The sequence below is a fragment of the Phaeodactylibacter sp. genome (assembly GCF_040219495.1).
In the GTDB taxonomy this organism is placed as follows: Bacteria; Bacteroidota; Bacteroidia; order Chitinophagales; family Saprospiraceae; genus Phaeodactylibacter.
This window is the reverse complement of record NZ_JAVJSK010000087.1, coordinates 1-56,267: the sequence shown is the minus strand read 5'-3', so window position 1 is coordinate 56,267 and position 56,267 is coordinate 1. Positions and strand designations below refer to the sequence as shown.

Sequence of the window (56,267 nt, the reverse complement as noted above, 5' to 3'; positions counted from 1 at the left end):
CTGCAAACTACACTTTTTTGCTTATACTTCGTCCCGAAAATCCTCATTTAGCTAAGGCTAAACTCCGGTTTTCGTGCCTCGTCTAACCAAAAAATTGTTAGTTTTCGACTAGAAGACAAAAGTCCCAACACGCTCTTAGATAAGTTCCTGGTCAGGAAGAACGTTCCAGCACGAGTTCCAAAATACGCCGGTACATATCAATACCCACGGGGATGATCTCATCGGGGAAGTCATAGTCGGGGTTGTGTAGTGCCGGGTGGTCTAAGCCTGCTCCTATGCCAAACATCGCTCCCGTGTACTTTTGGGTGAACGCTCCAAAGTCTTCACCCCACTTGAAAGCCCAGTTTTTGTTGTGGTATTCGAACCCATTGTCTGCTGCAGCCTGCCTGATGATCTGCACCACTTCCGGGTCGTTCCGGGTGGTGCGGAATACGTTGGTCCATTCGGTGTCTACCTCCAGGCCATACTTTTGGGACACCCGGCCGGTATAATCCAAAAGCCGTTTGCTCAGGGCCTGCATTTCTTCTTCGGTACGTGTTCGTATCGTAAGGTGGATTTCGCCGTATCCGGCAGATACCCCATACGCAATTTCGCCCATGTTGATATGCACCGGCGTCAGGATAGCAAATCCTTCTTCCTCTATCTTGGGCTGGCAGGCGATGCCGGCTTCTTTGATGATTTCTGAAATTGCCATAGCGGGATTGATGCCATACTCTGGCTCACCGGCATGCGCTGTCTTTCCATTGAGACGGATAATCAGGCTTTGCACGGCCGCGCTGAAAGCGCCTTCCCTGCAAACTATAGTGCCAGGAGGGAAACCAGGAAGGTTGTGGAAGGCGACTGTGAAATCGACGGGCAGAATCGATTCGAAGGTTTCATCCTTTAGCATCCATTCTGCTCCTGCACCAATTTCTTCTGCAGGTTGGAAAAGGAGCAGGGCACGTCCCTTTTTCGGGGGCTGTTGGGCCAGTGCTCTGGCGAATCCCATCATAACGGCCATGTGCCCGTCGTGCCCACACGTGTGAGAAATATTCTGTTTGGTAGACCGGTAGTCAAAGTCGTTGATCTCTTCTATCGGGAGACCATCCAGCTCGGTACGGAACAGCACGGAAGGGCCGGGCTGCCCACTGTCGAAAATAGCGACCATGCCACAGCCACCAATACCTTCAATAAGTCGGGAAGGCTCCAGTTGCCGGAGCGACTTAGCCAAAAAGGCAGCGGTTTCATGCTCTTCGCCACTCAGCTCCGGGTATTGGTGGAGATAATGCCTAAGCTGATCAATGTCGCTCATCCAGGAAGGCTTTGTTTTCGTCATACAGATTGGGTTGTGTCAGACAATTTTACGGCTGCCGGTATGTCCGGCGGCGTGGTTACATAACTCAATATTATGAAGGACAAAGCAGAAATCGAAATCCCCGCGATATTTGCATCTAAATTATAAGGCAGTTGCCACTTGGTCAAAATGAGCAGGAGCGTGGTGCCGCCGCCCAGGAGCATTGCCCAAAACGCTGCCGTGGGCGTTGCCCGGTTCCAGTACATACCGCCAATAACCGGCACAAAAAGCCCCGATACCATGAAAGCATACGAAAGGAGCATCAACTCCAGTACGTTCTGCATGCTCATGGCGATAAGCAGGGCAATAGCGCCAATGACAAAGGTAGCGATTTGGGAATAACGCAAGATTTTCTTTTCATCTCCCTTGAGGGGCAGGAAGCGCCCCAAAATATCCGTCACCACGTTACCGGAAGCCGCCATCAGGCAGCTATCAGCGGTAGACATGATAGCGGAGAAGTAAGCCGAAAGCATCAGGCCTGTCAGCCCGGCGGGAAGTACGGTTCTCAGCAGCAGGGGCAGCCCCATTTCGGCATCCATAGCCATAGGGTCACTGTACCCCAGGTGCACAAACATACCCTGGTCGGCACCCACCCGGGCAAATAAACCCAGCAAAACGCCCATGAAAGCCATGATGGGGTACTCAAACAGACCGGCAATGTACCAGGCCCGGCGGGCCGTTTTCTCATCCCGGCAGGCGTAGATACGCTGGTAGAGCGTCATGCCAACAAACCAAATCGGGATGATGGTGACGCCCCAGTTCAATAGCTGTGACCAGGACACGTTGGTTAGCTGCAGGAACTCGGGCCGGACAACCTCACGGATCCCTTCAATGCCGCCCACAGCGAAGTACCCCAACGGAATACCAATAAACACCAGGCCGGCCATAAGAATGATCCATTGCACGGTATCGGTATAAATGACCGCTTTTAAGCCGCCGGCTACCGTATACACGACGGCAATGACCCCCATAATGATGAGTGCCTGCGTCATGCTCAGGTCGGTGAAAGTCGCAGAGGCCAGTTTGGCACCAGCCAGCAACTGCGAACTGGTGAAGCCCAGGTAGCCAATAGCAGAGATAATGCCCGCCAATAGCGCCACTCTTGGGCTAAAGAGGAAATCAAAGAGCTGAGGGAAAGTTAGCAGATTGATTTTCTTGGAAAGCCTGTTGACTTTAGGAATAAGGAAAACAGCGCTCAGCCATGCTCCGATAAGGCCCGTGAACAGCATCCAGGAGCCGGCAATGCCCATCAGGAAGCCCAGGCCTCCCAGCCCAATGGAGAACCCGCCGCCAACATCCGTTGCAACAACAGACAGGCCAATGTGCAGGCTACCCATATCCCGACCACCTACGTAGTAGTCATCGGCGTTTTGATTTTGCCTGAAAAAGAAAAAACCTATCCCCAGCATCGCCAGGAAGTAGACGATGAAAATTACAATATCAATCCAATGCATATAAAGGGTTTACTTGTTTTTCAGGCGCATTTCGAGGTACTTGTTCGTGAAGCCCAGCTTCTCGTAAAGGTGGCGGGCGGGGTTGTCGGGCTCTACGTGGAGTGCCATATCGCCCTGCGCCAGGTCAATGGCTTTCTGCATAAGGGCCTTACCAATACCTTTGCCACGCTGACTGCCATCCACCGCGATATAGACCAAGATGTTTTCCGGGATATACCCTTCCATACCTGTACGGTTGATCACGACGGAGCCTGCGATCTTTCCATCAATCTCTCCGGTAATGACAAAGCCACCGTGGGAGGCGGTCTCTTTCAGGGCGTACTGAATTGCCTTTTGAATGTCTTTACGGGCATCACCGTACTGATCGAGGTGTTTGAACAAAAAATCTACGATGTGCCCCTTTTCGGAAAGGGTAGCGGGCTCGAAAGGAGTATATACCTTAATATCCATAAGTAGTTGTAAATGATTTAATTTTGCGGGTTTATTTTCAATAGAACGTAATCAGCTCCACGAGGTTGAGCGGTACTGATCAGGTGCCGGAATATAAGGAATATAAGCTGGGGATAAAAAAAGGGCTCAGATCAGGTCACGAAGCTCAAAGGTGGTTCTGATGCGCTTACCGTTGCGTTTAACCACAAGACGGACTTTTTTGCCAGCAGGTTTTTGCAGCCTCCCGATCAGGCCGCTAAGGGATAAAAGGGTGGTGGGCATCCAGTTAATACGCTTGATTTCATCTCCGGTCTGCAAGCCTGCTTCCTGAGCCGGGGTGTCCTCCAGGACGCTATAAATCAGATAGTCCCGGAGGGTAGGGCCTGTAGCAATAATCAGCAGGCCACTTCGGTCAACTTTGAATTCGTCATCATAGTCTTTATTGGGCTGCAGATAAGCCTCTTCGTGGATGTAATCCAGAATGACCGTAAAGCGCCGGAGTATTTCATTGCCCAATATGCCATTGCGCTGGTCCAGTTGGGTGCTGTCGATCTCGCCCAATTGCAAGTCTTGGTAGCTGGTGACGACGCTCGAAAACCGAAAAGGGGGAAGCTGTAAGCTGGGAACTTTGCCTTTATAGCCCCTGAGGAAACCACCAAGCCCTGCGCCAAGATTGCTGGGAATAACGTGTTCGGGCAAAACCAGGCCCGGATCGCTATCCATATTAATGAGCAAAGGAAGCGCAGCACCGGTATCCAATAGCAGTTTAAGAGTGCTCGTATCTCCCTGCCGCAGGACGACTTCGGGGAAGACATAGGGCTTGCTTTTACTGAATTCAACGTTGATACGGGTGTAGCCTTCAGAGGGGGGGCGGTAGGCACTGGGGTCATACAGAGAGATGACCCGCTTGCGGTAATTAATCTTAATGATAAAGCGCCGGAAAAAATCTGCCCCCAGAATACCGTGGATTTTGACCCCTGTGTAGTCTTCAAGGCGCAGGTAATCCTCTTCCAGTACCAGAATGGAGCGGTTTTTGGCAAGTATAGCACCCGCCTGAAGGTTAATGCCCGAGACCAGGTAGGCGTAAAACTCGCGGCTCAGATCGGCGCCTACAAGGGTGAAGCGCCTGCGGTATTCCAATTGGAGCAAATCTGTAATCTCCCGCTGGCTCAGAATGGTATGCTCGGCCCCGGTATCGAAGATGAAATTCAGAGGGAACCAGTTTTCGAAGACGACCGGTACGACGATAAACCCATTCGTATACTGAAAAGGGAGGTCAATACGGGTTTTGCTCCCTGTGATTTGCAGGTCCTGTAGCTGTGCGTGTGCCGTGCAAGCCCAACCCCCAAAAAGAATAAGTAAGGTTACCCTTAGGTAATTGAAAGAAAACGCAGCAGGCAAATCGTTGGGTGCAGGCATAACAAAGGAATTCGTATCTATTGTCCCAAACAGGGTTTCCGCGTCTAGGTTTTGCCTAACTTACACGTCCGGACGAGATGTGATGATCCACCTGATCAGGCAGCGAATGATAAAAGTGGTGCGTTTTACTTGCAGGATCAAGCTCTTAACGTTAATTTAACATCGTAATTTAATTTGGTTTGAAACCTATTTATAAAAAACTGTTTGCTGATCTTTGTTTTTTCCATCTAATTTGAGACTTTTACAAACTAGTTAGTGTAAAATGGACACAATTTGTCTGCTAATTCGAATTTCAGTTTAAACAATCCCATTGAATTAAAAGAAGCCCAGCGCTTCGTACAAAGAAAATGTAAGCGTGGCTATCAAAAGCTGACAGTCATGTTTATAGTAACAGGATTTATTAATCAGACATAGTTTTTACTAACTAAACCAAAGTAGTGTATGAAACTTAACATCAACTCCATGACAAGGGGCGCGCTCCTCGTCTTGGCTCTCCTGCTGTGCAACTTCACTTTTGCGCAGCGTACCCTTACCGGTACGGTAACGGATGCTGAGACAGGTGAACCCCTGATCGGGGCAAACATTCTTGTCGTTGGCTCCAGCACCGGTACCATTACAGACTTCGATGGTGCTTATTCCCTTAATGTTTCCGCAGATGCGAAAGAACTGGAATTCTCTTACACAGGATACACTTCTTCGCGTATTGAGATTGGTAGCCAAACTAAGATTGACATCTCCCTTTCTGCCGGACAGCAGTTGGAAGAAGTAGTCGTAGTAGGCTATGGTTCTCAGAAGGAGAAAGAAATTACCTCTGCAGTTACCTCTGTAGGGGCTGACGAATTTAACCGTGGCCCAATTACCGATCCTTCCCAGTTATTACAAGGTAAGGTAGCGGGCCTTCAGGTGTACAACCGTGGTGGTGACCCCAACGGCGAGAGCGTTATCCGCCTGCGTGGTATCTCTACCGTAGGTGCCAACACAGAACCACTCGTGGTTGTGGACGGTATCATCGGTGCTTCCCTCGCTAACGTTGACCCCAACGATATTGAGAATGTAACCGTTCTTAAGGACGGTTCCGCCGCAGCGATCTACGGTTCCCGTGGTTCTTCCGGTGTAATTCTGGTTACTACACGCTCCGGTGAGAAAGGCAAGGGCGTACAGTTCTCTTACAATGGTCAGGCTGCTGCTTCCACAGCATTCAACAGCGTTCCGGTCATGAGCCCGCAGGAATTCGTCGCGGCTGGTGGTACGGACCTGGGCAGCGAAACCGACTGGGTAGACGAAGTGACGCGTACAGGCCTTAGCAATATACACAGCTTGTCTGCTTCCGGCGGAGCGGGCAACACCTCTTACCGTGTATCCGGTAACTATCGTAACGTAGACGGTATCCTCCAGAATTCCGGCTTTGAGCAGTTCAACGGCCGTGTTAACCTCTCGACCAAAGCTTTCAATGATAAGGTAAGCATTGACTTCAACTCGTCTTTTACCAACCGGAACTCTGACTACGGCTTCAACGAAGCCCTCCGTTATGCCGTACTTTACAACCCTACGGCTCCGGTATTGGGTTCTAATGCGCCATTCCCTTTTGAGAGTGATCAGTACGGTGGTTTCTTCGAAACACTCGGTCTGTTTGACAGCTTCAACCCGGTTTCTATCATTGAGCAGAACCGTAATCAGGGCAAGCGCACCGAAGTAACCTACGGTGGCCGCGTTGCTTATGACATCACGCCAAACCTGGAAATCGCTGGCCGCGTGGCACAGCAGAAAACCACTTTGGCTAACCGCACGTACTATCCGACCACTTCTTTGTTCCGGGGTAATGCCACTAGCCCCACTCGTAAAGGCCGTGCAGATATGTACGACGAGATTACGAGCTTCCAGTTGTTTGAAGGGTATGCCACTTACGTTGGTGATGTGGGCAGAAAGTCTAACCTCCGTGTGACGGGTGGTTACTCATACCAGCAGAATAACTTCGAGTCTACCTACCTCAGCCTTGGTGACTTTCCAGATAACTCCCTTGATTTCGGTAATTTGATTCAGACTTCTCAGGACTTGCAGAATGCGGGCTTTATCTCCGCTAATAGCGCTGTGTCTCCGGACGAGAAAATCATTGCCTTGTTTGCACGGGCCAACATGACCATCGACGATGCGATCTTCCTGAATGCATCTATCCGCCGTGAGGGCTCCACTAAGCTTGGTGCGGATAACCGCTGGGGATGGTTCCCTGCTCTTGGTGTGGGTGTAGACGTTAACCGCTACCTGGATATCAATAACGTTGACCTCCTGAAAGTACGGGTAGGTTATGGTGTGACTGGCGCCCTGCCTGGGCCAAACGGTCTGTCTCAGCCGATCCGTCAGGTTGTAAATGGTGACGACGGCAGCGTTTCTACAGAGCTGATCCGTGCCGCCAACCCTGATCTCAAGTGGGAGGAAAAAGCAGAGTTGAACCTCGGTGTGGAATTCACCATGGGCCGTTTAAACGCTACTTTGGACTTGTATGATCGTGATATCTCCGACTTTATCCTCGAGCGTACCGTTGATGTAGCTGTTTTCGGTACTGACCGTCGCTTCGAGAATGCCGGTCGCCTGACTACACAAGGTGCAGAGCTGACTTTGGGCTACGATGTCATCCGTAAGGAGAACATGATCTGGAATACAGGACTGGTACTGAGTACTTATCAGACTACCCTTGAGGAGTATGTTGTACCTGTGGAGCAGCGCGCCAACCTGGGTGCACCTGGTCAGAACGGTACCAATATGATTGTAATTCGCGAAGGTGAGGAAATCGGACAAATTTGGGGCCCTGTATTCGAAGGAGTAGGTGAAGATGGTTCTCCTATTCTGGCAGACCTGAATGGTGATGGCGAGGTGATCGCTGATCAGGGTAACGCATTGAACCCGGATGCTGACTTCCAGACACTCGGTAATGGTATCCCTGATCTGGAGTTTGGCTGGACCAATCAGCTTTCTATCGGCAACTGGTCTGTAAATGCCTTCTTCCGGGGTGCCTTAGGCCACAGCCTTGTCAATACTTTCCGTGCATTCTATGAGCCTCGCATTTCTTCCCAGACTTCTTATAACTTTGTTAATACAGAGTTGGCGGAGCCAGGACTGACGTCTGCGCAGTTTAGCTCTCTATACGTAGAAGAGGCAGACTTCTTCAAACTGGATAACCTGACCATCTCCAGAAGCTTCTCTTTTGAGAAGGGTGCTGCTATCCGTGGTCTTACAGTGTCGTTAACCGGACAAAACCTGTTTATTCTGACTAACTACACGGGTACTGACCCTGAACCATCATTGGTAGACTATGGTTCATCAGATAATGGTGGAGAAGTAGACTTCTCAAACCCTGATGTACTTAGCCCGGGCATCGATCGCCGCTACAGCTATTTTGCATCGCGGACATTCACACTGGGTGTAAATCTTAATTTCTAACTTGAAAACTAAAAGTGATGAAAAAACTTTTTAAATATTCTTTAATATTTGGCCTCGGTCTTCTAATGTCGGGATGTAGCGATCTTGAGGAAGATTTGGTCGGCGATATCACCGAAGAGATCGTCGTGGAAGGCATCAACACCGAAGGCCCAGGAGGCGGTGAAGGCGCACTTACGGCGCTTTACGCTGAACTTCGTAACTCCGGTACAGCTAACCACGGTGGCTATTACTCCATTCAGGAGATTACCACCGACGAAATGTTCATCGGTGCCAAAGGTGGTGACTGGTTCGATGGTGGTGACTTGATCCGCCTGCACCAGCACACCTATACCGCTAACCACCCGTTTGTCAACGGTGCCTGGGTAGGTACTTACAACGCTATTGCAACGGCTAACGATAACATAGGCGGTGGCAACCTGAGTGAGACCGAAACAGCCCAAGCGCGTGCCGTACGTGCTTACTTCTACTGGCGATTGCTCGACTCTTACGGTCGGGTGAAGCTGGTAACCGAGGAGAATCCTGACCCGCCACAGGCGTCTCGTCAGGATGTATTTGAATTTGTAGAGAGCGAGCTGCTGGCTGCATTAGGCATCAGTGAGGTAAGTGAATCTATGGACCTGTCCAACAGCCCGCTGGCTGATGGTGGTTCGGCTTATACCATGAACCGCTACGGTGCACTGGGCCTGCTGGCTAAGTTGTATCTCAATGCAGAGGTTTACACGGGCACTGCTATGTATGATAAGGCGGAGATTGCCGCTTCGTATATCATTGACAGTGGCCAGTATGTACTTTGTGGCGATGGATGCTCCGTGCCTAACCTTGGAAGGCGGCCACGTGTATCCACAGAAATAGACCCGGAAATGCTTGAGGGGTATGCCGCAGTTTTCGCTGCCAATAACGAAGGTAACCCGGAGCATATCTTTGCCGTACGTTACGATGAAGCTACTGGTGCTGGTATGAATTTCGCTATGATGAACCTGCACTATTCCAGTCAGTTTACCTGGAATTTCCAGGAGCAGCCTTGGAATGGTTATGCCACCATCGAAGAGTTCTATAACTCTTACGAGGATGGTGATGCCCGTAAAGAGGCAAACTTCATCGTTGGTCCTCAGCTTGACTTTAGCGGTTTTCCACTGCTGGACTACGCTGCTGACGACGACGATATTCAGCTGAACTATACACCAAAAATCAACGAGCTGGCACCCAACTCACAGCGTGAGGCAGGTGCACGCCCGGCGAAGTTTAGCTACAAGCAGTTTGGCCGTGCCGAGATGGACAACGATTTCCCGCTTGTTCGTTTGGGTGAAATATACCTGGTTCGCGCTGAGGCAGCTGCTCGTCAGGCCGGCAACTGGACTGTTGCAGAAGCTGACGTAAACGTGCTGCGTGCACGTGCTGGCGTTGCTGAGTACAACGGCACAATGACCGCTGACGAATTCCTTGCTGAGCGTGGTCGCGAAATGTTCCAGGAAACAGCTCGCCGTACTGATATGATCCGCTTTGGAAAGTACAACGGAGAGTGGTGGGAGAAGCCAGCTTCCGAGCCATTCGTGAATATTTTCCCAATCCCACAGGAGCAAATCAATGCTGGTGGTGGATTGACACAGAACCCAGGGTACTAATCCCCTGAATATTAGATAAGTATTTTATCCCGAGCCCCTCCTGATGAAGGGCTCGGGATATTTTTTGATACCCTTAGACTTTGTTTGGAGCTTACTTCTACTGCAAATCAAGGACTTGCGAACCATAGCGTCACCTTTTTGGGCTTATTTGGCCCTGCCAAACGCACCAAAAAAGGTTTAGCCAGAACCACAACTCCTTGATTTTCGTAACAAATCCGCACCAAGCATAGTCTTAAGCATTCGGTTTATGCACTGCTTAAATCTTAGAACGGTTTCCGAAAAACTGCTCAGTGTAAGAGGGGTCCTTTTCTTATTCGCCTTATACCTTTTCAGTGGCTGCACGGATCAACAAAAGACTTTTTTCACCGCGCTGGGTCCCGAGTCCACTGGTATTCAATTCTCTAATGATCTCCATTACACGGAGGACTACAATCCCTATACTTACCGAAATTTCTACAACGGAGGTGGCGTAGCCATAGGAGATATTAATAACGATGGATTGCCAGACCTTTACTTCGCCGGCAACCTCGTGCCTAATCGATTATACCTCAATAAAGGCGGGCTGCAATTTGAAGATATTACCGAGCAAGCGGGCCTGGCCTGTACAGGCGTATGGACATCCGGTGTCAATTTCGTGGATATTAACGGAGACGGATGGCTCGATATCTATGTCTGCAAAGCGGGTAAACCTGGTGGCCCCAACCGGCACAACGAACTCTTCATTAATCAGGGCGACCTCACTTTTGCCGAGGAGTCTGCTGCCTACGGCCTGGATTTTACAGGCTTATCCATTCAGTCGGCTTTTTTTGATTACGACCTCGATGGAGACCTGGACTGCTACCTGCTCAACAACTCTCTGCGCTCCGTGGGTGGGTTTGATATGCAGGAAGGCCTGCGCGATCAGTATGACCCGGAGGGCAACAAGCTACTGGAAAACCGGGAGGGCGTATTTGTGGATGTGACCCGGGAAGCGGGCATCTATGCAAGCCGGATCGGCTACGGCCTGGGCATAACCCTTGCGGACTTCAATCAGGATGGTTGGCCCGATATTTTCCTTTCCAACGATTTTTTCGAAAAAGACTACTTGTATTTCAATAATCAGGATGGCACCTTCAGGGAAACCTCCGACTCCAGCTTTATGGCCTTGTCCATGGGGTCAATGGGAGCCGATGCCTGTGATTTGGACAATGACCTCCTGTCTGAAATCTTCGTCACTGAAATGCTGCCCCGCGCTGCCGACCGCAAAAAGACCAAAACTGCCTACGAGGAATGGGACAAATACCAACTCAGCGTCAAGAAAGGCTACCACCATCAGTTTGCCCGCAATGTGTTGCACAAGAACCTCAACGGGCATCAGTTCGTTGAGCTGGGGCGGATGGCCGGCGTGGAGAGTACAGACTGGAGCTGGTCTGCCCTCCTACAGGATTATGATGCAGATGGGCTGAGGGATATTTTTGTCAGCAATGGTATCCGTTCTGACCTTCTGGACAAAGACTACCTCAATTATATGGCCAACGAGACCCGCGTCCGTGCCATGATCAACGAAGATAAAGAGGTACTGAAAAAGCTTATCGACATCATGCCTTCAGCGCCCGTGCCCAATGCCTTGTTCCGTAACGAAGGTGGGCTGCAGTTCTCCTACCGAACCCGGGAATCCGGGTTCGAAACGCCAACCTACAGCAACGGCAGTGCCTACGGTGACTTGGATAATGATGGAGATCTCGATCTGGTCGTCAATAATGTGGATCAGCCGGCGACTCTATACCGGAACAACACTCTGCGCAGCGAGGCCCACAGTATCGCATTCCGGCTCGAGTTCAAAGGAGGCAACCGGCAAGCTATTGGCACCAAAGTGCTGATGGTCTCGGACAGCCTCCGCAGCCTTTTTGAGTACTTCCCAACCAAAGGTTTTCAGAGCAGCTCCGCCGTCCCCGTTTTCTTTGGGCTGGGGCCCCGCACTGTTGTAGATAGTGTTTACGTCATCTGGCCCAACGGCGAGGTCAGCGTCAAAACCCAACTGGAGGCGGATCGGGTTTATGACATTCGTTATGTGGATGCCGGGGTGGTGCTCCAACCGCCCACCTTATGGTCGGCACCTAAACCTGTTTTGCGCCCGGTAGCTCCACCGGTACGCTTTGAGCACGAGGAAGTCGATCTCAATTTCTTTGGACGGGAGCGGATGCTCTTAACCATGCCTGGGGGCAAAGGCCCGGTGCTGGCAAAGGCAGATGTGAATGGTGATGGGCAGGAAGACGTATTCGTTGGTGGCGGAAAAAACCAAGAGTCCATGCTCTACCTCGCTACGGAAGAGGGCTTTGAGCCCAAAGCGCTTTTCGCAGATACCCGCCGTTCAGAAGTGACAGACGCCGTCTTCTTTGATAGTGATCAGGATGGCGACCTGGACTTATACGTCGGGCACGGCGGTAAAGCCTTTTCAGAATATACGCCCGAACTGAATGATGCCCTCTACCTGAATGATGGGCTTGGCAACTTTCAGCGTGCGGCGGAGGCCCTGGATTTTCCGGCTCCGCTTTCCACAGGTGCAGTCGCAATAGCGGATTTCGATCAGGATGGCCGCCCTGACATCGTCGTGGGAGAAGCCATGAAGACTAACATCTACGGGCTGCCCGGCAGCTGTCTGCTCTGGCGCAACAAGGGCAGTAATCAATTTGAACGCTTCGGTGCCGAGGCTGGAAAAGACCTGGGCATGATCACTACCCTGGCGGTTGCCGATATTGACGGCAATGGCTGGACGGATGTGCTATTGGCCGGAGAGTACATGCCCATCACCGTATTATACAATGAACAATCAACCTTCCGGAAGGAAGTGCTGAACGGCACCGACGGGTGGTGGCAAGCCATGGAAATGACTGACCTGGACCAGGACGGCGACCCTGACTTTGTCCTCGGTAATTTAGGTACCAACAACTTCTTCCGGGAGGGGCATATGGTATTTGTGGCAGATTTTGACCAAAACGGCACGCCTGAACAGATTGCCTGCACCAAAACAGAAGACGGGCACTTTCCCATTCAGGACATCGACGAGCTGTACATGCAAATGCCGGTGCTCAAGAAAAAATACCGCCGGTACGAAGCTTTTTCTAAAGCCCCCCTGGAAGCCCTGGTATCCAAAGAGCAACTGGCTCAGGCACAACAGCTATTCCTCAAAGAGCGGCGCAGTGCAGTCCTTTGGAACGAAGGCGGTAAGCTGAGCCTGCAGGCATTGCCCGCTGCCGTGCAGTACAGCAGCGTGCATGCCATTCTGATAGAGGATATCGACCGGGACGGTATCCCTGACTTGCTGTTCGGAGGCAACGACTACCGGGTCAAGCCGCAGTTTGGCCGGCAGGATGCCTCGAAGGGCTGCTTGTGCCGGGGCATCGCAAAAGAAGGGAAACCACAGTTTGAAACCTGCCAGATGCTGAGCATCGACGGGCAGATACGAAGTTTACTGGCCATCCATAAAAATCAAATTATTATTGGGCTTAACGATGAGAAAATTCAGTGGTATGAGTTCCGTTAAAAAACTTTGGCTTTTTGTTGTACTGGTTTTGACTTTTCAAAGCTGCAAATCAGAATATCAGCAGTACGTTGACCGGGAAATGGGTAGCGGCGCAACACAGGACAGCCTCATTTTTGGAATGCGGATAGGGCAGTCCAAAAAAGAGTTTTATGCCACTTGCTGGGAGCTCAACAAGCAGAAAATCATAACGGCAGGCACGGGTAATCAGTACGTCCTTTACATCGTGGATGAGGACACGCTTGGTGATAATTCCCGGGCTAAGGACATGCTCTTTTACGGTATCTTTGATGAAAACGACATCATGCAGGGTATGGACATGAAGTATGCCTACCAAACCTGGGCCCCCTGGAACCGCGCCCGGCATGCGGATAGCCTGCTGAACCGGTTGCGTGATCAGTATTTAAGGGGATACCCCGGCAATGATTTTATCGAATTGGAAGTCGAGGGGCTGAAAGCACCCGCTATGGTCAAGATTGATGGCAACAGGCAGATACTGATGTACCCCATCAATAATAAAGATGTCAAAGTTCGTATTGAAGATTTACGATATAAGCTCAAAAAATGATGAAAATACACTCAGCATTTTGGATAGTAACCCTTTTATCCCTGATGGCTTGTGAGCCCAATAGCTCCGACCCTGCAAGTCAGTCGGCCGGGCCGCTTTTTGTCCTCCGGGATAATGCGGAGACGGGCATAGGCTTCAGTAATGACCTGACTTATACCAACGACTTCAACGTCTACAAATACCGCAACTTCTACAACGGTGGCGGGGTGGCTATCGGCGATATCAATAATGATGGCCTGGCCGATGTTTACCTGACGGCCAACCAAACCGGGAATAAACTCTACCTGAATAAAGGAAATTGGAAATTTGAAGACATCTCCGAAAAAGCGGGCGTAAGCGGGCAGCGCGCCTGGTCTACCGGCGTAACGATGGCAGATGTGAACGGTGACGGCCTGCTGGATATCTATGTCTGCAACTCCGGAGATGTGGAAGGGGACAACAAGGAAAACGAGCTCTTCATCAATCAGGGTGGGCTGCGCTTCGAGGAACAGGCGGAGGCGTACGGCCTCAACGACAAGGGCTACTCTACCCACGCAAGTTTCTTCGACTATGACAAAGACGGGGACCTGGATGTATACATCCTCAATAATTCTTTTCAGGCTATCGGCAGCTTCAATTTGCGCAAAAACGAACGGCCGAAGCGGGATGCGCTCGGCGGGGATAAGCTGATGCGCAACGAAGGCGGCCGGTTTGTGGACGTGAGCGAGGCAGCGGGCATTTACGGTAGCGTGATCGGCTTCGGCCTGGGCGTAACGGTGGGCGATGTCAACAACGACAACTGGGAAGACATCTTTATCTCCAACGATTTCTTCGAGCGCGATTACCTGTATATGAATCAGCAGGACGGCACCTTCAGGGAAGACCTGGTGAATCAAATCAACTCCATCAGCGGGGCTTCCATGGGCGCGGATATGGCAGATATCAACAACGATGGCTACCAGGATATCTTCGTAACTGAAATGCTCCCTTCTGACTACAAACGCCTGAAGTCTGTAACCACTTTTGAGGGCTGGGACAAGTACCAGTATAATGTGGCCAACGGCTACCACCATCAGTTTACACGCAACGTGTTGCACCTCAACCGGGGCAATAGCACCTTCAGCGAGATTTCCCGCCTGGCGGGCGTGGAAGCCTCCGACTGGAGCTGGGGCGCCCTGTTCTTTGATATGGACAACGACGGGTACGAAGACCTCTTCATCGCCAATGGCATCTACAAAGACCTAACCGATCAGGACTACCTGCAGTACATCGCCAACGAATCGGTCATACAGTCTATAATTTCCGACAAGGGGGTGAATTACAAAGAACTCATCGATATTATCCCCTCCAACAAAGTGCCCAATCACGCTTTCAAAAACCTCGGCGGCCTCTCCTTCGAAGAATACGGGGATAGCGGTTTGCAAATGCCCAGTTTCTCCAATGGCGCGGCCTACGGCGACCTGGATAACGATGGTGACCTCGACCTGGTGGTCAACAACGTAAGCATGCCCTGCTTCGTCTACGAAAATCAGGGTGCAGGGGGCAATTATCTCAAATTTCACCTGCAGGGAGCGGACGGGAACACCTTCGCCATCGGCAGTAAGATCGAAGTGCGTGCCGGGCAGCAAACCTGGTTGTTGGAAAATCAGCCGACCCGCGGCTTTCAGTCTAGTGTTGATCCGGCAGTGGTGGCAGGCATTGGAGACGCTACCGCTGCGGAGGTGTCCATCACCTGGCCCGATGGGAAAGTGACGCAACTGGGTACCGTGCAAGCCAATCAGACCCTTACGGTAAACGCTTCCACAGCGCAGGCCGTAGCCTCCATGAGTGCTGAAAACGCAGCCTCCGGCAAAGCCTTTGATCCGGTAGCCGACCCGCTAAACTACAAACACGAAGAAAACAACTACGTCGATTTCAACCGGGAGCGGCTTGTCTACCACGGGCACAGCACAGAAGGCCCCCGGGTGGACCAGGCCGATTTGAATGGAGACGGGTACACCGATATCGTTATTCCCGGCCCTAAAGATTCTCCTTGCGTGGTGTACTACGGCAAAGCAGATGGCGGCTTCACCAAAAAGGTACTCGAACAAGTGGATGCAGGGGCTGAGCACCTGGCCGCCCACCTCTTCGATGCTGATGGCGATGGCGACCCGGACCTCTACCTGGCCAGCGGGGGCGTGGAAATTACCGAATTCTCCAACCTGCTGCACGATGAAATCTGGTTTAACGATGGTACCGGGCAGTTTTCGGAGCACCGGCAGGTTTTTCCCAGTGAGCTCAAATTGAGCACGCTCGCAGTGGATTCCCGGGATATTGACGGAGACGGGGATGAGGACTTGTTCGTGGGCGAAAGAATTAAAGTGGGAAAGTATGGGGCGAAGTGCTCGGGCTTTATTTTGGAAAACGATGGGGCGGGCAACTTCCGCGACGTCACCGAAGCCTACTACCCTGAACTATCCAATATCGGCATGATTACCGGGGCACGGTGGTGCGATCTGAATGCGGATGACCGCCCGGACCTTGTTGTGGTCGGCGAATTCATGGAAGTGTACCTGCTGATCAACGAAGGGGGGCGCCTGCGCCGAGTTGCCCTGCCCTTCCCCAATGCCGGCTTGTGGACGGCCCTGGAAATCGCAGATATTGATGGCGATAACCGGGAGGACCTTATTCTCGGTAATCTTGGTACCAACAGCCGCATCCGGGGCAATGCCGAACACCCACTGCGCCTCTATTTCAAAGATTTCGACCATAACAACTTCCCGGAAAGCATCCTGACATTCAATGCGGAGGATGGGAAAGACTATCCCTATGCGCTGCGGCACAATCTCGCCAAGCAGATGCCTTACCTCAAGAAGAAGTACCCCAATTTTCATGCCTTCAAATCCGATGATATCACGAAAATCTTTGACGGAAATCAACTGGAATCGGCAGAGATACTTGAAGCCAATGAACTGCGGTCTGTTGTACTCCGGAATCTCGGCGAAGAGCAGTTTGAAAAGCAGGTGCTGCCTGTTACCGTTCAGTTCAGCCCGGTCTACGCCATCAAAGCCGTGGACGTCAATCAGGATGGTCTGCCCGATTTGCTGCTGGGGGGCAACCTGTTCAAGGTGCAGCCCGAAGTGGGTATATATGATGCCTCCTATGGCAACTGCCTGATCAATAACGGCAAAGGCGGCTTTACGGACCGCTCCGTAGCGCTTGGGTTTGAAGTGAAAGGCGAAATTCGGGACATTCAGCTCATCAATGAGCTACTTTATATCTTTCGGAATAATGATTATGTCAAGACATACCAGATTAATTATGAATAGAGTTGGCGTTCTCCATTGGCTTACTGTTTTGCTTTTGCTAACAACGTGGTCTTGCGGGGAAGCCCCAACAATAGATTCAGCCCCGGGTACGATGCGCACGCTGGGGCCTGCAGAGACCGGCATTGACTTCGCCAATCAGCTATCCGACAGTCCGGAGCGCAATATTATTGAGTACCTCTATTACTATAACGGAGGCGGGGTCGCGGTAGGTGATATCAACAACGATGGGCTGGAAGACCTCTTCTTTACGGCCAACGAACAGCCCGACAAGCTCTACCTCAACAAAGGGGGGCTACAATTTGAAGATATTTCCGCACCGGCAGGCATACTGCCCGATGACGCCTGGTCTGCCGGGGTGACGATGGCAGATGTTAACAACGATGGCTACCTGGATATCCACGTTTGTAAGGTGGGCGTGGGTGTTATGCCGGCAGCCCACAACCTCTTGTACATCAATCAAAAAGATGGCACCTTCAAAGAAAGCTCTAAGGCCTATGGGCTCAACATTCAGGGCTTCTCTACGCAGGCCTGCTTCCTGGACTATGATCAGGACGGCGACCTCGATATGTATCTGCTCAACCACAACGTACACTCTGTACGCAGCTATGGCACTACAAAAAAGCGGAAAGAATCGGACCCCTGGGCTGGTGACCGCTTCCTGGAAAACCGGGTCAACGAAGCGGAAGGGCAGTTTGTGGACGTGACTGAAGCGGTTGGCATTTATAATAGCCCACTGGGGTATGGGCTGGCGATTTCCGCCGCAGACCTGAACGGTGACGGCTACACGGATATTTACGTTGGGAATGACTTTCATGAAAACGATTACCTCTACCTCAACAACGGCGACAAAACCTTCCGTGAGGTTGTCAAAGACTGGACCGATCACACCACGCAGTTTAGCATGGGCGTGGATATTGCGGATATCAACAACGACTTGCTACCCGATATTTTTAGTACCGACATGTTGCCTTTTGATGAGGAAACTTACCTGAAATCAGGTGGAGAAGACACCGATCAGCTCAAACGCATCAAAGCTGACCTGGGGTTTGAGGAGCAATATGCCCGCAACCACCTGCAGGTCAACTCCGGACAGGCCTATTTTACAGATCTGGCCCTGCAAACCCGCACCTTCGCAACGGATTGGAGCTGGGGCGTGCTGCTGCAAGACTTCGATAATAATGGCTGGAAAGACATCTTCATCACCAATGGCATCGTAAAGCGGCCCAACGACCTGGACTACATCAATTACCTCAACAGCGAGGCCGTGGCTGATCTTGATGAGAATGACCCCGAACGCACCCGGAAACTGATCGAAAAACTCCCTTCCGAAAAGCTTCAGAACATCCTTTTTCTGCAGCAGCGTGCTCTGGAGTTCACCACTCTGGAAGACTCCAAAGTCGGGCTACCCACCTTCTCCAACGGGGTGGCTTATGCCGATTTGGACCAAGACGGCTACCTGGAAGTCGTCGTCAACAACATCAATGAACCGGCGCACATACTGTCCATTAGTGACAAAGATGCCGGCGGTAATTACCTGAGCCTTCAACTTCAGGACCCATCGCAAAAGCCGATTCTGGGCACCAAAGCTTACGTTTATGCCGGTGGCCGTGCGCATTATCAGGAGTTGCAGGTCGTGAAAGGCTATCAGTCCTCCGCTTCCTATCGATTGCACTTTGGGCTGGGCGATGCTGACCGGGCCGACTCCGTACGGATCATCTGGCCAGGGCAGGCCACGCAACTGCTCACTGATGTGCCTGTTAATCAGAACCTGCAGATCGGGAAACCAGCAGAGGCACTGCCCTTAGCGGCTACAGGTAGCGTGGGAACGCCAAGTTTTGAAGTCTTTCCGATCCGGCACGAGGAGAATCCGTACGAAGATTACGAAAAAGAAAAACTCATTCCTGAGCGGCTTTCCCAGGAAGGGCCGGCAGTACTGTACGAAGACCTCAACGCAGATGGCATAAAGGACTTGCTCATTGGCGGAGCCCATGGGCACCCTATGCGCCTGCTGCAAGGTCAGCCCAATGGCACCTTCAGCAACATGGAGGTCACCGCTTTCACGCGGGATGCCCGCTACGAAGATGCGGATTTTGCAACGATTGACTTTGACCGGGACGGCGATCTGGACCTGTACGTCGTTAGTGGTGGCGGTGCCGCCCGGGAATTGGAAAAGACACTTGAAGACCGCCTTTACCTTAATAACGGTGACATGGACTTCCGCCGGGTGCAGCTCTCCCTGCCCCACACCAACGGTAGCGTTGTCGCTGTTGCGGACTTCAATAAGGATGGGTACGAAGATATCTTTGTAGGGGCCCGCTCTATACCCGGCTCCTACGGGTTGTCGCCCTACAGCTTTGTCCTGACCAATAAAGAAGGCAAAGGGGTTGATATTGGCTATAAACACCGCTTTGGTATGGTCACAGATGCAAAATGGGCTGATTTAGATCAGGACGAAGATTTGGACCTGATCATTTGCGGTGACTGGATGCCGATAACGGTTTTGAAAAACAATGGGCAGGGCACCTTGGAATACCTGCCGGAAGAAGCCGGTATCCCGGGCCTCACCGGCTTTTGGACTAAACTGGCGCTGGCTGATGTCAATCAGGATGGGCAGCTCGATATTTTTGCCGGGAACATGGGCACGAACAGCCTGATGCAGGCCAGCACGGAAGCCCCCATAAAGCTATACCTCGGCGATTTTGATGATAACGGCTACGTCGATCCCCTGATTTTCTTTTTGTACTATGACCGCTACGTTCCCCTGGGCTCCAAAGACAAGCTGTTGTCTCAGTTGCCGGGCCTGAAGAAGGATTTTGTCTCTTATGCTAAGTTTGCAGAGGTCGCTGGTTTTGAAGGCTTATTGCCGGAAGAAGGGCAGAATATGCTGGTAGAGGAGAAAAAAGTCGAAACCCTACAGTCTATGCTATTCCTATCCACAGCTGATGGGGGCTACGAAGCGCAGCCTTTACCTGCACAGGCGCAGTGGGGCACAATACAGGATATGTGGTGGGAAGAAGAGCCCCGGCAGTTATACTACATCAGCAGTAATGCTGAGCTGATGGCCGTACATGGCAACAGCCAATCCGCACGGGGCGGAGTACTTGGAGGCTACGATACTACAGACTCCTCCTTTAAAGCAGTCCAATCACTTAATCTGCCGACCGGGGTTCAGGCGCGGGCGCTTTTGCCATTAGGCGAAGGGCAGTTATTGTTGATTACGAATAACGACTACCCTTATTTACTGAGTAGCCGTTAGGACGCTGCAACAAAAATGGATTTTCAAGGTTGCTTGAATGTATCACCAGGTGCGTGAAAGCTAATCTTAATGTGCTGCACCTGAACAAACATCAGGGTCAGGTGTAGTGCTCTGCTACATTTAGGGTTTAACCTTTAGATATCGCTTTGTCATGACTACCTCATTAAAGTTCATTTCGCTGTGCTGCCTCTTTCTCTTTGTACTGCCGCAGGATGCCGATGCGCAGCGTCGGGGCAAGCGTATCAAGCAGCGCTTCCGCGCCTCCCTGATCGCCGGTTTCAACCTTTCTCAGATGGATGGCGATAATTATAATGGCTTTGACAAGTTCAACACTCAATTTGGTATCGGTGGTACCGCCATCATCAACCATTATTCAGAAATAGGTGTCGAGCTGCTCTACCATAGCAAGGGAGCCCGAACGGAATCGGACCCTCGTCGCACGATAAATAGAAAAGACCGGTTGGTGGACTTGAACTATATGGAAATCCCCTTTTTCTATCGCTACAATCGTATGGGCGGAGCGCCTGGTATTTTTTTTGAATTTGGTGGCGCCTTTGCCCGGCTTATTGAGGCCAGGGTTAATGAGCCTGACATGGTCCTGGATGGCTTGGTCATTAGCGGTCTGGAGGATGATTTTAACAAAAATGAGCTGAGCCTGCTACTTGGGCTGGGGCATCACTTTACAGAGCATATCGGCGCACGTATTCGTTACAGCTTCGCACTTACCCGTGTTTACAATACTGATGACCTTAGCGATCAGGCTGTCCTGCAAATTGAACAGGAACGAGGGCTAACGCAGCTGCGGAACTACTATATCAGTCTTGCCGCCTTCTATCGGTTTTAAAGGTTAATTGCTAATGGCGTGTGTAAGTGGTTGATTTACAGGTTGTTTTTCGATAAACCTTAATTGTAGCCAAATAATATTCGCTGGTATACAAAATAGGCTGCATTGATCGAATATTCCTGCCCGTTTATAGAAGGTACCCATTTCCAAAGATCATTTCGTGCAACTTCCACGTTATATATCCGTCTTTGATAATGAAGACATCAATAAACGATTTAGTTGATAAGCACCCGCTGACCCGGGCCATTTGCTCATAGGTCAAATTGTGCCTTATTGCCTGGTTGTTAGATTTTTATCCCGATTGTTATACCTAAAATCAGTTTTGTTATGAAAACCTTTCGCATTGTTTTTTCAGCCCTTTTGCTTACTGCATTCGTCACGGCTTCCTTTGCTTCTGCGCCCGACAGCGCTACCGCAACCAAGGACCTTCGTCGTGAAATTTCCAAAATGATCGAATCGCCAGATCTGGCTCAGCTGGGTATGGACGAAACTTTTGTATTCATTCATTTTAAGGTGAACGAGAACAACGAGATCATTGTCCTCAATGTACTCGGTGTGACCGAGGAAATCTGTGAACAAGTGAAGCAAAGCATCAATCACCGCAAAGTTGAGGGCTTTGGCCTGGACAAAGCACAGGAATATAACCTGCGCGTCAACTTCGTGGCTGAGGGTGCACTTACCAAAAGGTAATCGTTAAGCCATTTTGGTGAAGGTAATGCCGGGTTGGGCCATGCGCTCAGCCCGGCATTATTTTTTTGCCGGAAGAGCACAGGATAGCTTTGACTGCTGGAGTAGAGCTTAAGCCTGGGCATTTCCGGGAGCTCTGCCCCAGCTTTTCTTTGGGAAACCTATCGGAGAGCAGGAAACTCCCCGACAGGAGGCTCGGCTGCTGGCGCAGAGCTTAATCCAGTACCTTCCCCGGCGTTCTGCCCCAGCTTCGCCATTACTTATTGAGGCGAAAAGTACGCCGGGCAGGCCGCCGCAGCGCCTGCCAGATACTGTAGACGTGCATGGCCATACAGAATGGAAAAATGAAGCTCATTAATGGTACAAAGAGCGGATGGGTCAGAAACGCGCCGTCCGGCGTGGTGGCAAAAAGCTGGTACTGGCTCTGCGGGAGTGAAACGAGGGCGATAGCCACGAGGTAAAGCAGGGAAAAAAGCCCAAAGGTATTCCACAGCAAGGTCTCCGGCCTTCGGAACTGCCCCCTGGCGAAGAAGACATAGCTGCCCATCAGGGCGCTGATACCCACCACGATATCGTAGTTGAACCATAGGAAGGTCAGTTGTGGCGGCACATATCGTCCGGCGTAGCCCATCCACAGCAGCAAACTGAGGAGAATCCGGATGCCCTGTACCTTGACGATCCACTGTGGGGGCGTGATCAGGATCACCTGCCGGAAAAACCGGAAGCCCAACAAGAAGATGAAGAAAATGGAAGGCAGCACGAAAAGGCTAAGCATGGTAAGCACAGGCTCAGCCGTGCCGTACCGGGCACTACTTGCCAGTCCAATGCTGATCAGGAGCCAAATGCTTAACGACAAAACAACCAATCGACCCGCCTTCCTTCGCTGAGCGGGCGGCTGTTTCAAACGACTCATGCCTATGCGCAGCGCAGTATACAGACTGCCCAACAATCCGGCGGTAAGCAGTAGCGTTATCAATTGGCCGATAAGAAATAAGGACTGGCTCATATCAGAATATGGTTCCTGAAGATAGGCTTTTGACAGCTGATCAAAAAAGAAACCGGGCAAGGATTTTCAAGACCAGCGTAAATCAAGTATCATTGTACAGCAGGGGGGCGCAGTGCCTGGTTTCTGCTGATTTATGGACACCGAGACTCATCCTGAATGGACAACAACAAGACAACGTCAGTACTGGAAGCCGCCCGGGCCTATGCTCAGGAGCGTTTTCAGACCGGGCTGACCACCGACCACCAATACCACAATCAGGGACATACCGAGCGCGTGTGCAAAGCCGTATTAGAACTGGGTAAGGCTGAGCGGCTTACTGACAGCCAACTGCAGGTGCTGGAGCTGGCGGCACTCTTCCACGACCTTGGCTTTACCGAAACTTACGAAGGGCACGAAGCCGTAAGCCGGCAACTGGCCGATCGGTTCTTGTCGGGCCAGGGGTATGCTGATGATCTCAAAGCAGAGGTGCTCAACCTGATTGATGTGACTTTCCCGCCCAAAGTGCCACAAACACAGTTGGAGAAAATCATGTGCGATGCGGACCTGAGTAATTTGGGCAGCCCGGATTATTTTGAGTATCTGGAGGCGCTGCGCCACGAGTGGAAGACTTTTCTGAACCAGGAGTATACCGATGAAGCCTGGTACAAGCTCAATTATAAGTTTGTCAAGAATTACCGTTTCTATACGGCAGCGGCAGTCGAAGCCTACGATAAACAATGGAATGCCAACCGCAAGCAGTTGAAAAAATTAAGGGACGAATACCGCAGCCCCGCCCTGGGCAACGAAGAAGAAGCCAAACCCCGGCAGCCAACTCAACCAGCGGGGGCTATTAGCGATAGCAAAAGTGCTCAGACGATGTTCAAAACCAGCTTGCGCAATCACCTTGACCTCAGTGCACTGGCCGATAACAAAGCCAATATCATGCTGAGCGTGAATGCGCTGATTGTGACCATCGTTATGCCGCTGGCGAGTTCCTATGTCAGTGAACAGCCTCAGCTCATCATCCCCATGCTGGTACTGCTGCTCACCTGTCTGACCTCCATGGTGTTTGCCACACTGGCGACCCGGCCTATAAAAATGAGTGGAGAGACCACCCGGCAGTCCATATTGAGCGGAACTTCAAACTTGTTTTTCTTCGGTAATTTCTACAAAATGGATTATCCGGCATTTGAGTCCGGTATGTCGGAGGTTGTCTCTGATAATAAGAAACTGGACAGTTCCATTATGCGGGATTTATATTTTCTGGGCCGGTCGCTGGGCCGTAAGTATCACCTGCTGCGGATTTGCTATACCATATTCATGATAGGCATCATTACTACGGTACTCACTTACGGCCTTCTGATGTGGGTCAGTTCTGCTACTTGATCATGTCCCGGGGTGGAGACAGGAACAAGCCGACCCGGAAGAAGGGTTGAGGCGAAGTACGGGCGCGGAAGTTATACGCGGCGTCAATGGTGTTATCAAAACGGGCCCGCCTTGGGATGAGGTAGCCTGTTTCAGCCGTGAGCCAAATCCAGGAATAGATTTTTTTATCGTATACCGCCTTGAGCGCAATTTCCGCGTGGCGAAAGTAGTAAGGCGTCATGCCCTGTGTGCCTGGCTGCAGCAGATCGAGTGCATAAGAACTACTCTGGTACTCCACTCCAAAGAGCAGCATATTGGTGGGCGTGAAGTTGTAGCGCATCATAACCTGAACGGGCAGGACCGTTTCAATCCCCCACTTATCACTGAAGGTTTGGTTAAAGACACCGAAGGGGAGCAGCGTCGTGTTGAAGAAGTTGCGGCCAAACATCAGCCCGAGCCCCCATTCCAGGTCGTCGCGCTCTTTGAAACCCACCGCCGCAAGGCCACTGAAGGTCGCATAGCGCGGGTCGAAACTCATCATTTGCTGGTAGTCGCCCCGGTAGGAGGTACGCAGCCGCAGTCCCCCGTATACCCGTTCATTGAAAGACTTGTTGATGTACAGGGAGTATTTGTTGGTCCGTAGCGCTTTACCATTCAGCGATTGGAAGAGCTCCTGATTGAAGTAGCCAATGCGCTCAAATTGGACTGCTTCCTGTTGGTATTCATAGCCGGCAAGTACTTTCAGGCTGGGGGCATTGATCAAAGGGATTTTAATCTTCGCCCGGAATTGCTCTATGTAGTCAACTTCACTGGCATTGGCTCCTTCGATGCCGCCCGGGCGGGGAGCCAGGTTTTGATCGCCCACCATCGTACGCTCAAGCAGGAGCCCCCGGCCACGCGACTTGTTGGTCACACCTGGCCGGCAGAAAGTCGCGCACTCCTGGGTCAAATCTACGTCGTCTTTTTCAGTGAATGACAGAGATTGCGCAGTTGCACCCTGCCATAGGCAAGCAAAGAGTACCACAAGCAAACCCTGCAAAGAACGACTTTTGATCATACTGGAACGGTCTGATTTTCCTTTTGACGAATACTTCAGGAATAGTCACGACAAAGTTAGCAAACGGACTAAACGGTTGAAATATTATAAGGCCCACGGTTTCGGCGAGCCTCCTAACGCCATCGTACACTGATATAAGGAGAATCAGAGGGAAAGGTTCTTTTAAGAGTGTCAGGTTTTGATAATCATCAAGTCTACTGTTTTACGGTGAAGCGTAGCGCTCTGAGCCCCTGTACGCCTTGTAGCTTGCCAATTTTCAGGTCCTCAATCTCTTCGGTAATATATCCTTCAGTCCTCAAATAAGAGGCGTATTCCAGGTATTCCTGCCTGTCTTTTTCCTGAAGGTAGACAATAGCCACTTTGCCAGCCTGAGTAAGCCGCTCATCTGTGCCTTCGATTAGCGCTTTGTCGATGCGCTTCTTCAGGATTTCATAGCGGACATTATAGGCACCGTCTACATCAAACTGCTTTTCATCCATTCGGAACCGGATGGATAAAGGGTTGGAATAGGTGAAGATCAACTGTGCCGTAGTCAGCGGAACGGGCAGCTCTGCCTGCAGGTGATGCACAAGGCGGGTGACCTCGCACATATCTATGACCTGCCAAAGCCTGAGGTTGCGCAGGTGCATCGGTTTGAAGCTCCCGTTTTTGAGCAGCGACTGCCCTACGTAGATATCGTACTCGACGCCATCGGTTTTGTACCGCTCAAAGTAGTGGGGGACAATCTTCTGAGCGGCCTCCTGCTGTTCTTCAAGGTAGTGAGCGATGGTAGAATTAATAAGAGAAACACTGTCCTCATATTTCTTTCGCTCCTTGTAAACGATGCCTAAGTCGGCATCAATATAGTCGAAGTAGTAGCTAATATTTCTTTGCAGCTCTGGGTACCGCGCTCTGATATCCTCAAGAACCGGATGGATTTCGTCTTTCAACCAGCTGACAATCCTGGACTCATCATTAGAGTTGAAGTCTTTCAGAATGCCACTGAGGTTCTGTTCGGCACTTGAGCGGTACTGATTGAGCAAGGGGTACCGGGCCAGGGCGATAGCCTTATTGAGAATATTGAGTAGCAGCTGCAAGTTATCCGAAAGGTCGGCTTGTATAGCCTGGTTTCTTTTGTCAGAAGAACTTACGATATCCGCTTGTGCATACAGCGGGTGCACATCCCGGAAAGCAATAGATGGCGCTACCGCGTTTTTGCCTTCCGTCTCCCGCTTTTCCAGCAGGTTGTAGGAGGTCTCTATAAATTTCCACTCTACACTGGGGTGTATGGCCGTATACTGTTCCCGGATGATGGCTTCAATCTGATTATCGATTTCATCCCGGCTACGCTCCACTGCCATACAAAACAAGCTGGTCAGCTCCCGGAATTTTAGCTCAATGAAACTGTGCAGCTCGAATGCTTTGGAAGAACCGATTTCCAGCAAACCAATGACCTGCTCTTTTTTGTTGAGCAGGGGCGCGACGATGATGCTTCGGATGCCTTTCTTTAGCAGCCCTTCCTCAATAGGGGTCTTGTTTTTAACTTTGTCCAGGTCTTCAACGAGGACAACTTCCTGGTACTTACAGGCTTTTTCATAAATGGAGCCTGCATTCACATCTGCCAGGAGGTTTTCCTGTTCGTCGGCCAGAAAATCGTACCGGATTTTATAACGGTGAGCAACGCGCTGCTCCTTAGGGTAATCAATAGCCGTCACGCCCATTTGCAGGTTGGGGATGTTCAGGAAATTACGGACAAGGCTTTCCAGGCGTTCGACTTGCTCTTCCTGTACCACGGCATCTCTTTCCAGTAATGCAAATTTCAGTCTGGATAAGGCTTCTTCTTCAGTGATATCAATTAAGGTGCCGATGGTAAATCCCCGGAACTCGAAGTTTTCAGGTGGAAGGTACTCCAGCCATAGATCAAGGTCATAAACATTGCTCAGCAGTTCATTAATCTGGTCCTGGCTCAGCGGCTTGAGGGGTTTGAGCTTTTTCAGCTCCATGTATTCGGTCTCAAGCCGGGTCTTATAATGCCGTTCCATGCCTGTATGCGGATTTGAGATCGAAATAGACAGCGGGGAGTCTACATTTAGATTTGTCCCATAGTAAGTGTTGAGGATGAAACTGCAGGCACTGATGACCATAGAACAAAAAGTATAGCCGGGTTTGTGGTTGATGACATACTTGAAGTTTTTGGCTTGTACATGTTCTTGCAGCGCCTCTGTCATATAAATGGGTGACATTTCAAAAGGTGCGGAGACCTTGATCAGCTGGTTGCGGCGCAAGACAGGCGGTACGACCATGAGCATGAGCAGTTCAATAACGTCTTGGTGCTTTTCCAGTATGCTCCGGTCTTCAATGGGTTGCCAAAGTTCCGGAATGTCTTTGAGGCGGCTCATCACGAGTTGCCCAACACTAGACTCCACCACATTATTGCTCTCTGCTTTTTTCTTGATCATTTCGAGCAAGGGGGCAAAGCTAAGCCTGAAGCGGAAAGGCATTTCACCGATCTCCAGCTGTTCGAGTACGTTCCAGTCACCATCCACAACCGCTTGTTTTGAATGCGGCTGTGCTTTAGGCGGTTTTACAGGTAAGTCGATTTCTTCCATAGTAGGCAATGCTTAATTACCCTAACTAACGTACAATCAAGAGCTTTAGATGTATAGATTGGAGGAAGTACCGGTTTTTTCAGATGGATTGCTGCCTGACAGCGTCCAAATGGACTGATGTTTTTTTAGGCCTGGAGTCTTTTTGGGGGAGGCTTACCATAAACGGACAAGGACTTATGCATCAATCTGCCGGCTTTCGCCTGATAGGTGAATGGCGAAAAGCAATCCGATAGCACGGCGTTGAGTGCCGGAAAAAAAATTGAAAAAATCTACCAACCACCCAACCCTTTTGCCCTTCCCTTACATCTGTACCCCCGGAAGCCTGCCACAGCAGGTCGTTCCCCTGAAATCACCTGACTTAATTTTTTAAACCTTTTGACCATGAAAGTATCCAAATCACTGCTTCAAGCCATCGCCGTAGGGGTAGCCCTGGGCGGTGCTACAGCCTCTTGCACCTTGCTCGATAACTCCGATGAGGTCAAGCCCGATACCGAAAAAGCAGCTGAAGATGAGCGCTGCACCACCGATGATGGCGACAAGCCCTGGTACAACTGCCCGGCTTGCGGAATGGGCTAAACATGGAGGATAAGTATTGGCAACGCCCCCGTGCTGCCCTGGCCTGTAATTTAGACACCAACCTGCTGCGGGCAGCCCACCCGCTGTTCGCAGCAGGCCAAGTCGAAGCCCTGGAGTGGTCTTTCGACGCGCTTTTCCAGTCCCCGTCCGTTCCAGACTGGTTCAGGGCGCTCATACAAGCCTATAGCGAAGAGGGGCGGCTGGTTGGGCATGGAGTCTTTTTCTCCCTCTTTGCCGGGCGCTGGAGTGCGGAGCAGCAGCAATGGCTCGACCGGCTGAAAGCGCTTTCTGAAGTGTATCGTTTTGACCATGTGACGGAGCATTTTGGCTTCATGACTGGTGCGGATTTCCATAAAGGGGCACCCCTGGGTATACCTTTCACACCCCAAACGCTGCAGCTTGGCCGGGACCGTCTTAAGCGCATCAGTGCAGCAGCGGGCTGTCCTGTGGGGCTGGAGAACCTCGCCTTTGCCTATTCCCTGGAAGAAGTGAGACGGCACGGGGACTTTCTGGAGCAGCTCCTCGAGCCGGTTAACGGCTTCATCATTCTGGACGTCCACAACCTCTATTGCCAGTTGCATAATTTTGAACAGCAGGCCAATGATTTGCTCCGGCTGATGCCCCTACACCGGGTCCGGGAAATTCACATTTCCGGTGGAAGCTGGGAGCCCGCTCATCATGATCCGGCCAGGCAGATCCGACGGGATACGCACGACGGAGCAGTGCCAGATGCAGTATTTGAGCTGTTGGAATTGGCTATGCCGCAGTGCCCAAATTTGAAGTACGTGGTGCTTGAGCAATTGGGCGGTGCTCTGGAGACTACCGCTCAGCAACAAGCCTTTCAGCAGGATTTCACCCGCATGCATCGCCTGCTCAGCAACTCCGGGAAGGCCGTGGGTAAACCGGTTTCCCGGAATGAGTTTCAGGCACCTCCCTTCACGCTAGAGGCTATACCTCCGTCTGATGACACGTTGCACCAACAACAACGCGCTTTATCTGCAATCCTGGAAAACAGTATAAGCATAGAAGATGCCCGCCGGGCGTTGAGTGATTCCCCCCTTTCGGGCACCGCCTGGAAGGTAGAACAATGGGAAGCGGAGATGCTGGAAACCGCTAGACGGATTGCTCAGAAATGGAAGGGCGGTTGGGGCTGAGCCTTACGGCTTTTTGCCCTTGCGCCTTTTGATAGGCCGCAGCGGTATCCTTGATGGTTTCGGCAATCGGGGTGTACTTAAAATCGAAATACCGGAGCGACTTTTGGTTGTCGTAATAAAAAACCCAACTGGAATTGCGGGCGGTCTCCCGGGTAAGAAAAGGGGGCTTATTCATGAGTTTAGCTTGCAGCCACGCCAGGCGCCAGAATAGCCCGCGCAGCATTTTGCCTACCTTGTATTTGGGCGGTGGTACCTGTAGCGCCTTTGCAATTTCGGTCAGCAGTTGCCGGTAAGGATAGTGGTCCGCGTTGAGGATGAAACGCTCGTTTTTAATGTCGCTCTCCATGAGCCGGATCATATACCAGGCTACATCCCGAACATCGACAAGCCCGGTGGTACCTACGGGATAAAAGGGAAAGCCTCCATCAACTATAGAAAAGAAATGCGCCGGCCCACTATGCCAAAAGCCGCTCCCCAATACAATGGAAGGGTTGACTACGGCTATATCCAGCCCTTCGGCAAACCCCCGCCATATTTCCATCTCGCCCTGGTATTTGCTCACGGCATAACGGGTATTGAAAGGGCTGCGTTCCCACTTCGCCGTTTCGTCAATCGTGATGCCCTGTTTCGTACGCCCAATCGCAGCAATGGAGCTGACGTACAGTAGTTTCCTGGTTCCCAGTTTTAGAGCTGTATTGACCACATTGGCTGTACCGGTGATATTGACGGTACGGAGGTGTTTCGCCTCAGCGGGATCAAAGGAGACGACTGCTGCACAGTGGAAAACGTAGGCACGCTCCTGCATGGCCTCTTCCAGCGCAAAAATATCCAGGATATCCCCGTCAGCCCAATCTACCTGTCCGGCCAGGTCTTCGACCAGGTCCATAGGGCTCCCCGGCCGCCGCAATGCACGGATATTGGTGTAGCCATCCGCCAGCAGTTGTTGCAGCAAATGGGCACCGATGAATCCGGTGGCACCGGTAACGAGTATGGAGCTGTTTTTATCCATTTAGCGGTTATCCGTTGAGTGGCGGCGTATGAAGCCCGCCCCCGCAACTGCCAGCCATGGCGCCCGTAGCGGTGGGCAGTGTATTAGGGAGGCCTTCCAGGCGCATTGCGCCCATCAGCGCCATCAAAATAGCTTCTTTGTATTCGATGATTTGGGGTTGCGGGACTCTAACGGCTAAGGAACGATTTTTTTCGCACTTCGCCCGGATGCACTCCACCAGAAAGGTATTGAAGGCACCTCCGCCCGTGATGAGCATGGAGTGGGGGGGCGCAGGCAGGTTTGCATGTTGTCCGATAGCACTTATGCTCTCGTCAATGCTTTGTGCAATTTGCCGGCATGCAGTGTGCAGGCGGTCTTCCACACTGCCGGGAAAGGAAGTGTAAATAGGCAGTAGTTGTTCCTGCACCCAGTCGTTGCCCAGTGATTTGGGGTACGGCGCACTGTGGTAAGGGAGGCTGAGGGCTTTTTCAAGCAGCGCTGGCAGGAGTCGGCCAACCCTGGCCATAGCCCCTCCGTTATCATAAGGTTGCCCAGCTTCCTTTGCCAGGGCATTGAGCACCTGATTGGCACCACTGCAATCAAAGGCAATATAACCCTGTGCAGTGCGGGCGCTGATGTTGGCAATACCGCCCAGGTTGAGCATGAAGGTCTGTTCCGGAAACAGGTACTGATCGGCGATGGGCGCAATAGGGGCTCCCTGTCCCCCGAGGGCAACATCCTGCATACGAAAATTGTCTATGCAGGGCAGTCCTGTGATTGCCGCAATGACTGCTCCATCCCCAATTTGGGTGGAAACCCCGGCTTCCGGAAAGTGGAAAATGGTATGACCGTGCGAGGCAACCGCTTCTGCAGCAGGCTCCTGTGTATCCAGGAAAGCCCTGGCTTGTTCACCCAGGAAACGCCCAAATTGGGCATGGGCGATAGCGAGGTCTTTGGCGCTGCCATCCGGTAGCTGCCGGAGCCGTTCTGTCCATACTTCCGGGAAGGGGCATGCCGCACATTCAACAACTTCCCAATGATGGAGTGTACTGCCCGTAAAACCGAAGGTGCAAAGCGCGAGGTCCAGCCCGTCAAGCGAACTGCCGGACATAATGCCGAGTATAGTCCGCTTACTGCCCAAGCTTCATGGTGTATTTGGCAACCGCTTTTATTTCTTTCTCTTCAAGCAAAGCTTCAAAGGCGGTCATTGCCTTGCGCCCGTTGGTGATGACGTTGATGCGCTCTTCCAGGGTGAGGGCTGACTCCTGCAGGTTGTAAGCCCCGCTAGCGCCCATGTCGCCGTACAGGCCGTGGCAAGTTACGCAGTATTGCTTGTAGATTTTTTCCCCATCGGGTTTGGCAGCAGCGGCGACGGCCTGTGCATTAGCTTGCGTATTGTTACTGGCGCTGTCGCTACTGCCTCCGCAGGCATAGATCAGGGCGGCAATAGCTATAAAGACTAATCCTTTTCTCATTGATTTCTGTTTTTTGGCAAATTAACAAAATTGCGTAGGGTAGGTTGGGGTGGAGAATGAGTTTGTGAAAAATGGGCGATTGCGTAAACTATTTGTGTTGTTTTTTAGAGGTTGTGAATACAGGTTTTGTATAGACAATTAATCAAGATTTTTCGTCAGATCAAAGAGCGCCCGGAACCTCGACTTCAGAAAGGGAGCCCTTTAATTCCCTTTCTTCGTGTAGCTACGAAGGTGAGGACGTGATGCAGAGCTGGCGGAAAAGATTATTCAGGGGCATACAAAATTTGTGTTCATAACCTCTTTTATTGTTTGAATATTTTGTGTGTTTTAGAGCTTGTTTGGATGCTAAACATAGCATCTCTTAGAGCGTGTTGGGATTTTGGTCTTCTAGTCGAAAACTAGCAATTTTTTGGTTAGACGAGACCCGAAAACCGGAGTTTAGCCAAAGCTAAATAGCCTGTCCCGCAGTTTGCGGGAAGGATTTTCGGGGCGAAGTATAAGCGAAAAAGTGCAGTTTACAGACCGATTACTAAAGTCCCAACACGCTCTTAGGCGGGTCTTTATTTCATCAGTCGCTACGCTCGTGTCCCGCAACTGCCTGATTTCAACTCAAGTTAGGGCGTGGTAGTGGATTGCTCCGGAAGCAATAGAGCGTAAAAGTTCAGCAAACCCAGGGCTTTTAAGCGTGAAACGCGGCGCGTTATTTCGGACTAGCCGCATTAGCGATATAGGCTGCCGGGGCTTCCTGCATTGCGTGTAATTAGTCGGCTTTTCCCAATCATAAGTAGAGTATACAAAACCCGAATTCCGAAAAGTTGTTACCTTAACATAACAAGATGCAAAAAGGCATCTCTTTTCACCAACTAAAATCAATTATGAGCCAAAGTAAATTAATCACATACGGCATCATCGTCTTTGTAGCGTTGATTGCTATCCTGACTTTTTCCAATGCGACCTTTCTGACTATTGAGGCAGGAGAGCGCGGTGTCCTTTTCCAGCGCTTTGGCGGAGGACTGGACCGGGAAAATATCTACAACCCGGGCTTTCACGTGATCGCGCCCTGGAATATCATGTACGTCTACGATATCCGGGAAAAGCAAATTGACGAAGACATGAAAGTACTGTCTGCAAATGGTCTGAATATCAAAGTAGATGTCACCGTACGTGTAAATCCGGATTACACTAACATCGGTGACCTTCACGAGAAGTTTGGCCCGCAATACATAGAGAGCCTGGTAAGGCCCGAGGTCCGGTCTTCTGTGCGGGAGGTCATCGGGCAATTCTCTCCGGAAGAACTGTACTCTACTAAGCGTAATGAGGTGCAGGCTTTGATACAGGATAACCTCGAAGAAAGCCTGGGTGGCAACTTCATAGAGTTGCGGGCTACCCTGATACGTAATATAGAGCTACCGGATAAAGTGCGTACCGCTATCGAGACCAAAATAGAGGCAGAGCAAAAAGCCCTGAAGTATGACTACATCCTTCAGCAGGAGCGCAAAGAGGCCGAACGTAAAATCATCGAGGCCGAAGCCAAAGCAGAGTCCAACCGTATCCTTAGCGCTAGCCTGACCGATAAAATCCTTCAGGACAAGGGGATTGAAGCGACTTTACAACTGGCGAATTCTGAAAATGCTAAAGTCATCGTTGTTGGTGGCGGAGGTGGTGATGGCTTGCCACTTATTCTTGGAAGCAATTAACCGCCCTTTTGCTGGATAGCGCTGCGGTCTTTTGGCCGCAAAAAGTGGCTTTGTTGCAGAAGAAATTAAACAGGTGGCTTACCCCATGAAAATGGGGTTTAGCCCTTCCCTTTCTGCTGCTATATTTGTAGCAACAATTTGATATTATCATGTAATCTCCGGATTGCAAGGTAAGGGGGAATCACGGTGCGCCCGCTAGAACTTTCATTCTGGTGGGCGCACGTTTTTTGCAGGTTTCTGTATCTTAGCCCACTCAACTTCCTTTCCTATGCAATTGACCACTGATGCATGTATTATCGGAGCGGGTCCTGGCGGAGCCGCTACCGCACTAAAGCTTAGCTACATGGGGATTCCCTCTGTATTGCTGGACAAAGCCATTTTCCCCCGTGACAAAGTCTGCGGGGATGCCATTAGCGGAAAAGTGACCACTCTGCTCAACCGCCTCGACCCGGAGATTCTTAATCGCTTCAACGCAACGCCTATTCAGTCCGATGTTTGGGGCATTCAGTTTGTTTCGCCCAACAACCGGGCGCTGAACATCCCCTTCCGGCCCAACTACGTGCGCAATGCCGCAGAAGCACCGGGGTACGTGGCCAAGCGCATAGATTTCGACCACTTCCTGGTAGAGGAGGTGCGCCGCCGGGAAAATATTCAGTTCTTTGACAATACAGAGGCCGTCACATTTGAGCGTACGGAAGACGGGTGGAAAGTCGGGAGCAAGTCAGGAACACTTACGGTACAGTGCCGTATGCTCATCGTGGCTAACGGTGCCTACTCGGCGTTCAGCCGCAAGGAGGCTGGTCTGGAAAAAGACAATAAACACTATGCTGCTGCAGTGCGTGCCTATTACCGAAACGTCAAAGCCCTGGACAGGGATAACTTCATCGAGTTGCACTTCATCAAGTCCATCACGCCGGGCTATTTCTGGATTTTTCCGCTGCCTAATGGTGAAGCCAATGTCGGTTTAGGCATGCGCAGTGATATTCTCAACCGCCGCAAAGTCAACCTCCGAAAGGAAATGCTGCAGCTACTGGAGACCCATCCGGTACTCAAAGAGCGCTTCAAAGACGCAGAGCTTATCGGCAACATCAAAGGGTTCGGGTTGCCATTAGGCTCTAAGCGGCGGTCGATTTCCGGCGACCACTATATGTTGGTGGGGGATGCCGGGCATTTGGTAGACCCGCTCACGGGAGAGGGGATTGGCAATGCTTTTTACAGTGGCTTCATCGCTGCTGAACAATTGGAGCAGTGCCTTAAAACCAATAATTTTTCTGCCAGCTTTCTGAAAGCCTATGATAAGCGTGTAGACCGGGTGTTGGGTTCAGAAATGCGCCTGAGCTACCGCCTCCAGAAAATGCTAATGTACCCCTTTATCGTCAACCTCATCGCCAGCATCATCGCCGGCAACCAAAGAGTTATTGAGGTGCTCTCCGGTATGTATAACGATTTCAGCTTACGGGAGCAATTGGTGCGGCCGGCCTTTTGGCTGAAGATGCTTTTTCAAAAAAAATAACCCATTCCAACCAACCACTCCGCCGTCATTTGGCTCCTTACCATAAATTAACAGACGAAAGCGTCGTTTTGTCGGGAACGGGCATTGCATCTTTCAGGATTATTTACTATTTTACATCAATAGAAAATAATCTAGCGTACTTTCTGTCCAAGACAATAAAAATCGACTTTCAGAGTTATATATATTCAAATTGACTTTTAACGTTGGTTTAAAGTTTCATAAACTAGTGAGTGTAAAGCGGCAGCTTTCTGTTTGTTCAGGAAGCTGCCTTTTTTTGCGCTCCATCCTCTTTTTCCCCTAAAAACTCCAAGAAGTTACTAACCTTTGCGATGATAAATCAGGAGCGTAATGTATCAATCCACAACATACCCGGTACTTGCTGACTTGGACCTGAGCAGCTTGCCCGCAGGCACCGTACAAAAGTATTGGCTACCGATTATTACCGATGGGATAGGGGCACCGGTCCGTTTACCTGTTTTAATTGCTAAAGGCAAAACAGACGGCCCCGTGGTGGGGCTGACCGCAGCAATACATGGCAATGAACTCAATGGTATCCCTGTTATTCAGCGCCTGTTCACAGAGCTCGACGCACAGCGCCTGACCGGGACCGTCGTCGGGGTGCCGGTTATGAATATTCCGGGCCTCATGCTGGAACAACGCAAGTTTAATGATGGTGTGGACCTCAACCGCATCGCACCCGGTGATCCGGATGGCAACCTCAGTCAGGTCTACATCTACCGGCTCATTGAGCGTGTCTTACGCCACTTTGATTACCTCATCGATTTGCACACTGCAAGTGCAGGCCGGATTAATTCCTGGTATATACGGGCTGATATGAGTCAGCCGGCCACAGCCCGTATGGCCATCTTGCAAAACCCAGAGATCATTCTGCACAATTTACCGAATGACGGGACCTTCCGGGGTGCCGCTGCTGACCTTGGTATACCTGCCATTACACTGGAGCTCCGGGACCCGCATGTTTTCCAACGAGATGTGATTAAGGAAGCGCTGATCGGGGTCTGGAATGTCCTGTTCGACCTGAACATGCTGGAAGGTGCCATCAGACATACCGTAGATACGACATGGCTCTGCCGGCAGTCCAACTGGCTTTACACAGATGAAGGGGGGATACTGACGGTAAGGGCGGGACTGGGCCAGGTTATTGGGCCAGGTGATACTTTAGCGGAAGTCCGTTCGGTTTTTGGCACGCTGACCAAGACTTATAGTGCCGACAGGAAAGGCGTAGTCATCGGCAAAAGTGTTAGCCCCATCAACCCTACCGGCAGCCGTATTTTGCACCTGGGGTATGCCCCGGAATCGATTCCCTGCAAGATTTAGAGCGTATTAGGACTTTAGTAATCGGCCTGTCCCGGTGCGCCGGTACACTTTCCTGCCTGTGTCTCGTCGCCTGTGGGCTTTGGCCACCGGAGACCGAAGTGTTCGACACGCAGGCAGGTTTGCTTGTAATTCATTCCGAAAACCCTTCCGGTAAACTGCGGGACAGGCTATCTCGCTAAGGCTAAACTCCGGTTTTCGTGCCTCGTCTAACCAGAAAATTGTTAGTTTTCAACTAGAAGACAAAAGTCCCAACACGCTCTAAGGCTGAACTCCGGTTTCGATACCTTTTCAAATCAAAAAAATGCCAGGTTTCGATTAGAAGACCAAAGCTTCAACATGCTTAAAAAATTAGCAGAGAAAACTTTAGCAGGGCCAGTAAAGTTGACTTTGAATACAACTGCGTACTTTACAAGCGTCTAAAACCTATTTTTTACGTAATGAAACAACTTTCCAGCCCCCTTTTCTACCTGGCTTTTATGCTGGGACTTACCTCTTGTGCCAACTACCAGCTCAACTACAGCCCGGAGGCTGCCAACTGGGAAGCGGGTTTCGCTACTCCTGAGCAACCCCTCATGCATACGGTTTTCCTAGTGGGGGATGCAGGAGGTGGTAGCAACCCTGCTTTAGATTTATTGAAGCGCAAGGTTCAGGCAGCAGGGAAAGAAAGTACTGTACTCTTCCTGGGCGATAACATTTACCCGAATGGTATGGCGCCTAAGTCTGAGCCCGGCCGGGCAATAGACGAGGAACGGCTAACCGATCAACTTGCCACTGTGCAGGGGTACGAGGGCAATATCTTCTTCATTGCCGGCAATCACGATTGGGACAAATACGGCATAGACGGCCTGAAACGGCAGAAAAAATTCATAGAAAAGTACCTGGACCGGGAGGATGTGTTCTTCCCGGACCCCGGCTGCGGTGACCCGGAAGAAATAGAAATCAATGACAAGTTGGTTATCGTCCTGATTGATTCAGAATGGTACCTGTCTGACTGGGACAAAGACTACCAGGTCAACGCAGGCTGTGAAGTCAAAAGCCGTGCCGTTTTTGCCGAATTTATGGTAGAGGCGATCAAGGGCAACCGCAATAAAGATGTGCTCATCGCTATGCACCACCCACCCTATTCCACGGGGCCACACGGCGGGCAGTTTACGTTCAAACAGCACTTGTTCCCGCTTACGGAGTTTGTAAAGCCGCTTTATCTGCCTTTGCCAGTGGTAGGGTCAATCTTCCAATTTTTGAGAGGTACAGTGGGCCACCGCCAAGACCTGATACACCCCAAATACCAGGAGCTTTCTGACATCGTGGTAGGCGCTGCCCGCCGCAATGGAAGTTTTGTCATTGCTTCGGGGCACGAGCATAGCCTTCAGTATATTGAGCAGGACGAACAGTCTTTTATTGTCAGTGGTGCAGGCTCAAAAAGTACAGCCACCAACGCCCGCAATGGAGGGCAATTTGCCTACGGGCACCTTGGCTTTGCACAGTTGGATTACTACGAGGACGGCTCTGCCTGGGTAAAATACTGGGTGCCCGATGAGAATGAACCGCAGGGGAAGCTGGTGTTCCAAAAACAAGTGCAGCCCCCTTTGCCCAAGGTTGCAGAAGAGCCACCGCAGTCTTTCGAGCCTTTGCAGGACTCCATTACGATCAAAGTGAGTGAGAATGATTTTGAGCGGGGCAGGCTTTGGAACTTCTTTTGGGGCAAACACTACCGAAGCACCTATAACGCTACGGTGAAACTGCCGGTCCTGGACCTGACCCAGTTTAAAGGCGGGGTACGCCCGGTTAAGCGTGGCGGCGGTTATCAGACCAATTCCCTGCGGCTGGAGGGAGCAGATGGCCGGCAGTATGCCTTGCGCTCGATTGATAAAGATGCCTCCCGGACCCTGGGGTATCCCTTCAATGAGTCCTTCGTGACGGCGGTACTGGAGGACAACTTCAGCTCTGCTCATCCCTTTGCTTCCATTGCTACTGCTGACCTGGCAAAGGCAGCCGGTATTTATTACACGCAGCCTAAGATGTTTTACCTGCCCCGGCAGCCGGCATTGGGCATCTACAATGAAGACTACGCTGGTGCTTTGTACACTGTGGAAGAGCGCCCGGATGACGAAGTTTGGAATGACTACGAGCAATTCGGCGCACCCAAGCGCATCCGCAGTACCCTGGATACCCGGGAACGGATACAGGAAGACCACGATGAGCAGATTGATTACCCTTTCGTGGTGCGCAATCGATTGTTTGATGTACTGATCGGCGATTGGGACCGGCACGATGACCAATGGCGCTGGTCGGAAATCGACAGCGGGAAGGTAGACTACTACCGCCCTATACCCCGCGACCGCGATCAGGCCTTCAGCAAGTATGATGGCCTCATACTGGAATTGGCGAAAGGCACTTCGCCCGACATTAAAAAACTAAAAGCTTTCCGGGGAGAGGAAAACCGCCTCAAATGGCTGGTCTACAACGGCCGCCACTTCGATCGCACTTTTCTGTCTGGTGCAGACTGGGCCACTTGGGAAGCAGAAGCCCGTCAGTTGCAGGCCCAACTCACTGACGAAGTGATTGAGCAGGCTTTTAAAAACCATTGGCCCGAGCCGATTTACAACCATAATGGTCCGGAGATCATCAAAAAGATTCAGTCCCGGCGGGATGATTTTATGGAAATTGCCCGCAAGTACTACGAGCTTATGGCCCGCGAGGTAGATGTTGTAGGGACTTTCAAGCGCGACCTTTTCCTGATTGAGCGGATGGAAGATGGCCGCACCCGTATCCGGGCGTATGATACCAACAGCAAATCCGAAAAAGAGCTGAAGTTTTACGACCGGACTTTTCTGCCGGAAGAAACGAAAGAAATTGTTGTCTATGGTTTGACGGATCAGGATGTGTTTCAGGTCAAAGGTACCTGCAAGCGCAACTGCATCAAAATCCGCATGATTGGAGGGGTAGGGCAGGACATCCTTGAAGACGACTCCAATGGTAAGGGCTTGATTTACTACGATGCGAGGAACGAAGGCAACTTGCTGCAAACCGGCTCCAAAGCCAAAATCAAACGGCGCTTTGACCCCGCCTTCAACACCTACGACCGGGAGTCGAAGGACTACAACTTTAACTTTGCCTCTCTGCTGCCAGCCGGGGGCTTCAATCCGGACGACGGCATACTGCTGGGGCTAAGCGCAGCGTACACTACCTTTGGCTTTAAAAAAGACCCTTACGCATCAAGGCATAAGATTAATATGAAGTTCGCGACCGCTACTGATGGTTTTACACTGGGCTATCAGGGGGAGTTTATTGACCTTTTTGGGCCCTTTGAGCTTGGCCTGGATGCCGAATACCAAACGCCACTTTACTCCCGGAACTTCTACGGGCTGGGCAATGAAAGCATCAATATTGAAAACCTGCTGGACGACGAGGCCCTGAATTACAATCGCATCAAGCAGCGGGTGATTCGCGTAATGCCTTCGTTTATGCGCCGGCTCAATGCGCAGTCCAGAGTCCTTGTGGGCCCTACTTTTGAATCCATCGAAGTCGAGCGAACAGAAGGCCGCTACATTGATGAAATTGGCAACCGTTTTCAGGACGAACTCTTTGACGGGCTGGAATTTGCCGGGCTTCGGTTCTTGCTTGACTACAAAACCCGGGACAACAACGCCATTCCCACCCGCGGGCTGGGCTTCTTTTTGGAAGGCGGCTGGAAGCAACAGCTGGAAGAAGGGCGTAAGAACTTCGCCTACCTGAACACCTCGTTTTCCGCCTATCAGCGTATCGACCGGCAGGGCAAGCTGGTGTTCGCCACGCGCCTGGAGTTTCAGCACCGCTTCAATGAAGATTATGAGTTCTATCAGGGTGCAACACTTGGCGGGCCCGGGCAGGGTGCCAACTTCCGCGGCTTCCGCCGTGACCGCTTCATTGGCTCTACGGCCTTTGTACACAACACCGACCTGCGCTGGAAGACCATCACTTCTGAGAACCCAACGCTGCCCTTCTCCCTCGGGCTCATGGCGGGCTTTGACCACGGCCGGGTATGGCTGCGCGGAGAAGATTCGGAGGTCTGGCACTACAGCTACGGCGGCGGCATCTGGCTTAGCCCCTTTGACTTATTTGTGGTAAGTGGCGGCGTCTACCGGGGTGATAATAAGGACAACCGGGTGGTGGTGACGGGCGGTTTCTTTTTCTAAACCTGCAGTCTATCCATAAATGAAAAATCCCCGCTCCGTATGCAACGGAGTGGGGATTTTTCTGCTGTACAAAAGGCTTACTTCTTAGGCGGCTTCGTCGGCCGTACTTCCACCTTGCTGGGTAGGGTACGCGGGTGCATGTTCAGCAGGTCCATGACCATCTGCCCCATGTCTTCAGGCTGTATCTTCCAGGCATCCTTTTCGTTGGGCGTGTGGTCGTTGAAATAAGTGGCCACAGAACCCGGCATAATGGTAGTGACTTTCACATCATCTTGCCGAAGGTCAAGCATCACTGCCTGCGTAAAGCCCACCAGGCCAAACTTGCTGGCATTGTAAGCGGAGCCGGAGGGGAAGAAGTTCGTTCCCGCCAGGCTGGCAATAGTGATCAGGTAGCCTTTAGTCTTTTTGAGCTCCGGTATGGAGGCTTTGGTCGTATAAAACACCCCTGTCAGGTTGGTGTCGATAACGGCATTCCACTGTTCCGCAGTCATCTCTTCGATAGGGGCGAAGTGTCCTACACCGGCGTTGGCAATAGCGACATCCAGCTGTCCCCATTCCTCAATGACCCGCTTTACTGCATTTTCCTGAGCGACCATATCGCGCACATCAGCGGCAATACCAATAGCTTTGCCGGGCCCCAATGCGGTGAGCTTTTCGGCTGCTGCATCGGCTGCTGTTTGCTCGCGGCTCGTTACGGCCACATGCATACCGTGTTTTACCATGGCTTCGGCTATGCCGAGCCCTATTCCTTTGCTGCCGCCCGTGATGAGGGCGGTCTTTCCTTTGAGTTTCGTTTCCATACTTGTACAACGGTTAGGTAGGGGCTGGGTTTTCGAAGCGCCAATAAAAAATACCCGCCTCCGGAATTCACCGGAGGCGGGTACTACAATCAAGCCCCAGAACTTTGCAAAATCCAAACTGAGGTTTACTCCACAATCAGGCGGCGGGTCAGCACCCCTTCTGCGGAAGTCAGGCGGATCAGGTAAATGCCCGCTGGCATCTGCGTCAGGTCAATTTGCGCCTGATAGTCGCTGCGGTAGCTTTCCACCCGGCGTACATTGAGTACCTGTCCGGTGCTTGTAACAATCGCCAGATCGTATGCAGTGGATTGCAGGTCGCTCAGACGGACGGTAGCCAGGCCGGTAGTTGGGTTCGGGAATACCTCAAAGCCTTCCTGTGTGAGCAGGTCGCGGGTGCTGTTGCAGACTTCGATGTTGAAGTCCAGCAAGATAGCTTGCTCGCAACCGAATTCATTGACCACAGTAGCTTCAATCGCATATTCGCCAACGTCCAGCCCTTCGGTGGTGAATTCCTCCACAGCAGTACCGTCAATGATGAGCTCATTGCCTTCGCCCGGGCTGAAGACAAAGATGTCATCTATGCAAACCACCGTATCAACCGGGAAGGTAACCATAGGCACAGGATTGAAAGTAACAACGACCTCTTCGTCACCGCTACAGCCATTAGCGTCGGTTACGGTTACAGTGTAAGCACCGTCCATGTCCACTTCAAGGGTTTGTCCATCGGTACCGTTGCTCCAGCTGTAGGTGTCAAAGCCAGCTCCTGCATCCAGGGTAACGGTTTCGCCTTCACAGGCTTCGATGTCGTCGCCCAGGGCTACAACCGGTAGTGGGTTGACCGTCACTTCTACCGTATCCATAGCCATGCAACCGCCGGCAGTGGTGGCCATAACCGTCACGGTACCGGCTTCTGTAACCTCAATGGTGTTGCCTTCATCACCCGTAGACCAGGTAATGGTTTCGTAAGCATCGCCTACGGTCAGCATCGCGGTCTCGCCTTCGCATAGCGTGACTGTAGCAGGCAGGTCAACGATTGGGCAGCTCAGGTCAATTTCAAACATGGCTACAGAGCCACTGACTTCGTAAGAAACCGCCAGCAGTGGCTTGCCGCTTGGGCTGCTGAATGCCGGGATAAAGGACAGTCCTTCGGGGGCAAGGTCGCCGCCCAGTTCATCAACTGTGCGAGTATTAATGTACTGTAGGAAGACCGGAGATTCCGGCGCTGATACATCATAGACCATCACTCCGCCGATGCGCTCCAGCGCAATGAAGGCGTAGTGCCTGCCGTCAATCTCGGCAGTGGTTACCGCTTCCGGCTCCGGGCCTTTGTCATCGGAGCGGTTCTTGAAGTTGTTCTCGTCGTCGGTGGTGTTGAACAGGGCACCGAATATCGGGTCTGCAGCGGTGATCTGTTCCAGGTCATTGCCACTATCGAAAAGCAACGCACCCGAAGCGGCATCCCAAATGGTAAACGAACGGGCACCAAAGGCAAAGATTTCATCAAAGTCGCCATCGCCATCGGTATCGCCATTGGCAGTGGTCACCACGAGGCGCCCAAGGAGGTTCTCATCTTTGAGGATATCTGCATCCGGGAAGTTAGTTGGGTCAAGGACGAATTCTTCATCCTCTACGCGCGCTTCTTCAGAATAACCGTCATAGTCGCGGGCATCGCCTTCATTCACAGAAATCAGGTAGCTTTGGCCGCCCACCGTAAAGTAGTCGATTGCATCCGGTTGATACATGCCTTTCACCGGCCAGTTGGCGAAGAAGATGTCATCGGTGCGGTTGGAGGCATCGAAGGTGACGCCTTCTGCGGTCCAGTCTTTGAAGCCGAGCGGGAGGATGTCCACCACCGTATTGGTGGTCAGGTCAACCAGCACGAGTGCGTTGTTCTCCTGGCAGTTGACATAGGCGGTAGTGCCGTCATCAGAAATAGTGATGTACTCCGGCTCCAGGTCCTGCGCAACCGTAGCGCCCGGGCCAAAAATGCGCACGCCCGCCGCTTGCAGGGCTGCCTGCTGATCGTTGAAGGCTTCAAAACCTAGCGTGGTTACCGTAGCTGCAGCCACACCTCCGCTGAGGTCAATGATGCTTACAGAGCCTTCCGGGTCAACGTCGTAGTCGTCGTTGGGCTCCCCTTCGTTCGCCGTGAGGGCTTTGGTACCGTCAGGGGTGAAGGTCACCATATCGGGCAGCACGCCCACCTCAACTGCATTCAGGAAGTTACCATCCGTATCGAAGAAGGCGACCATGCCTGCGCCATCTACTGCATCTGCTTCAATCGCTGCAGCTACAATACCATTGCTAACCGCTACAGAGTTGATGCCTGCGCCGTATGCGGAGATATCGATGGAAGAAACCAGGCTAAGTGCAGCCGGGTTGCTGTAGTCGATGATGTCTACCTGATTGTTCTCGCCGTTGGTGAGGAACAGGCGGTTGGTTTCGCCGTCAAAGGCTACGATTTCAGCCGTGCCTTCGCCTCCGCCGGTGAAGTAGCTGCCGAGGTGGGTCAACTGCAGCTCCGGGTTGGTTGCGGCAACGGGCGCCATGTCGTCGTTGTCCATAATGCGCACGATGTGGCGGGTGGTCTCGCCCAGCTTCACTTCGCTTGCTGCAGGATCAATTTCGAGCACGATATACTGTCCGCCCAGCTCCATATTGTCGAGAATGTCGAGGGAAAGGAACTGAGAAGTATTAGTACCGTCAAATTCCACTTCCGTGGAAGCCAGGGTGAAATCAGTGCCTTCGGTAGCGGTGGAACCGGCAAGGATATTCACAACGGCTTTGCCGGTCAGCCCGCCAGCCTGCTCTACGGCAAGTTCCAGCTGTAGTGCGCCACTGCCTTCTTCTACGGTAGTGAGGTTGTCAGCGAAGGTGACAGTAGACTGCGTCTGCAGCTCAAATATGCCAACGGTGCCGCTGACCTCGTAGGATACGGCAATATAGGCTTTGCCATCCGGGCTGTCCGCAGCATCGATAAACGCGATGTCCTCCGGTGCCAGGTCGCCGCCCAGCTCGTCTACGGTACGGGTATTGATGTACTGAATGAAGGTTGGAGCAGCGGGGTCCGCAATTTCGTACACCATGATACCACCGATGCGCTCCAGCGCGATAAAGGCGTAAGGCACGCCGTCAATTTCTTCGACGATTACGGCTTCCGGCTCAGGGCCTTTATCGTCGGAGCGGTTTTTGAATTCATTCTCATCATCAGTGGCATTGAAGATGGCGCCGAATACCGGGTCCGCCGCGGTGATTTGCTCCAGGTCATTGCCACTATCGAAGACAACGGCACCACTGGCTGCATCCCAAATCGTGAAGGAGCGGCCACCATAAGCGTAAAGCTCATCAAAGTCACCATCGCCATCGGTATCGCCCGTTGCGTTTGTGATACGAAGCCGTCCAAGCAGTGCATCGTCTTTCAGGTACTCTGCATCAGGGAAGGCTGTTGGGTCAAGTACGATTTCATCATCTCCAATGCGGAATTCCTCAGAGTAGCCATCGTAGTCCCGCGCATCTCCTTCGTTAGCCGTGATGATGTAGCCTTGCCCGCCGACCGTAAAGAAGTCGATAGCGTCCGGCTGATACATGCCTTTGATGTTCCAGTTGGCGAAGAAGATGTTGTCGGTGCGGTTGGAAGCATCGAGCGTTACGCCTTCTTCGGTCCAGTCTTTATAGCCGAGTGGCAGGATGCCGGTCACGACTTCGTTAACGATGTCTACAATCAGCAGCGCATTGTTTTCCTGGCAGGACACGTAAGCAGTAGTTCCATCATTGGAAATGGTAACGTACTCCGGCTCCAGGTCCTGGGCAACCGTAGCGCCGGGCCCAAAAATGCGCACGCCTTGCGTCACAAGGGTGGCCTCATCATCGTTAAAGCTGGTCAGCGGCAAGGTGACCACCGTAGCTGCGGCTGCACCTCCACTCACGTCTATGATGCTGACGGAGCCTTCGGGGTCCACATCATAATCATCATTAGGCTCCCCTTCATTGGCCGTCAGGATTTTGGTGCCATCGGGTGTGAAGGTAAGCATGTCGGGCAGTGGGCCTACCGTGACCTGATTAAGAAAAGCCCCATCCGTATCGAAGAAAACTACGCTGCCATTATCGGTTACCGTTTCAGCCTCCATAGCGACCGCAACAAGACCGTTGTGCACTGCTACGGAGTTGATACCGCCGCCATAGGGTGACATATCGACTGATGAAACAGAGGAAAGGCTGGCCGGATTGGAGAAGTCCACGATATCCAGCTGATTGTCTTCGGAGTTAGTGAGGAACAGCCGCTGTGAAGCCGGGTCGTGGGCTACGATTTCGGCAACTGTACCGGAGGCAAAACTACCTACGTGGTTCAGGCGGGTGGACGGATCAGCCTGAGCCACCGGTGCCACATCATCATTATCGGCAACCAGGACAATGAGGCGAGTCCCGCTACCCATTAATGCCGTGCTGCTACTTTCATCAAATTCCAGGATGAGGTATTTGCCGCTCAGGCTGCTGTTGTCGAGTACCTCCAGGTCGAGGCTGGGCCCATCAGTAGTGCCTGCCGGAATACTGAGCGTAGTGGTGCCCAGGTTGTAATCTTCACCAGCCACCGCAGTGGAAGCCATCGCTACATTTACCGTTAGGCTGCCAGCCAGTCCGCCGGCCTGCTCAATGGCGATGGGCAGTTCGATGCTGCCTGCGCCTTCCATCACTTCGATTGTGCTTTCCGCGAAAGCAACAGTAGGAGGCGTGGCGATTTCGAATACCCCAACCGTTCCACTTACCTCGTAGGAAACGACGGCGTAATACTTACCATCCGGGCTATCGGCAGGCGTGATGATTTTAACATCCTCCGGTGCCAGGTCGCCGCCTTCCGTGTCTACCGTGCGGGTATTGATGTACTGCAGGAATACAGGGGCTTGCGGATTAGATATGTCGTAAACCATCAGGCCGCCGATGCGCTCCAGGGCAATGAAGGCATAAGGCACGCCATTGATCTCCGCGACGGTCACGGCTTCCGGTTCCGGCCCTTTGTCGTCTGAGCGGTTTTTGAAGTTGTTCTCATCATCAGTGGTATTGAAAATAGTACCGAAAACCGGATCTGCAGCGGTAATCAGTTCCAGCTCGGAACCGCTGTCGTACACCAGGTCTCCGTTGTCAGCATTCCAAATGGAGAAAGACCGGGCGCCGTAAGTGTACAGCTCATCGTAGTCTCCGTCACCATCGGTATCTCCATTGGCGGTGGTCATGTTCAGACGTCCAAGGAGGGCTTCATTTTGCAGGTAAGCTGCATTAGGGAAAGCCGTTGGATCGAGTGTGATTTCATCATCACCGATTCTTGCTTCTTCGGAATAGCCGTCATAATCGCGGGCATCCCCCTCATTTGCAGAAATAAGGTAGCGTTGCCCACCAACAGTGAAGTAGTCGATCGCATCGGGCTGATATATACCGCGGATCGGCCAGTTGGCGAAGAAAATATCGTCGATGCGGTTGGAAGCGTCGAGGACGATGCCTTCCTGAGTCCAGTCTTTGAAGCCCAGTGGAATGACAGCCAATGCAGCAGCGGATTCAATGTCGATGAGCACCAGCGCGTTATTTTCCTGGCAATTCGCATACGCCAGGGTGCCGGTTTCGTTGATGACGATGAATTCAGGCTCCAGGTCCTGAGCAACAGTGGCACCAGGCCCAAAAATACGGACGCCGGCATCTTTGAGGCTTGCTTCATTGTCGTTAAAGCCGGCAAAGCTGATGGTGGTCACATTGGCGTTGGTGAGGTTGGCAGCACCTACACTCAGGTCGATAATGCTGACGGAGCCTTCGGGGTCAATGGTGTAGTCTGCATTAGGCTCGCCTTCATTAGCCGTCAGCACTTTGCTGCCATCCGGAGTGAAGGTCAGCATATCGGGCAGTGGGCCGACTTCCACCTGGCTCAGCAGGTTGCCATCGGCATCCCAGAACGTAACAGAGCCATTGTCGGTGACTTCGTTGCCTTCCAAAGCTACGGCTACAATACCATTGGCTACAGCCACGGAGTTGATACCGCCACCGTAAGGCGCCATGTCGATCGCGGTGATGGTGGAAAGGCTTGCCGGGTTGGAGAAGTCAACCACATCCAGTGTGTTCTCCTCGGAGTTGGTGAGGAAGAGGCGCTGTGAAGCCGGGTCGTGCGCCACGATCTCGGCCACCGTGCCTGAGTTAAAGCTGCCTACGTGGCTGAGGCTGATCGCAGGGTCTGCCGGGGCCACCGGTGCCGTCAGGTCATTGTCCTGAATCAATACGATGAGCTCAGTGTCACTACCTGCGGTGGCATTGATCAGCGACTCAATCGCGAGGATGAGGTAGCGGCCACCTACTGTACTGTTGTCAATCAGTTCCACCTCCACACTTTGCGGGCCGGTGCTGTTGGCTGGGAAAGTTACGTTGGTGGTATTTAGGTTGAAATCTTCACTCGCCACAGCTGTGGATGCCCCCACCACGCTGATCACCGCTTCTGTGGGCAGGCCATTGGCGTTGGTGATGCCGAGGTTGAAACTGACGGTGCCGTCTGCTTCATTCACCACTACATTTGGCACTTCAAAAGATACAACCGGCTCGATGGCAGGTATGTACACGCCCGGTGTAGCCAGGATATCGGTACCGTTGAAGGCTTCTGTGTTGGCGAACCAGTTGGCGCCATCGTTATTGTCTAGTGTTGGGTCGAGGAGCTCGATAGACGGGCCATTGCCATCCGCTTCAGCCGGCCAGGGCGCTTCATCCAGATAATTGACAAAGTCAATAGTGTCGCCGAGGAAATTGCTGATCAGCAGGTCTTCATCCCCGTTGGTAATGTCGTCAAAGCCCCAGTCGTAAAAATCAAGCCCGTAGAACGCCTCGGCGGCAGCTTCGTCAAAAGCAACGAGCACAACTTCACCGGGAGCCAGCGTTTGCTCCGGGAAAGTGAAGCTGAACTCAGAGCTGAAAGTCAGCCCGCCAATGATAGCCGGATCGGTACCGGCATTCAGTATTTCGACAAACTCACGGTCATCGCTGCTGCCGGGAGGATTGTACATGATTTCCGTAATCACCAGATTGGGTGTGGTACGGTTGATAATCCAGTCGAAAGCGAAGGCTTCCAGCAGGAAGTTGCCCGCTGCATCGGTCACCAGGCCAATAGAGATATCAAAGGCCTGCCCATCAGTAAACGGCGCATCGTAGGTAATAGTCACAAACGGAAATTCGTTGCCTCCGGGCTCGGTGTAAGTGATGTCAGCAATGGTGCCATTGGTAGTGTAGTTCATGGGGTTTTCCACACTAGCCACATCCATTGGCTCACTGTAAGTGATGCGGATGCTCGTATCATCCAGCAGTTCTGCGCTAAGTGCGAGCGGCGGCAGGAAGTCTTCGGTGCTGCTGAAGAGGGACACATCGTCGAAGCCAGCGAAGTCATCGGCACCGTTTTGCTTGGCCATCAGGCGCAGGCGAACGGTAGAGATACCCACCGGCAGATTGACGAAAACGGTTTCCCAGCCGCCGGTGTTGCGGGAAAGGTCTACATAGTTGGCCATGTCAATGCCCATGCCGGGCTCCGTTTCCACAATGTAGCCAATGGAGTCTACCGACTCATAGCCAACGGTGTTATACTTAAAGGTGAGTGCATTGACGGAAAAAGCGGAAACATCCACAGCGTCAAAGTCCATAGTGTGGAAATTAGCGTTGCCTCCGTTGTCGTTCTCCAGGTCGCGCATGTACCAGAAATTCATGCCGCTTGCCGGGCTTATGTTCGCCGTTGGGCCAGACACTGCCCACGCATCGCCATCGATGTCATAGGTAGCGGGATTAATGGTGTAATTCCAGGTATCATTGGCGGAGCCTTCGAAGCCCTGAAACAGTTCCTGATCGTCTTGCGCAAAAGATACAACGGAAAGCAGGCAGAGCAACAGAGTGCTCAGGCTCTTTCCAAAGTGGTAATCGTACTGCATGAAAGAAGTTTTGGTTTTGGAATGTATTTTGGAAGCGTAAAGCTACGGCAGGCAAATGCAGGGAGGGTTAACTGTGGATTAAGTAAGGGTTAATTTTGATGCGGGTGGTTGTGCCGAAATTGGATTTGGGGTTTGGTTTAGGCCTGTAAGGTGAGAACAAATAAGACACTCAAGTCCCAATCTTCAGAAAAATAGAAAAGCCCCGGCAGCTAATACCACCGGAGCTTGACTCTTAATTTTCAGATGAAAAGGCAACCCTTATCGCTGCACCATCACTTTGAGCTGATGGGCGCGCTGCCCGTCTGCGGTAGTGAAGTGCAGGAAGTACCAACCCTCTGCCCAGCTGTCCACCGGCAAACGGTGGGTACCGGATGGCAGCAGGCCTGACCATACTTCCTGCCCGGCCGCATTAATAGCGCGCAGAGAGAATTGGGCGCCCGGGTTCCACTCTACTGCCACTTCGTCCTGTGCCGGGTTAGGGAAGGTGGAGGGCTGCCCTGATAAGCCAGGGCCCTGCCGCTGCTGTATGCCCTGCGGGCTGCCGCCTGCCGATTGCAGGTTTTGGCCACCGGTATGGGGCACAAATACCCGCGCTACGTCGATGTAGTGCTTGCATTGGTCTGATGCGGTGCCCCGCTCCGTGTTGGACTTTTGGGCGACATCTGCAAACAAAGGGTACGTGGTTTCCGTCAGCTCCTCTTGCTCCAGCTTATCCTGATAGGCGAAAAAGGCATCAAAGAAGCTGCCGCCAAGCTGCTCGGTAGGCGTAGCCATCAGCCCGCTGCAATCTTTGGATGGCGGCACATGCGGGCCGGTAGGCGGGGCTGACGGGCAGCTCGTGGGCGCACCGGTGGCTTTGGTGCCAAAGCCGAGGCTGATTTCCGGGAAACCGCCGCAGCCGCCAAAGTTGGTTTTGTCGAGGGCGTAGTAGTACAGCCCACCGCCCGGCTCCGGGTTCGCGTGGTCAGTGCCCCAGTAATTGCCCTCTGCCGGTATCGTGTTGATGGTTTCGGCTAAGGGCTTCTCGAAAAATTAATATCCCCATTGGGTTTTGTTTTGATAAGGCACAAAACCAACCGAAGGGCAGGATTTGGGGCTCATCAAAGCAAAAGCTGTTAAACAATGGGGATATTAATTTTTGCCCCACTACCAGGTACCCCGTCGTAACAGATATCAAACCACAGCGCATCATTGGGCCCGCGCTGAAAATGGTTGGACCGGGCGTAAGCCAGGTTGTCTGTCTGGGAGTTGATGAATGCATCAATGTTCAGGATGAGGTTTTGCCCCTTGATGCCGGCCAGCCCGTTGTTGAGCAGCTTGGCGCAGTCCATCGTGACCAGCCCATAGTTGCTGCCTTCCCGGTTTCCCTCTACGATATGGAGGCCATAGAAGTCATTATCCGCCACTTCAGCCTGCCCGCGCAGGGTGACATTAACATACTTGCCCGCTGGGCAGTATAAGCCCACGTCATTATTGGACAGCTCGCCACCGCTCATGATGTACTCGCCTACGTTGGAGACGTGGACGGCGCCCCAAGTCATATATGCAGCCTCCGTTGGCACATTGTAGTTTTCAATGACACTTGCATCTACCCGCACAGACTGCAGCTCGTCCAGCAGCATCGCATTCACGCCGGTGCCTGTGCCATTGAAATGGCAATCCCAAACCCGTGCATTGCTGCCGTGGGAAAGCCATATGGCATTCTGGTTATCGGAAAAGTCGCTCTGGAAAAACAGGAAATCCAGCGTACTGACCGGGTAGATATTGTAGGCTTCCACGGCATTGGCAAACCCGTAGGCTTCGTTGTACACGAACCGGATTTTGGATGCCCCGTTGGCCAGCAAGCCCACCGCTGTCTGCCCGCCGGTCTTGAGCTCCATGTTGGAGATAAAGGCTTCGCCCTGCCCTACCGAGATTTTGGCGTAAGCCCCATATTCCGCCAGGCCTTCCAGCAGCTCTACGGTATTGTCTCCAATATCAAGGGTCGTATTGTTGCGCAGGCGCAGGAAGCGCTTGCCGATGCCCCGCCCCTCAATGCGGAAGATACCGCCCGTAAGGCTGAGGATATGGCTCTGGAAAAAGTCAAAGAAGCCATTGCCGCTGAAGTCGATGCTGCCCTGTACCTCCAGCTCGCCCTGCACTTCGAGCACAGCACGCCCGAAGGGGGCGTCCCCGTCCCAGAGCTGCACGATGGCGCCTGGCTCTAAGACCAGCTTGCCATCGTCTTCCACCACGCATTTGGAATCCTGGCTGACGCGCAAAATACCCCCACTGCCAATACGGGCTTCGCCCCCGCTTTCGATGCGGACCTGCCCCCCGAAGCCTGCGCTGAGCAGCCCATCGGAAAGCACTTCCACATAGCCCCCTTCCTGTACGATAAACCGGGAGCCTTTATTGATGTACAGCTCGCCCTGGGCTTGGATGGAGACCGCCGCGTCTGCCTGCACGTATACTTGCGCGGTGTTGGTGATGCCGGCGGCGGCGTCCCATTGGCCGAGCTCCATGCGGGCGGTGGGGGCGATGGTGAGGATAACCGGGCTTGACGTTGTACATAAATCACCACCACCGATATATAGATTAAAATTAGAAGATTGCTGGTTTTGAGGGTTCTGTAACTCGTCTGTAAATGCTATCCGGTCAGCACGGTTCACCCATAGCGATCCACCGTTAAGGATATCTATATCATACCTTATACGATTGTCAGTTTCCTTGAAGAAACCGGGAATAGCGGGGTCAAAGGGTGCCAGAGACCTCCCATAGTTGTAGACTCGGTTGTTGATTACGCCTGATTGTTCACTCAACAATGGATCAGCCGCAACAAATGAGAATAGCAAAAAGTCAATATTGTCCTCATTGATAATTGGGCTGTGCTGTTGATTTTCCTGAGCAGGGGGCCCATACTCTGAAGACTCAATACTTGCTGTAGACCCTGCATAACGGTTGACAACGGTCAAGTTACCTGCCACACTTCCAACATTCTCCAAGTTTGCATAAAGGTTGGCTGCGTTTATGGGTATATCCAAGCTACTTACGGTGGGGACAATACATACGGTATTATGAAAAAGCTGTTGCCCGTTTAGAAATATACTGTCCCGATGTATCCCCATGAAACCTCCCGGTGCGCTATCAAGAGGTAATGTACCTGAAGCTACATAACTATATGCAGAGCTGACAAATGAAGAAAATAAAATCTCAATTTCAACTTGCCCATTATAAACAATAACACCTCCTTGGTTTTGATCAGGAATTGCCCTTATGCCTACTGCAAAGGTGGCAGTATTTCCTGATAAACCTAGCACTAACTCAGCTGTGTTGGCCCAAAACCCAGACCACCCTCCTACTACATCTTGCAAAATTTCACTTAATCCTCCGGAGTAGCTAACAATATCTTCCCCTGGCTGTACCAATTGACCAACGCCTCTCAGGCTCCCCGCAGATAAAGCAACGTATTCAAAATGCTGAGGTGGCATAAAGGCGTCGAGTTCAGCATAAAATTGTACATGCTCTGGCAGTGGGCTTACTCCATTTGTTGAGTAGGCACTGTATAGTAGCATTTGCTTCATCGCAGGCTCATTGAATAAATTCTTCAAAAAAGAAAGCTGAGGGATATAATCTCGTAACGGCGTGTTCCATGGCCCTTCCAAATGATGCAGGTGGCGTGAAGCGTGTTGAATGCCCAAAGGTACGTTAGCACCTCGTTGTACCCCGTCAAGCAGGAGCAGTTGCTCTACCTGATGCACTTCGTTGTTTTGTTCCATTTCAAGCAAAGCATACTCTGTAACGGGGCCACCCATACTTGGCCCTATGAGTATATTTGAAGCAGCACTACCGTTTGCTGCTTTGATCTGATTGATTTCCCGCAGCGCATCTTGCACCATCCGTGCATTGCGCTGTATGTAATCGCCTCCGTTGTTGTAATCCAGGAAGATGATGTCGTAGCCTTCAGATTCTAGTTGATCAATCAAAACATCACCTGATTGTAGCTGATAATTTAGCAACTGTATTGCAAATGTCCATGTGCGCCTATCATCCTCTGGCCTTGAAAGGGGGTCCAGCCCATCGGCAATGATTAGAGGCTTGGTCAGGCCATCATTACAATCGTTGATAAAAATATTCATCACGCCGCCACTGTGCTCTTGGGTTGCTGGAATTTCAATATCCGTTGGAGTATTTGGGAAACGAGTACCAATGCCTTGCTCCATCACCTTAAAAGAGAAGTGGGCTACATACTCTTTCCGGTCAAATGTTTTCATTTTAAGTTTGACTCGTTTGTTGCCTCCGCTACTGTACTGGGTGGAGATAAGCTGCCCAAGAGAGACCAGCTGATAGCCATTGCCGTCATCCAGGTCAATGGACAAGGAAAGAAGTGCGCTGCCACCGGTATTGCAATTGGAGAAAAAGAGATAAGATGGAAGGATAAAGGAAGGCGAAGTACCTAATGCCTTGTCGTATAAGGCAGAGGCTGCAAAGAGCCGTTGTAATGCGTAAGGGCTTTCCGGGCGGTTGGCTACATCAGATAAGCTTTGCCCCCCCCCGCATTGGCAGTCCAGTCCAAAAGGTTGGAATCTATAGCGTACGGCTTAAACTGTTCGTAATCCATGAAGAGCATGCTAATGGGAAAAGTATCTGAACTTGCATTCAGATCATTCATAGCCGGAACGTAGGTACTGCCAGGGTCCGGTAATGCAGGCCCATTCACCCCCATACCAGACAGCGTAGCATACAGCAGCCCGAATCCATTATGGTTAATCAGATTTGTATCAGAAACGCTCTGCCCATGGAACAGGGATGGATCTGCCCATGGAATGGTCCGTTCTAACAGCAAACCCGTGCTGAGCTCTGAAAAATCCAGGTTGCCAACCACATCAGTGATCACGGCATCGGCATCATTCTGAAAAGAAAGCGTGCCCGTTGGCTGCTGAGCCCAGAGCAGGCTCGCCAACAATAGGAGCGTAAATAATCCAGTAATTTTTTTCATTTTAGTGTTTTTTAAGTGTTTTAGAATTTCAGGTCAAAGCGGCCGTCTCTGACTTCGCGTACTTCATCTGTACCGTAATCCTTAAAATCAAAGCTAAAAGTGCCCGAGAGGATACGCTCGTCAAGATCAAACTTCTGAATGTCCACAACACGGCTGATGGTAGTATCAAGGCGATATTGCCAATTGCCTGTGTTCCAATCGTTGAATGAGGCCGACCCAATAAACGAATCGTCCAACTCATTTTTCTCGCCAATATTTAGTCCAATGTGAATAACTTGATCAGTTGTGTCACAATCGCCATTTGGTCTTCTATCGACACGCAGGTAAAAGTGGTTTGCCTCTTCATGATGCACCACCGTAATCTCCCCAAAGTCAAGCGGAGTTTGGATCAGCTGCCAGTCCACGTGCGGCACCCATACCTCCCCGTCAATCAGGCAGCCAAAGGTGTTAAGCCCTTCTGTGGTGAGTGGGGGGAGTTTGAGCTCGGGGCAGTTTCTCTGCTTGTCGCACCCGCCCCATAGCAGGGGCACGGCGAGCAGCCAGGTGAGCAATAAGAATTTGTTTTTCATAAGGGAAAGGTTTTTTTGTGTTAAAAATTAGTTGGCGTATTTGATGTCGAACCGGCCATCGGTGACACGGATGGTGTCTTGGCAGTTTTCTTTGACAAACTCAAAGTCAAATATTCCTGATATGATATTTTGACTCTCATCTAAATAAATTATCTGAAACTCAAAGCCTAAGCTTGTATCAGCATACATTGGGTTCAGGACATCACCAGATTCGCATATTGCGTCATCAAAAAAATGCGCCTGCCTTACAGTAGAGCTATCAGATTGCGTATGAAAAACAGAGCTGATAGTGATGGTTTGCTCTAGCTCAAAAGAATCATTCAACTCTCTCTTCCTAGCTCTTAAATAAAATCCCCCACTAGGCTCATGATAGGAAAAAGAAAGCTGAGCATCTAAACCAAAGTAAGGCCCACCTTTAGGCCTCCACACCTCACCATTGACCAGGCAGCCGAAGGTGTTTTCTCCGGTGGTGGTCATTTCGGGGAGGGTTTCTTCTGTCTCCCAATCAATAGGCTTGATAGTAATTTCATCGTCATCGTTGCCGAACCAGTTGCACCCGGCCCACAGCAGGGGTACGGCGAGCAGCCAGGTGAGGAGTAGGAATTTGTTTTTCATAAGTGAAAGGTTTTTATGTGTGAATAAATAGTAACTGACTTAGATCCACCTCACTCTTCGGGCACCCCGTCTCACGGCGCTGTAGCCAGCGGTGCTGTCGGGAGCGCTCAATGGGGGATAGCACGGGCAGGGGCTTCAGCTACCGGCTGTCCCGGGCATATCTGTTTAATGCCAACCAATGGTACTGCTATAGCTCAAGGCTTTAGCAGTGCGGTTATGTTTTTTGTTCAAGTATACGCATTACGAAGTGGTATGCTATTCCAGGGCATACCGCTTCGTAATGCGTATATGCCGATATTGAGTTGGTTTGCCTCGGCAAACCACTTAATCGTCGGTATAAGTGTGGCGGTCACACAGGGAGCGCCGGTTTTTGTGTTGCTGCGCGCAGTGATTCGTGCAATTGATTGGTAATTTACGACTTGGCTGTGGTAATGTCAAGGTTGCAGCGTGAAAACATTGTTGTTTTTTTGGGCTTGGGTGGGGGTAGGTGGAGCGTTGGTTCTGGCTTGGTTGAATCATATGCGACTCTACCTGCCTGCACCGGGTAGGCTGGTGCTACGAAGCCTTTAGGTCATTTTGTCCGGCTCATTAGGCAGACTCCCC

Annotated in this window: 32 protein-coding genes; 15 read left to right on the top strand and 17 right to left on the bottom strand. The window is 51.6% G+C overall.

Annotated elements, in window-relative coordinates; genetic code table 11:
* Nucleotides 1-151: 151 nt before the first annotated feature.
* The 4 genes from RIC19_RS13315 to RIC19_RS13300 form a co-directional block, all read right to left on the bottom strand.
* Nucleotides 152-1,315 (bottom strand): amidohydrolase, encoded by a 1,164-nt coding sequence (locus tag RIC19_RS13315; RefSeq protein WP_350178821.1) that lies wholly within the window; start codon nucleotides 1,313-1,315, stop codon nucleotides 152-154.
* Nucleotides 1,312-2,787: a sodium:solute symporter family protein gene (locus tag RIC19_RS13310; protein ID WP_350178820.1), complete on the bottom strand. Its 1,476-nt coding sequence runs from the start codon at nucleotides 2,785-2,787 to the stop codon at nucleotides 1,312-1,314. Before RIC19_RS13310 ends, RIC19_RS13315 begins: the two co-directional genes overlap by 4 nt.
* 9 nt (nucleotides 2,788-2,796) lie before the next feature.
* Nucleotides 2,797-3,237, bottom strand: coding sequence for a GNAT family N-acetyltransferase (locus RIC19_RS13305; RefSeq protein ID WP_350178819.1), 441 nt, complete (start codon nucleotides 3,235-3,237; stop codon nucleotides 2,797-2,799).
* 126 nt (nucleotides 3,238-3,363) lie between these two features.
* The gene (locus tag RIC19_RS13300) at nucleotides 3,364-4,635 is read right to left on the bottom strand and encodes an aspartyl protease family protein (protein WP_350178818.1); all 1,272 of its coding nucleotides are present in this window, start codon (nucleotides 4,633-4,635) and stop codon (nucleotides 3,364-3,366) included.
* A 441-nt stretch (nucleotides 4,636-5,076) separates the two neighbouring features.
* On the opposite strand from RIC19_RS13300, the gene RIC19_RS13295 reads away from it, so the two are divergent.
* The 8 genes from RIC19_RS13295 (at nucleotide 5,077) to RIC19_RS13260 (ending at nucleotide 21,857) form a co-directional block, all read left to right on the top strand.
* Complete coding sequence (locus tag RIC19_RS13295) at nucleotides 5,077-8,070, top strand: SusC/RagA family TonB-linked outer membrane protein (RefSeq protein WP_350178817.1); 2,994 nt, start codon at nucleotides 5,077-5,079, stop codon at nucleotides 8,068-8,070.
* Nucleotides 8,071-8,087: 17 nt separating this feature from the next.
* Nucleotides 8,088-9,692: a RagB/SusD family nutrient uptake outer membrane protein gene (locus RIC19_RS13290; RefSeq protein WP_350178816.1), complete on the top strand. Its 1,605-nt coding sequence runs from the start codon at nucleotides 8,088-8,090 to the stop codon at nucleotides 9,690-9,692.
* A 247-nt stretch (nucleotides 9,693-9,939) separates the two neighbouring features.
* The gene (locus RIC19_RS13285; protein ID WP_350178815.1) at nucleotides 9,940-13,215 is read left to right on the top strand and encodes a VCBS repeat-containing protein; all 3,276 of its coding nucleotides are present in this window, start codon (nucleotides 9,940-9,942) and stop codon (nucleotides 13,213-13,215) included.
* Nucleotides 13,202-13,780 carry a hypothetical protein gene (locus tag RIC19_RS13280; RefSeq protein ID WP_350178814.1) on the top strand — a complete coding sequence of 193 codons (579 nt, stop codon included), beginning with the start codon at nucleotides 13,202-13,204 and terminating at the stop codon, nucleotides 13,778-13,780. The genes RIC19_RS13285 and RIC19_RS13280 overlap by 14 nt, the downstream gene beginning before the upstream one ends.
* Complete coding sequence (locus RIC19_RS13275) at nucleotides 13,777-17,067, top strand: VCBS repeat-containing protein (RefSeq protein ID WP_350178813.1); 3,291 nt, start codon at nucleotides 13,777-13,779, stop codon at nucleotides 17,065-17,067. The genes RIC19_RS13280 and RIC19_RS13275 overlap by 4 nt, the downstream gene beginning before the upstream one ends.
* Nucleotides 17,068-17,158: 91 nt before the next feature.
* A complete protein-coding gene (locus RIC19_RS13270; protein WP_350178812.1) occupies nucleotides 17,159-20,323 on the top strand; it encodes a VCBS repeat-containing protein in 3,165 nt (1,054 codons plus the stop codon).
* Between the two features lie 151 nt (nucleotides 20,324-20,474).
* Nucleotides 20,475-21,167: an outer membrane beta-barrel protein gene (locus tag RIC19_RS13265; RefSeq protein WP_350178811.1), complete on the top strand. Its 693-nt coding sequence runs from the start codon at nucleotides 20,475-20,477 to the stop codon at nucleotides 21,165-21,167.
* Nucleotides 21,168-21,494: 327 nt separating this feature from the next.
* Nucleotides 21,495-21,857, top strand: coding sequence for a hypothetical protein (locus RIC19_RS13260; protein ID WP_350178810.1), 363 nt, complete (start codon nucleotides 21,495-21,497; stop codon nucleotides 21,855-21,857).
* Between the two features lie 253 nt (nucleotides 21,858-22,110).
* Here the strand turns inward: RIC19_RS13260 and RIC19_RS13255 are convergent, their stop codons facing one another.
* The gene (locus RIC19_RS13255; protein WP_350178809.1) at nucleotides 22,111-22,860 is read right to left on the bottom strand and encodes a hypothetical protein; all 750 of its coding nucleotides are present in this window, start codon (nucleotides 22,858-22,860) and stop codon (nucleotides 22,111-22,113) included.
* Nucleotides 22,861-23,016: 156 nt separating this feature from the next.
* On the opposite strand from RIC19_RS13255, the gene RIC19_RS13250 reads away from it, so the two are divergent.
* The gene (locus tag RIC19_RS13250; RefSeq protein ID WP_350178808.1) at nucleotides 23,017-24,225 is read left to right on the top strand and encodes a Pycsar system effector family protein; all 1,209 of its coding nucleotides are present in this window, start codon (nucleotides 23,017-23,019) and stop codon (nucleotides 24,223-24,225) included.
* Here the strand turns inward: RIC19_RS13250 and RIC19_RS13245 are convergent.
* Nucleotides 24,218-25,261, bottom strand: coding sequence for a hypothetical protein (locus RIC19_RS13245; RefSeq protein WP_350178807.1), 1,044 nt, complete (start codon nucleotides 25,259-25,261; stop codon nucleotides 24,218-24,220). The two genes, RIC19_RS13250 and RIC19_RS13245, sit on opposite strands and share 8 nt — an antisense overlap.
* A 194-nt stretch (nucleotides 25,262-25,455) precedes the next feature.
* A complete protein-coding gene (locus RIC19_RS13240) occupies nucleotides 25,456-27,849 on the bottom strand; it encodes a hypothetical protein (protein ID WP_350178806.1) in 2,394 nt (797 codons plus the stop codon).
* A 381-nt stretch (nucleotides 27,850-28,230) separates the two neighbouring features.
* Between RIC19_RS13240 and RIC19_RS13235 the strand changes: the two genes are divergently transcribed.
* Entirely contained in the window at nucleotides 28,231-28,425 is a 195-nt protein-coding gene (locus RIC19_RS13235) for a chryseobasin-related MNIO class RiPP peptide (RefSeq protein WP_350178805.1), read from the top strand.
* A gap of 2 nt (nucleotides 28,426-28,427) precedes the next feature.
* Nucleotides 28,428-29,579, top strand: coding sequence for a multinuclear nonheme iron-dependent oxidase (locus tag RIC19_RS13230; protein WP_350178804.1), 1,152 nt, complete (start codon nucleotides 28,428-28,430; stop codon nucleotides 29,577-29,579).
* Here RIC19_RS13230 and RIC19_RS13225 read toward each other — a convergent pair.
* Genes RIC19_RS13225 through RIC19_RS13215 form a run of 3 tightly spaced genes read right to left on the bottom strand, consistent with a single transcriptional unit; the run spans nucleotide 29,539 to nucleotide 32,042 of the window.
* Nucleotides 29,539-30,588 (bottom strand): NAD-dependent epimerase/dehydratase family protein, encoded by a 1,050-nt coding sequence (locus RIC19_RS13225; RefSeq protein ID WP_350178803.1) that lies wholly within the window; start codon nucleotides 30,586-30,588, stop codon nucleotides 29,539-29,541. The genes RIC19_RS13230 and RIC19_RS13225 overlap by 41 nt on opposite strands.
* A 7-nt stretch (nucleotides 30,589-30,595) precedes the next feature.
* Nucleotides 30,596-31,678: an anhydro-N-acetylmuramic acid kinase gene (locus RIC19_RS13220; protein WP_350178802.1), complete on the bottom strand. Its 1,083-nt coding sequence runs from the start codon at nucleotides 31,676-31,678 to the stop codon at nucleotides 30,596-30,598.
* A 19-nt stretch (nucleotides 31,679-31,697) separates the two neighbouring features.
* A complete protein-coding gene (locus RIC19_RS13215; protein WP_350178801.1) occupies nucleotides 31,698-32,042 on the bottom strand; it encodes a c-type cytochrome in 345 nt (114 codons plus the stop codon).
* Between the two features lie 875 nt (nucleotides 32,043-32,917).
* Between RIC19_RS13215 and RIC19_RS13210 the strand changes: the two genes are divergently transcribed.
* The 4 genes from RIC19_RS13210 to RIC19_RS13195 all read left to right on the top strand — a co-directional run bounded on the left by RIC19_RS13210 (nucleotide 32,918) and on the right by RIC19_RS13195 (nucleotide 40,765).
* A complete protein-coding gene (locus tag RIC19_RS13210; RefSeq protein ID WP_350178800.1) occupies nucleotides 32,918-33,739 on the top strand; it encodes a prohibitin family protein in 822 nt (273 codons plus the stop codon).
* A gap of 268 nt (nucleotides 33,740-34,007) precedes the next feature.
* On the top strand, nucleotides 34,008-35,252 hold the full coding sequence (locus RIC19_RS13205) for an NAD(P)/FAD-dependent oxidoreductase (protein WP_350178799.1): 1,245 nt from the start codon (nucleotides 34,008-34,010) through the stop codon (nucleotides 35,250-35,252).
* Between the two features lie 348 nt (nucleotides 35,253-35,600).
* On the top strand, nucleotides 35,601-36,590 hold the full coding sequence (locus tag RIC19_RS13200) for a succinylglutamate desuccinylase/aspartoacylase family protein (RefSeq protein WP_350178798.1): 990 nt from the start codon (nucleotides 35,601-35,603) through the stop codon (nucleotides 36,588-36,590).
* 437 nt (nucleotides 36,591-37,027) lie between these two features.
* On the top strand, nucleotides 37,028-40,765 hold the full coding sequence (locus RIC19_RS13195; RefSeq protein ID WP_350178797.1) for a metallophosphoesterase: 3,738 nt from the start codon (nucleotides 37,028-37,030) through the stop codon (nucleotides 40,763-40,765).
* Nucleotides 40,766-40,842: 77 nt separating this feature from the next.
* Here RIC19_RS13195 and RIC19_RS13190 read toward each other — a convergent pair whose 3' ends face one another.
* The 7 genes from RIC19_RS13190 to RIC19_RS13160 form a co-directional block, all read right to left on the bottom strand.
* Nucleotides 40,843-41,565 carry an SDR family oxidoreductase gene (locus RIC19_RS13190; RefSeq protein ID WP_350178796.1) on the bottom strand — a complete coding sequence of 241 codons (723 nt, stop codon included), beginning with the start codon at nucleotides 41,563-41,565 and terminating at the stop codon, nucleotides 40,843-40,845.
* Nucleotides 41,566-41,690: 125 nt separating this feature from the next.
* On the bottom strand, nucleotides 41,691-49,502 hold the full coding sequence (locus RIC19_RS13185) for a choice-of-anchor I family protein (RefSeq protein WP_350178795.1): 7,812 nt from the start codon (nucleotides 49,500-49,502) through the stop codon (nucleotides 41,691-41,693).
* A 258-nt stretch (nucleotides 49,503-49,760) separates the two neighbouring features.
* A complete protein-coding gene (locus RIC19_RS13180; protein ID WP_350178794.1) occupies nucleotides 49,761-50,306 on the bottom strand; it encodes a T9SS type A sorting domain-containing protein in 546 nt (181 codons plus the stop codon).
* Between the two features lie 311 nt (nucleotides 50,307-50,617).
* Complete coding sequence (locus RIC19_RS13175) at nucleotides 50,618-53,755, bottom strand: esterase/lipase family protein (RefSeq protein WP_350178793.1); 3,138 nt, start codon at nucleotides 53,753-53,755, stop codon at nucleotides 50,618-50,620.
* A gap of 254 nt (nucleotides 53,756-54,009) precedes the next feature.
* Nucleotides 54,010-54,480 carry a hypothetical protein gene (locus tag RIC19_RS13170; RefSeq protein WP_350178792.1) on the bottom strand — a complete coding sequence of 157 codons (471 nt, stop codon included), beginning with the start codon at nucleotides 54,478-54,480 and terminating at the stop codon, nucleotides 54,010-54,012.
* A gap of 20 nt (nucleotides 54,481-54,500) precedes the next feature.
* Nucleotides 54,501-55,049 carry a Riean_0653 family protein gene (locus tag RIC19_RS13165; RefSeq protein ID WP_350178791.1) on the bottom strand — a complete coding sequence of 183 codons (549 nt, stop codon included), beginning with the start codon at nucleotides 55,047-55,049 and terminating at the stop codon, nucleotides 54,501-54,503.
* A gap of 27 nt (nucleotides 55,050-55,076) precedes the next feature.
* Nucleotides 55,077-55,664 (bottom strand): Riean_0653 family protein, encoded by a 588-nt coding sequence (locus tag RIC19_RS13160; RefSeq protein WP_350178790.1) that lies wholly within the window; start codon nucleotides 55,662-55,664, stop codon nucleotides 55,077-55,079.
* Nucleotides 55,665-56,267: the final 603 nt, after the last annotated feature.

Coding starts and splice junctions, on each gene's coding strand:
- RIC19_RS13285 (WP_350178815.1), top strand. CDS start 9,940: ATGCACTGCTTAAATCTTAGAACGGTTTCCGAAAAACTGCTCAGTGTA.
- RIC19_RS13230 (WP_350178804.1), top strand. CDS start 28,428: ATGGAGGATAAGTATTGGCAACGCCCCCGTGCTGCCCTGGCCTGTAAT.
- RIC19_RS13270 (WP_350178812.1), top strand. CDS start 17,159: ATGCGCACGCTGGGGCCTGCAGAGACCGGCATTGACTTCGCCAATCAG.
- RIC19_RS13170 (WP_350178792.1), bottom strand. CDS start 54,480: ATGAAAAAAATTACTGGATTATTTACGCTCCTATTGTTGGCGAGCCTG.
- RIC19_RS13220 (WP_350178802.1), bottom strand. CDS start 31,678: ATGTCCGGCAGTTCGCTTGACGGGCTGGACCTCGCGCTTTGCACCTTC.
- RIC19_RS13290 (WP_350178816.1), top strand. CDS start 8,088: ATGAAAAAACTTTTTAAATATTCTTTAATATTTGGCCTCGGTCTTCTA.
- RIC19_RS13185 (WP_350178795.1), bottom strand. CDS start 49,502: ATGCAGTACGATTACCACTTTGGAAAGAGCCTGAGCACTCTGTTGCTC.
- RIC19_RS13190 (WP_350178796.1), bottom strand. CDS start 41,565: ATGGAAACGAAACTCAAAGGAAAGACCGCCCTCATCACGGGCGGCAGC.
- RIC19_RS13275 (WP_350178813.1), top strand. CDS start 13,777: ATGATGAAAATACACTCAGCATTTTGGATAGTAACCCTTTTATCCCTG.
- RIC19_RS13255 (WP_350178809.1), bottom strand. CDS start 22,860: ATGAGCCAGTCCTTATTTCTTATCGGCCAATTGATAACGCTACTGCTT.
- RIC19_RS13280 (WP_350178814.1), top strand. CDS start 13,202: ATGAGTTCCGTTAAAAAACTTTGGCTTTTTGTTGTACTGGTTTTGACT.
- RIC19_RS13205 (WP_350178799.1), top strand. CDS start 34,008: ATGCAATTGACCACTGATGCATGTATTATCGGAGCGGGTCCTGGCGGA.
- RIC19_RS13310 (WP_350178820.1), bottom strand. CDS start 2,787: ATGCATTGGATTGATATTGTAATTTTCATCGTCTACTTCCTGGCGATG.
- RIC19_RS13215 (WP_350178801.1), bottom strand. CDS start 32,042: ATGAGAAAAGGATTAGTCTTTATAGCTATTGCCGCCCTGATCTATGCC.
- RIC19_RS13240 (WP_350178806.1), bottom strand. CDS start 27,849: ATGGAAGAAATCGACTTACCTGTAAAACCGCCTAAAGCACAGCCGCAT.
- RIC19_RS13295 (WP_350178817.1), top strand. CDS start 5,077: ATGAAACTTAACATCAACTCCATGACAAGGGGCGCGCTCCTCGTCTTG.
- RIC19_RS13250 (WP_350178808.1), top strand. CDS start 23,017: ATGGACAACAACAAGACAACGTCAGTACTGGAAGCCGCCCGGGCCTAT.
- RIC19_RS13235 (WP_350178805.1), top strand. CDS start 28,231: ATGAAAGTATCCAAATCACTGCTTCAAGCCATCGCCGTAGGGGTAGCC.
- RIC19_RS13265 (WP_350178811.1), top strand. CDS start 20,475: ATGACTACCTCATTAAAGTTCATTTCGCTGTGCTGCCTCTTTCTCTTT.
- RIC19_RS13175 (WP_350178793.1), bottom strand. CDS start 53,755: ATGAAAACATTTGACCGGAAAGAGTATGTAGCCCACTTCTCTTTTAAG.
- RIC19_RS13225 (WP_350178803.1), bottom strand. CDS start 30,588: ATGGATAAAAACAGCTCCATACTCGTTACCGGTGCCACCGGATTCATC.
- RIC19_RS13195 (WP_350178797.1), top strand. CDS start 37,028: ATGAAACAACTTTCCAGCCCCCTTTTCTACCTGGCTTTTATGCTGGGA.
- RIC19_RS13160 (WP_350178790.1), bottom strand. CDS start 55,664: ATGAAAAACAAATTCCTACTCCTCACCTGGCTGCTCGCCGTACCCCTG.
- RIC19_RS13260 (WP_350178810.1), top strand. CDS start 21,495: ATGAAAACCTTTCGCATTGTTTTTTCAGCCCTTTTGCTTACTGCATTC.
- RIC19_RS13165 (WP_350178791.1), bottom strand. CDS start 55,049: ATGAAAAACAAATTCTTATTGCTCACCTGGCTGCTCGCCGTGCCCCTG.
- RIC19_RS13300 (WP_350178818.1), bottom strand. CDS start 4,635: ATGCCTGCACCCAACGATTTGCCTGCTGCGTTTTCTTTCAATTACCTA.
- RIC19_RS13245 (WP_350178807.1), bottom strand. CDS start 25,261: ATGATCAAAAGTCGTTCTTTGCAGGGTTTGCTTGTGGTACTCTTTGCT.
- RIC19_RS13200 (WP_350178798.1), top strand. CDS start 35,601: ATGTATCAATCCACAACATACCCGGTACTTGCTGACTTGGACCTGAGC.
- RIC19_RS13210 (WP_350178800.1), top strand. CDS start 32,918: ATGAGCCAAAGTAAATTAATCACATACGGCATCATCGTCTTTGTAGCG.
- RIC19_RS13315 (WP_350178821.1), bottom strand. CDS start 1,315: ATGACGAAAACAAAGCCTTCCTGGATGAGCGACATTGATCAGCTTAGG.
- RIC19_RS13305 (WP_350178819.1), bottom strand. CDS start 3,237: ATGGATATTAAGGTATATACTCCTTTCGAGCCCGCTACCCTTTCCGAA.